Genomic DNA, 55,529 nt, shown 5'->3' on the forward strand with positions numbered 1-55,529 from the left:
CCCAGCAGGCGGATTTCTCCGCCCGCGACGGGGACAAATCCCATGATCGCCTTGAACAGAGTGGACTTGCCGGCCCCGTTCACCCCCACCAGGGCGGTGACAGTGCCGCGCGGGATCTCGAAACTGGCGTGGCGCAGGGCGGTGTGGCCGTTGCGATAGGTCACCGTCACGTCGCTGGCCCGGATGCCGCCCCCCGCCTCGTCGGCGCGGGTCTCGGCGGTTGGGGACTGGCTGTCTTTCATCATGCGTCTTTCCATCGGCCCGTACGCGGGCCCTCGTATCCTTACACCGGCCCCGTTGCGGCGGCCGGCGAAATATCGCGGCCCTAGTTCATGCCCTCTTCCAGGCCATGCGCAATGGTCTCTGCGGTGACCCTCATCAGATCGAGGTAGCTGGGCACCGGGCCGCCCGCCTCCGACAGGCTGTCGACGTAAAGGACGCCGCCATATTGGGCACCGGTTTCCCGCGCGACCTGTTTCGCCGGGTCGGTGTTCACCGTGCTTTCGCAGAAGACGACCGGAATGTCGTTCTCGCTCACCCCGTCGATCACGGCCCGCACCTGCTGGGGCGTGCCCATCTGGTCGGCGTTCATCGGCCAGAGGTACAGCTCCTTCATGCCGAAATCCCGGGCGAGGTAGCTGAAGGCGCCCTCGCAGGTCACCAGCCAGCGCTGCGCCTCGGGGATCCGGGCGATCTCCTCGCGCAGCGGCTCCAGCGTGTCGCGCAGCTGCTGGCGGTAGGCCTCGGCATTGGCGGCATAGACCTCGGCGTTGTCGGGGTCGTGCTCGGCAAAGGCCGCCTCGATATTGTCGATGTAGATCATCGCGTTATCCAGGCCCATCCAGGCATGCGGATTGGGCTGCCCCTCGTAGGAGCCGCCGGAGATGGAGATCGGGTCGATCCCCTCGCTCAGCGTCACGGCCGGCACATCGCGCAGGTTGGCGAGGAACTGTTCGAACCACAGCTCCAGGTTCAGGCCGTTCCACAGGATCAGGTCCGCGTCATGGGCGCGCACGATGTCACGCGGGGTGGGTTCGTAGCCGTGGATCTCCGCCCCCGGCTTGGTGAGCGACACGACCTCGGCGGCATCGCCCGCCACCTGGGCGGCCATGTCCGCCAGGACGGTAAAGGTGGTGACCACCTTCATCTTGTCGGCCGCCATGGCCCCCTGCGCCAGCATCAGCGCCAGGCCCGTTCCGCCCAGCAAGGCCTTCCAAGTTGTCATCGCGCGTCAATCCTCGCCCTTGTCCGATACCGCCGCGACCGGGGCCGCAGCTTTCTTGCAACTTATTCTCAACTAAAAAGATGACAAGAGGCGAAGTCAAGAAAGTTGCGAACCGTTCGCAATACATTCATCTCCTCCCCCCTCTTGCCCGCGAAACGCGCAACACAGGGCGACCGATGCGCGCCACACGGGGATCCGCGCCTGCCGCGTGCCCCCTCTGGCCTCTCCAGCGGCCTGCACCTAGGATGCCTGCAGACAGGCCACAGGACGCACCATGACCGCCCCCACCTCCCTCGACGGGCTGGAGCCCGGATATGACATCCCCGCCCTGCCCGGCATGACCCTGGCGGAGGTGCAGACCCCCTGCCTGATCCTTGACCTCGACGCTCTGGAGAGAAACATTGCCAAGCTGGGCGCCTTCATCCGCGCCCGGGGCCTGCGCCACCGGGCGCACGCCAAGATGCACAAGTCGGTCGACGTGGCCCGGCTGCAGATGTCGCTGGGCGGCGCCTGCGGGATCTGCTGTCAGAAGGTGTCGGAGGCGGAGGTCTTTGCCCGCGCCGGCCTGCCGGACATCCTGATCTCGAACCAGGTGCGCGGCGCGGCACGGATCGACCGATTGGCGCGGCTGCCCCGGACCGGAGCGGCGATCTCGGTCTGCCTCGACGACCTGGCCAACGTCGCCGAGCTGCAGGCGGCCTGCGCTCGCCACGGCACCCGGATCGACGCGCTGGTCGAGATCGACTGCGGCGGGTCCCGCTGCGGTACAACCTCTGACGCGCAGATGCTGGCCATCGCCCGCGCCATCGACGCCGCCCCGAACCTGACCTTTGGCGGCATCCAGGCCTACCACGGCCCGGCCCAGCACCTGCCCACCCATGCCGACCGCCGCGCCGCGCTGGATGAAACCATCGCCGTGACCCGCGCCGCCGTCGCCACCTTGACCGACGCGGGCCTCCCGCCCCCGCTGGTCACTGGCGGCGGCACCGGCAGCTACCTCTTCGAGGCGGCCTCGGGCATCTTCACCGAGCTGCAATGTGGCTCCTACGCCTTCATGGATGCCGACTACGGCCGGCTGAGGGATGAGGCGGGCCAGCGCCTGGACGCCGGCACCTGGGACAACGCCCTCTTCCTGCTGACCGAGGTGATGTCCCACACCCACCCGACCCGCGCCATCTGCGACGCCGGACTGAAGGTGCAATCGCTCGACTCGGGCCTGCCGGTGGTGCACGGGCGGTCCGATGTCACCTATACCCAATGCTCCGACGAACATGGCACGATCGAGGACCCGGAAGGCGCGCTGACCGTGGGTGACCGGCTGCGCCTGGTGCCGGGGCATTGCGACCCCACCTGCAACATCCACGACTGGTACGTGGGCCTGCGCGGCGACCGGGTGGAGGTGCTCTGGCCCGTCTCCGCCCGTGGCAAGGCCTTCTGATCCCGATAACGGAGCCGACAATGACCGATCTTGCGCATCCGATTCCCGCCGTGCTCTGCGTCTGCCTGCGCGGACCCGAGGTGCTGCTGGTGCGCCGCGCCAATCCGCCCGATGCCGGGCTCTGGGGCTTTCCCGGCGGCAAGATCGACGCGGGAGAGACCATGGCCCTGGCGGCACAGCGCGAGCTGGCCGAGGAAACCGGGCTGACCGCCCTTTCTGCCGGGCCGGTGCTGGGGGCCAGCGATGTGCTCGACCGCGACGCGGAGGGCGCCCTGCGCCATCACTACGTGCTGCTGGCCGTGCTGTGCACCCTGCCCGCGGATGCTCCGCCCCCACAGGCCGCCGACGATGCGCTGGAGGCCGCCTGGGTGCCCCTGGCCGAGATCGACCACCGCCCCTGCAGCGCCGGGGTCGCCGAACTGGCCAACCTGGCCCGGACCAGCCACGGAGGCTGAAGGCGCCCATGCCTCACGGACGTCGTGACAGGGGCGGAAAAGGCCAGTGCGGCCAGCCACTTGCCAGACAGAGACCGCGTGGCCTGGCAAATTCCGAGCAAAAGAGTCACCCTCCAAAGCCCGATGCTTTCTATCAACTATTTGATTTTATTCACTTTTATCTTGCGCCCGCCGAGGCCACGGGGTAGGAAAGCGTCAAGACAGCAAGCCAGCCAATCGCCAGCAAGCCATCCCCTTTCCCGCCAGCTCGACCGACCCAGCGACCCTCTGCCCAGATGGCAGCACGGTCTGCCAGGCCTCCAGCCCGCTCTCCTCCAGACAGATCCGCGTCACGGCCGCCACCAAGCCCGCCAACCTCCGACCGGAGGACAGCTCGCCAGGCCGCCCCTGTGATGCAGACCGGGCGACCCGGCTCGCCTCACGCTCGCAACCGCGCCCCTGCGCCCCTTCTCCCCAAGGACGCGCACCGCCAGGCAGCCAGCCATCCCGGGCCACCAGCCCGATCGCGTAGTCCAGACACTCCCCCACAACCAAGACGATAGTCCCATTTCCCTCGCAGCGGCAGCCTATACGCTCGTGCAAAGTGGTCATGAGTGTCAGACGTTACCGAAATGCGAAAAAATGTTGAGGCCTCCGCGCCAGACCGGCCAGTCCTGATCGGGATCGCCGGGCAGGACCGGGCGCTGGAACCCGTCATTCGAAGCCTGGAAAACCGTTCAGACGGGCGACGCGCGCCCCTGCGCCTGCGCCGCTTTCCCCTGCCCGATCTCACTGGCCTGGGTGCCGCGCGCCGACTGATGAACGCGGGCCGCTCCGGCGGCTTCGACGCGGTACACTTCGCCGACCCGCTGCGGGCGGACATCACCGACCTGCTGGCCGATCGCCGTTCGCCGCTGGCGCCGGGACAGATCGTCGACACCCTGCTGTTCAGCGACGCAGGGCCCGCGCTTGGCTACGATGCCGGCACCCACGCGCTGCAAGATTGCCTGGCTCCCTTCCTCTCCGGGCGGCCCGCGCACCACGTGCTGATCGTCGGCGCCGGAACCGAGGGACAGTCGGTGGCCATGGCGCTGGCCGCGCTTGGGGTGACCCGGCTGACTTTCTACGACTGCGACATGGGACGCGCGGCGGCGCTGGCCAATCTCGTTAACCGCGCAACGCGGTCCCGTGCCGCGCTGCTGGCCAGTCCGGAAGGCCTGTTCCACGAATTTTCGCGCCCCGGCCTGACCCGCGGCTGGATCGACGGGATCGTCAACGCAACCCCCGTTGGCGGCCCGCACCGGCCGGGCCAGGTCCTGCCGGACGAGGGATTTGAGGCACCGCTGTGGCTGGTCGATATCGCCGCGACCGATGGCACGACACCACTGACCCGACGGGCCGCCGACCGCGGCTGCGCCCTTTTGACGGGGGCCGAGATTGCATGGCGCAGGGCCGAACGGTTGCTGGCCTGCTCCCAGGGTGGCGGGCAGATCGGCTGCTCACCGCGATCCTGCCAGATTGACCTGGCACCATGTGCAACGCCCGTCAGCCAGGCGGGGTGATCCCTCTGCCGCCCCGATCCTGGCGGCCCCGTGCCCACCCTGCCCGCACATCAGGCCCGCAGAAAGCCCGCCTGGCACAGAAGCCATTCGGTGACCCCGCCCTTGCGCGGGGCGACAAGGCAATGCAGGACGAAACGCAGCGGCGACAGTTCGGTCATGGTATCCCCCGATCCATGGGCAAAGGTGATGCAGACCGGGTAGCGCGCGCCGGTAACATCCCCGTGACGGCCCCGCGACCCGTTGATGACCGCGCAGGTGCCCCGCCGACCCGCGCCCACTGGATTTTCCCGCAGCCTCGGGCTAAGCGCGGGGCATGTCGCGCACCATCCTGTTCAACAAGCCCTTCGGCGTCCTGCCGCAATTCACCGACCGTGGCACCGAAGGCTCCGCCCGACCGACGCTGTCGGATCACATCGATCTGCCTGGCGTCTACCCCGCAGGCCGGCTGGACCGCGACAGCGAGGGGCTGATGGTTCTGACCTCGGACGGGCGGCTTCAGGCCCGGATCAGCCATCCCAAGTTCAAGCTGCCGAAACGCTACTGGGCGCAGGTCGAGGGGACGCCCGACGAGGCCGCCCTGAAAGCCCTGCGCGAAGGCGTGACCCTGAAGGACGGGCCGACGCGTCCCGCCAAGCTGCAACGGATCGAGGAACCCGCCGGCCTCTGGCCACGCAATCCGCCGATCCGCGTCCGACAGAGCGTGCCCGACTGCTGGATCGCGCTGGAGATCACCGAAGGCCGCAACCGGCAGGTGCGCCGCATGTGCGCCCACGTCGGCCACCCCTGCCTGCGCCTGATCCGCGCCGCCATCGGCCCCTGGGAGCTTGGCGACCTGTCCCCAGGCGCCTGGCGGGACGCCCCGCAGGTACGCCTGACCCGCTGACCCGGCCCAGGGGCGCGATGCGGCGCACTCCTCCTAGGGGGCCAGAAGCAGCGTCGAAGCCACCTCCCGCTGGAGCCTCGCGCTTGCCCTGCACAGAGTAAACCGAATTGAAGAAGGCCGAGACCTCCTCGGCGCTCGGTCCCGAGCGGCGTCTCTATTGGCCGATGAGACTACCCATGGGGATGTGACCCCGCTCAAGCAGCATAGAGGGATTCCGCAAGCTGCTGTTCAACGGCAACACGTGTTGAATGTATTCAACATGACAAGTCTCACGCCCAATCTGGGTCGCCGGCGACATCACCGAGCGCTCATCCGAGACCAAACCGAGTCTTCAATTTTATTACTTTAATTTCAGTCAATTAGATTAATATGCTAAAGTAGAAGATCACATCTGGGCGTCTCTCAACGCCGCCATCATCGTATCGTAAAGATGCTGCGCCGGCAGGTCTCGGGCGGTCATCTCCGCGATCCACTGATCGCGGATCGGGTCGGCGGCCCTGGCGCGGAAGACGGCCAGATCCTCGTCGGAGAAGGTCACCTTCTCCACCCCGCGCTCTTCCAGCACCTGGCCCCACGTCGCGTAGATCTTCGCGTATTCAGCCATGTAGTGCTCCATCGCCTCGGGCACCGCCGCGTCCAGAGCGGCCCGATGGCCCTCCGGCAGCGCCTCGTAGGCGTCGGTATTGACCACGACCGGGCAATTGACGGTGCCGGGGTTGAGGTTGGTGGTCCACCAATCCGCCACGTCGATCGTGCGGAAACTCAGATGGGCATGAGGGGCAAAGGCCACCGTGTCCACCGTGCCGCTGTCCAGCGCCGCATAGGCCTCGGACGAAGTGACGGAGCTCGGCACGGCGCCCACGGTCCGGAAGGCCTGACCCATGCCGCCCGTGGCGCGCACGCGCATCCCGTCGAAGTCCTTCAAGGTGCGTCGCGGTGCCCCGGTGCCGACGATATTGTATTGCGGCAACGGCGAGGGCATCAGCAGCGTCGCGTTCCAGCGCCCCAGATCTTCCCTTGTGGCCGGGTGGTTATAGACCGCCATTGAAGCTGCGATTTCCTCCTCCAGCGTGTTCACGCCCAGGAACGGCAGTTCCAGCACCGTGATCGTGGGGGTCTTGTCGCGGTGATAGCCGGCGCAGAACTGGGCCATCTCGAACGCCCCGATCGCGATCCCATCCAGGGTCTCGGTGTTCTTCGACAACCCGCCATAGCGGATGTCGAGGGTGAACATGCCCTGTGTACTCTCCTCCAGCAGCTCCGCCAGCTTTTCCACATGGGCGGTGAAGGCCCGCGGCTTGCCCCAGAGAGAGACGCTCCACTCCTCCGCCCGGACGGTCCCGGTAGCGCAAAGGGACAGCGCCGCAGCCGCGGCGCCGATCAAAAAGGGCCTCATGGTGTCCTCCCTTGCCGGCCCTCTCCTCCGGGGCCGATCACAGGGAGAAGCCTAAAGGCTGACCGCCCCCGCGCAAGAGGATTTACCCATCATCGGACCGGACGGGGCGCGCCTTGCCCCGTTCCGCAAGATCATACAGACACAGGATTTTCACCACCTTCCGGTTGTAGATCCCCCGTACGGCTTTCCCTTTTTCAATCTCTCAGGCGATCGCGGCCGTCAGTGCGGGGGCCACGCGGCGCAGGCGCAGGGCGTTGCTGACCACGATGACCGAGGAAGCCGCCATGGCCGCCGACGCCAGCATCGGCGACAGCATCGGCCCACCCCAGAGCGCCAGCAGCCCGGCCGCCACGGGGATCAGCGCGACGTTGTAGGCGAAGGCCCAGAAGAGGTTCTGGTGAATGTTCGACATGGTGCGCCGCGACAGGTCCATCGCAGTCACGACGCCGCGCAGGTCGCCCCCGATCAGCACGACCTCGGCGGCCTCCATGGCCACGTCGGTGCCCGACCCCATGGCGATGCCCACGTCCGCCGCCGCCAGCGCCGGGGCGTCGTTGATGCCATCGCCGGCAAAGATCACCGCACCGGCCTCGGCGCGCAGTTCTTCGACCGCGCGGGCCTTGTCGGTGGGTTTCACCTCTGCCCGGACATGTTCGATCCCCAGTTCGCGGGCCACGTGCTGCGCGGCGGCCTGGCTGTCGCCGGTCACCATGGCAGGGTGCAGACCGCGCGCCTTCAGCGCCGCAATCACGGCGCGGGTTTCCTCGCGGATCTCGTCGGAGATCGCCAGGACGGCCAGAGTCTGGTTGAGCTTCTCGGCATAAAGCACCGTGGCGCCTTCATTTTCCCAGGCCGCCGCCTGACTTTCCAACTCGGGTGGCAGATCGCAGCGCAGGAAGGCCCGGTTGCCGATGCGGATCTCCTCACCGCCGACAAGGCCGGTCAGCCCCTCGCCCGGGATGGCCGTCACGCCCTCCGCCTGCGGCAGGGTCAGCCCGCGCGCCTCGGCACCGGCGACGATGGCGCGACCGATGGGATGTTCCGACTGAGACTCCAGCGCGGCGAGCGCGGCCAGCGCCTCGTCCTCGGCGCCCAGGGCGGCGATCCCGCCCAGCACCGGCTTGCCCCGGGTCAGCGTGCCGGTCTTGTCGAAGGCCACCACTTGCGCCTCCTGCATCCGTTGCAGCGCGTCGCCCCGGCGGAACAGCACACCCAGTTCCGAGGCCCGCCCCGTGCTGACCATGATCGACACCGGAACCGCCAGCCCCATGGCGCAGGGGCAGGCCACGACCAGCACCGAAACGGCCGCAACCACAGCCGCGCCCAGCCCGCCGCCCGCCAGCAGCCAGACCGCCAGGGTCAGCAGCGCCACGACAATCACCGCCGGGACGAAGACCTGCGCCACGCGGTCCACAAGGTTCTGGATCGGCAGCTTGGCGCCCTGCGCCTCGTCCACCGCCTGCATGATGCGGGCCAGCACCGTGTCCTCTCCGGTCGCCGTGGCGCGCATCACCAGCGCGCCTGCGCCGTTGACGGTGCCGCCAATCACCGGATCGCCGGGGCGGCGGGTCGCCGGGATCGGCTCGCCGGTCACCATGCTTTCGTCGATGTCCGACGTGCCTTCGGCAACCACGCCGTCCACCGGCAGGCGGTCGCCGGGCTTCAGCGCGATCATGTCACCGGGCTGCAGGGCGCTGACGGGCACCGGAGAGAGCGTTCCATCAGGTGCGCGCAGCATCGCCTCGCGCACCTGCAGGCCGGCCAGGCGCCGGATCGCGGCGGACGCCCGGCCCCGGGCGCGGGACTCCATCCAGCGGCCCGCCAGGATCAGGGTCACGATGACGGCGGCCGCCTCGAAATAGACATGGGCCGCGCCCTCGGGCAGGACGCCGGGGGCAAAGGTGGCCACGGTGGAATAGGCCCAGGCGGCGGAGGTGCCCAGCACCACCAGCGCGTTCATGTCGGGGGCCATGTGGCGGATCGTGGGCAGGCCCAGGCGGAAGAACCGCGCGCCGGGCCAGGCCAGGACCAGCGTGGTCAGAAGGAACTGGATCACGTTCGAGGCGGTCATGCCGATGCTGTTCTCGATCAGCATGTGGAAGCCCGGCACCAGGTGCGCCCCCATGGCCAGCACCACCACCGGCAGCGACAGCGCGCCGGCCAGAACGGTGTCGCGGCGCAGCCCGGCGGCTTCGGCTTCGGCGCGCGCCTCGGCCTGTTCCGAGGCACTTGCGCCGCTGCTGGCCTCGCGCGCGGAATAGCCTGCTTTTTCAATCGCCTGAACGACGTCCCTCATGTCAACCGCACCGGTCAGGACCTTCGCCCGGGCCGTGCCGTTGGCCAAGTTGAAGGAGGCCTCCTCGACCCCCGGCAGCGCCGTCATCGCCCCCTCGATCCGCGCCGCGCAGGAGCCGCAGGTGGCGCCCTCGACATCCAGGACCAGTGTGGTTTCGGAGGCCGGATAGCCCGCCTCCTGCAACCTGGCCGCCACGGCAGCCGGCGTCAGGCTGCCGTCATGTTCGATCTCAGCCTTGCGGGTCGCCAGGTTCACCCGTGCCTCGCGGGTGCCCGGCATCTCCGACAGGGCGGTTTCCGCCCGCCGCACGCAGCCGCCGCAGTTCAGCCCGGTCACTTCCAAGGTCAGGGTGTGGGGAGATATCTGGTCCATGGGGCACCACCTTTCGACGAATAGATGGATCCGCCACCTATGAAAGGTCAAGGGGCAGCCCTGCTGCCCCTTCTGCGGCGCATGGCCGCCCCTTCCGTGCCAGATCGCGTGGCCCGGTCAGCCGACGCGCGCGCCCTCGACGAAGACGCCGCGCACCACCGGCACGTTGCCGCGCTTGGCAAAGCGGATCAGGTCGGCCCGCTGGCCCACCTCCAGCGCGCCCCGGTCGTTCAGCCCCGAGGCCCGCGCCGGCGAACGGGTCACCGTCGCCATCCCGCGCGCCATGTCGCCCCAGTGTTCGCCCAGCATCACCGCCGCCTGCAAAAGCGCCGCCGGCACGTAGTCGGAGCTGATAATGTCCAGCAGGCCGAGGTCCGCCAGTTCCAGCGCGGAGACGTTGCCGGAATGCGACCCGCCCCGGATCAGGTTGGGCGCCCCCATGATGACCTGGATACCGTGGTCATGGCAGGCCCGCGCCGCCTCCACCGTGGTCGGGAACTCCGCCAGGCGGATGCCGTGGCGGGCGGAGGTTTCGACCTGGTCGCGGGTGGTGTCGTCATGGCTGGCCAGCACCGCGCCATAATTCGCCGCCGCCTGCACTGAGGCCGCCTCGTGCCGGGCGCCCAGCCGGTCATGCAGATCGTAGAGGAACTGGCAGTACTCGCCGAAGCCTTCCTTCGACAGCCCGTGCTTGCCGCAGACATAATCCTCGAACTTCGAGATGTCGCTGAACTGGCGCTGGCCCGGGGTGTGATCCATCAGGGAGACGATGCCCACGTTGTCCTCGGGGCCGAACTCTGACAGCTCCTCGATCAGGGTCTCGGAGCAGGTCTCGGCCCGCAGGTGCAGCTTGTGGCTGATCTTCAGGGCACCGGCGTCGCGCATGGCGGCGATCTGGTCGGCCATGGGGCGGGCATAGCGGCGGTAGTCCCCGCGCGGCCCCTCGACGATCGAGCCCACCCGGATCGCGTCGAAGACCGTGGTGATGCCGCAGCCGGCCAGTTCCGCGTCATGGGCGACGATGGCGGCATTGTGCGGCCAGTGGGCCTTGGGACGCGGGGTGATGTGGCGTTCCAGGTTGTCGGTGTGCAGCTCGATCAGCCCGGGCGAAAGGTAGTCGCCCTCGCAATCGACCGCGCCCGCGGGTACCGCGCCGCTGCCGATCTCGGCAATCTCGCCGCCGCGGATCACCACATGGCCCCTGCGCGTCTCGCCGGGCAGCACCAGGGTGGCATTGGCCAGGATCAACTCGTCCGTCGTGCTTTTCGCCATCTCGTTTTTCACCATCTGGTCTTTCATCGTCTCACTTCCATCTCTGTTGCCGCCTCTTGCAGCCTGTCGTCCAGCAGGGCCAGCACCGCCGCGACGGTGCGCTCCAGCGGGCCCGAATTGTCCAGTTCCACCACGTCAACGCTTTCCGGCAGGGCAAAGCCCGCCCGTGCCAGGCGCCCCGCGATCTCCTCTCGGCTTTCGCGCCCCCGCGCGGCCAGCCGGTCGGCCAGGACCTCCACGGGGGCGGTCAGGGCGACGCAGGCGAACCCCGGTACCTTCGCCTGGGCCTCTGGCAGCACCGCGCGCGAGAGGTTCACCAACAGGTCGCGCCCCGCGGCCAGCTCGTCCAGGACCGTGGCCGGGATACCATAGTGCAGCCCATGGGCCGGCCAGGACAGCAGGAAGGCGCCCCGGGCGGCACGGGCGGCAAATTCCGCCTCGCTGACACCCTCGAACTCTTCGCCCCCGGCCTCCGACGGTCGCGTGATGACACGCCGCACCAACCCGATGCCCGGGCGGGCGGCGGCCACCGCCTCCATCACGCTGTCCTTGCCGACGCCCGACGGCCCGACGATGCCCAGAAGACGTCCCGCCATCAGGCCACCCGCGCCGGGGTGAAGCCGGTCACGTCGACCTCGCGGTCACAGACTCGGTCGCGGGCCGGCTGATCGTGGAAAATGCCCACGATGGCCGCGCCGCGTGCCTTGGCCTCCTCGATCAGCTGCAACACCTCCTCGCGGTTCACCGCGTCGAGGCTGGCGGTCGGCTCGTCGAGCAGCAGCGCCGGGTACTGGCGGGCAAAGCCGCGGGCGATATTCACCCGCTGCTGTTCGCCGCCCGAAAACGTGGTGGGCGACAGCCCCCAGAGGCGTTCGGGGATGTTCAGCCGGGTCAGCAGGGTACGGGCGCGCTCCTGCGCCACTTCCCGGGGCAGGCCCACCGACAGCAGCGGCTCGGCCACCACCTCCAGCGTCGGCACCCGGGGCACCACCCGCAGGAACTGGCTGACGTAGCCCAGCACGGCGCGGCGCAGCGCCAGGATCTCGCGCGGCTCGGCGGTGGCGACATCGGTGCCGTCCACCAGGATCCGCCCCGAAGCGGCCAGGTAGTTGCCGTAGATCATCCGCATCAGGGTGGATTTGCCCGCCCCCGAGGCGCCGACCAGTGCCACGCATTCGCCGGGGGCCACCGCAAGGCTCGCCCCTTCCATCACCGGAATGACCGTGCCGCCCTGGTTGTGCAGGGTGAAGGTCTTGGTCACGTTCTCGACCGAGATCATTGCGTCCGTCATCTCATCTCTCCTCAGACCTGCAGGACCGAGCTGACCAGCAGCTGGGTATAGGCATGTTGCGGGTCGTCCAGCACCTGGTCGGTCAGGCCGGTTTCGACCACATGGCCGGATTTCATCACCATCAGCCGGTCCGCCAGCAGGCGGACCACGGCCAAGTCATGGGTGACGATGATGGCCGACAGGCCCATCTCTCGCACCAGCCCGCGCAGGAGATCCAGCAGGCGCGCCTGCACGCTGACGTCGAGGCCGCCCGTGGGTTCATCCATGAAGACCAGCCGCGGGCCGGTGACCAGGTTGCGCGCGATCTGCAACCGCTGGCGCATGCCGCCCGAAAAGGCCGTGGGCCGGTCGTCCATCCGATCGGCGGCGATTTCCACCCGGCCCAGCCAGTCCTCGGCCTTGGCCCGGATGTCGCCGTAGTGGCGTGCCCCCAGCCCCATCAGGCGTTCGCCCACGTTGCCGCCGGCGCTGACATTCATGCGCAGCCCCTCATGGGCGTGCTGATGCACGAAGGCCCAGTCGGTGCGCCCCAGCATGCGCCGCTCCGGCTCGCTCATGGTCACGGTATCGACCATCTGGCCCGCACGGTCGAACAGCACCCGGCCCGTATCGGCCGCCAGGTGGCCCGCCAGGCAGTTCAGCAGGGTCGTCTTGCCCGAGCCGCTTTCACCCACGATGCCCATCACCTCGCCCGGGTAGAGGTCGAAGGAAACCTCCTCGCAGCCGATCCGCCCGCCGTAGTATTTCGCCAGCCCCTCGACCGTCAGCAACGGCCGGTCGGTGGCGCCGGCGCGGTCCTCGATCATGTCCTTCATCGTCTCACTCTCCGTTCCGCGCTCAGGCTGCGCTCTCGGCCACGCCGAGGGGCCCAAGGTGCCCCGCCGCGCGACGCTCGCCGCAGAAATCCGTGTCCGAACAGACGAACATCCGCCCGCCCGCATCATCGGTGATCACCTCGTCGAGATAGCTGTCCTCCGCCCCGCACAGGTCGCAGCAATGCTCGGCCCGCATCCGGGTGAAGGGGTAGTCCTCGAAATCGAGGCTCACGACCTCGCAATAGGGCGGCAGGGCATAGATCCGCTGCTCCCGGCCCGCGCCAAACAGCTGAATGCCCGCCATCTCCAGCTTGGGGTTGTCGAACTTGGGGATCGGGCTGGGGTCCATCACGTAGCGCCCCTCCACCTTCACCGGATAGGCATAGGCGGTGGCGATCTCGCCGTGGCGCGCGATGTCCTCGTAGAGCTTGACGTGCATCAGCCCGTATTCCTCCAGCGCATGCATCTTGCGCGTCTCCACCTCCGAGGGTTCGAGGAAGCGCAGAGGTTCCGGGATCGGCACCTGGTAGACCAGCACCTGGCCCTCGGTCAGGTCCCGTTCCGGGATCCGGTGACGGGTCTGGATGACCGTGGCCTCGGCGGTCTTTTCGGTAGTCTCAACCTGCGCCACCTTCTCGAAGAAGCGCCGGATGGACACGGCGTTGGTGGTGTCATCCGCCCCCTGGTCGATGACCTTGAAGCGGTCCTCGGGCACCATGATGGCGGCCGAGATCTGCACGCCGCCGGTGCCCCAGCCATAGGGCATGGGCATTTCGCGGCTCGCGAAAGGCACCTGGTAGCCCGGGATCGCCAGCGCCTTCAGCAGCGCGCGGCGGATCATCCGCTTGGTCTGTTCGTCGAGGTAGGCGAAATTGTACTCGCCCGCGATCTGTTCCACGCTCATGCGTCCTGCTCCCGGGCGGAAGGCGCCACGCCCCCTGCCCCTATCCGATAGCCGAAAATACTCTCGCCGAAGGCTTCGGCCCGGCACGGGCCGAAAATGCAATGGCTGCTCATTCCGCCGCCTCCCGGCGCGCGCCCTGCTGCGCCGCATCCGCCTCGCGACGGATCTTGCGCACCAGTTCCAGTTCCGACTGGAAATCGACGTAGTGGGGCAGCTTGATATGTTCGAGGAAGCCCGTCGCCTGGATATTGTCCGAATGGTACAGCACGAATTCCTCGTCCTGCGCCGGCGCGCCCTTGTCGTCTTCGCCCAGCTCCTTCCAACGCAGCGCCCGGTCGACCAGCGCCATGGAGATCGCCTTGCGCTCCGTCTGGCCAAAGACCAGGCCATAGCCCCGGGTGAACTGCGGCGGCTCGGTCTTGCTGCCCAGGAACTGGTTCACGGTCTCACATTCGGTGAGGGTGATCTCGCCGACCTCGATGGCAAAGCCCAGCTCGGGGATCTCGGCCTCGACCGGGACGGTACCGATGCGAAGCTCGCCCACGAAGGGGTGGTTCTTGGCGTAGCCCCGTTGGGTGGAATAGGCCATCGACAGGACGAAGCCCTCGTCGCCCCGGGTCAGCGCCTGCAGGCGCAGCGGGCGCTCGGCGGGCAGCTCCAGAGGCTCGCGCGTCAGGTCGCCGGGCTGGTCGGCCTCGGGCGCGGGGGGCACCTCGTCCTGGATCAGACCTTCGCGGTTCAGGAACTCCGTCACCCGGGGCATCACCGGATGCTCGGCGGCCTCCGCCGGGGGCTCGGGCCGCTCCAGCCCTTCCGCCTCTAGCGCGAAGTCCAGCAGACGGTGGGTATAGTCAAACGTCGGGCCCAGCACCTGCCCCCCCGGCACATCCTTGAAGGTGGCCGAGATGCGCCGGTCACAGGCCATCGCCCCGGTATCGACGGGCTGCGAATAGCCGAAGCGCGGCAGGGTCGTGCGATAGGCGCGGATCAGGAAAATCGCCTCGATCAGATCGCCGCGTGCCTGCTTGATCGCCAGCGCCGCCAGGTCGGGATCGTAGAGGGAGCCCTCGGCCATCACCCGGTTCACCGCCAGCGCCAGCTGTTCGCGGATCTGCGCCACCGACAGCTCGGTGACCGACACATCGCCCCGGCGTTCGTCCTCCAGCCACTCATGGGCCTTATCGATGGCCTTCTCGCCACCTTTCACTGCCACATACATCAGGCAAGCTCCCCTTCGGCAACGCGCGTGGTGCGCGGCAGCGCCCAGAGGGTCGCGCCGTCGCAGAAATAGAAATCCAGCCCCAGCGGGAAGAGCGCCCGGTTGGCCTGGAACGGGCCCACGGCGGGCAGCTCGGCCCGGCGGCTCTCCTTGATCCCCGGCCCGACCAGTGTCACCGGCTGGGCCGCAAAGGCGCCGTCGACGATCAGCGTGGCGCTGCGGTCGGGGTACTCGGCGGTGCCGATGGCGTATTGGCCCAGATCGCCCAGGGCCTCCCAGGTGCCCAGCCCGAAGGCCGCCTCGCCCCGCGCCACCAGCGGCGCCCCGCAGTGGAAGGTGATCCAGTCGCGCACCTCCGGCCGGTCATGATCGCCCGCCAGATGCACCGGCGTTTCCGGATCGCACAGGACCAGCAGCAGGGTCGCCGCCGCCGGGCTGACCGGCGCGGGCGCCGCGCCCAGGTCTCCCAGCTTCTGTACCTCGCCGGGGCGTGCCATGACCTCCAGCGCCGCGCGGAAGGCGCGGGCCGACTGGCGCGGCGCATCCTCGAAGCCGCCCGTCAGGGCCTCGCTTGCCATTGCTCCGTTTCGGGTCATCAGTCTTCTCCCCGTACCATGGTGAAGAAATCCACCTTCGTCTGATCGGCCCTGGTCGCCCGCGCGGCCCGGGCCGCCGTCATCTCGGCCTCCAGCGGATCCAGCAGTTTGGCCCGCAGGCGCGGGGCGTCGGCGCCCTGCATGCCCGCATCGACCAGCGCAGCGATCTCGGCCTTCTTGCGATCCCGGCCCTGCACCATGGCATGGCCGACCGCTCCCGCTTCGGTCTTCAGCGAACAGCGCGTCACGCTCATCTCGCCCAGGTTGAAGGCCGCGCCGGTGCCCCCGGCCCGACCGCGCACCATCACGCCGCCGACTTCCGGCGCGCGCAGCCAGGTGAACCCCGCCTCGCGCCCCGCCTCGGCCCAAAGCGCCGCCAGCCGCGCCGCCGGCGCCTTCGCCAGAAGCGACATCCAGGCCTTCCGGGCCGCCTCCTCTTCCGTCAATTCCCGCCGTTCCGACATTAGACACCTTGCAGATTTGTCTATCTAACTATACAACTAGACAAATCTATAGACAGCCGCCCCGAGTCGCACAAGGCCGGGCGCCCCCGATCAGGATGAAACTTTCATGACGCCTGCCGACGGCTCCCCGCCCCGCAAGACCCCACTGTGGCGTTCCATCGCGGATGCGCTGACCAATGATATCGCCTCGGGCCGCTACCGCCCCGGCGACCGCCTGCCCACGGAGGCGGAGCTGTCGGCCCGCTTCGGCGTCAACCGCCACACGGTGCGGCGCGGGCTGGCGGCGCTGGCGGAGGCGGGACTGACCCACGCCCGGCGCGGCGCGGGCGTCTTCGTGGCGCAAAGCCCCACGGACTACCCAATTGGCCGCCGCGTCCGATTTCACCAGAACATCCGTGCCGCCGGGCGGCTGCCGGCGAAGAAACTGCTGCTGGTGGAAACCCGCGCCGCCGATCCGCGCGAGGCGGAGCTGCTGCGCCTCGCCCCGGGCACCGAGGTCCTGGTGAGCGAGGGCATCTCGCTGGCCGACGACCAGCCCGTCGCGCTCTTCCGCTCGATCTTTCCGGTGACCCGCCTGCCCGGCCTGCAGGACAGCCTGGCGCGGCTGTCGTCGATCACGCTGGCGCTGCGCGACAACGGCATCCCCGACTACACCCGCGCCTGGACGCGGATCACCGCCAAGCTGGCCAATGCCCATCAGGCGGTGCAGCTGCAACTGCGCGAAGGCGACCCGATCCTGCGCACCACGTCCCTGAACGTCGACCCCGACGGCCAGCCGCTGGAATACGGGCGCACCTGGTTCTCCGGTGATCGCGTCACCCTTACCCTGGGCGAGGAGGACGAGACCTGAGTCCGCCCGACGCCACCCAAAGCTGTCATCACAAGGATTTCAGCCGGATTTGATGGATTTCGCGGCGCAACGTCACGCCGCCGATACAATCAGAGGTTATCCACAGCGAACAAAACGTCGAGCAGAGCCATGCCCCAGACCTTGCCCAGCCTGCGCCTGACCGGCGCAACCATCCTGCGTGACGGTGCCCTTCAGGACCGCTCCGTCGCCTTTGCCGAGGGCCGGATCACCCGTGGCCCCCTGCCGGAGGTGGACCTGACCGGCTACCTGGTGCTGCCGGGGATCATCGACCTGCACGGCGACGCGTTCGAACGCCACATGGCCCCGCGCCCGACGGCCCCCTTCCCCCTGGCGACAGGGCTGCGCGCCACCGATCGTGACGCGGCGGCCAATGGCATCACCACCGCCTGGCTGGCGCAAAGCTGGTCCTGGGAGGGTGGTCACCGCAGCCCCGATTTCGCCCTGTCGCTGCTTGACGCGCTGGAGGCCTACCGCGCCGACCACGCCCTGACCGACCTGCGCGTACAGATCCGCTGCGAGACCCACACCGCCGAGACGGAGGCGCGGCTGCTCGACGCCGTGCGCCGCTACGGCATCGACTACGTGGTGTTCAACAACCACCTCGACGAGACAGCACAGATGATGGAAGGCGGCCGCGAAGACCTGCTGATCGCCGCGCGCAAGGCTGGCCGCAGCCTGCAGGACCACATGAAGATCCTCCAGGACGCCAAGCGCCAGGCGCGCGAGGTGCCGCGCTATCTCTGCCGGCTGGCGGAACAGTTCGATGGCATGGGCGTGACCTACGGCAGCCACGACGACCCCGATGGCGAGACGCGCGAGACCTTCTCGATGATCGGCGCCAAGATCTGCGAGTTTCCCACCGCGCGCTCGGCGGCGGCCCTGGCCCGCGCCGTGGGCGACCCGATCCTGATGGGCGCCCCCAACGTGGTGCGTGGCGGTTCGCAGTCGGGCAATATCGCGGCGGTGGAACTGATCCGCGCGGGCCTCTGCGATGCGCTGGTGTCGGATTACTACTACCCGGCGCTGCACCAGGCGGCCTTCGCCCTGGCTGATAGCGGGCTACTGCCCCTGCCCGCCGCCTGGGACATGATCTCGGCCCGCCCGGCAGAGATCCTGCGCCTGCCCGACCGGGGCCGCCTGCAACCGGGGCTCCGCGCCGACATGGTGGTCATCAACCAACAGACCCGCGCCATCGAGGCGACGATTTCGGGCGGGCGTATCACCCACCTGGCCGGCGAGGCCGCGCATCGCTTCACCGCCCTGCCGCAACGTACGGCCATGGCCGCCGAATAGGCCACTGGCTCCAGTCCGCCCTTCGGGTCCCGCGCGCCGGGGGACAGCGTCCCCCGCGACCGCCTGCAAGGACGGTCCGAACGCGCTCAGCCCTCGTATTTCTCCAGAAACGCCTCGGCGCTCAGCGCGCGGAAATCCTCCAGGCGCGCGCGCAGGGTGGCGTGATCCCAGTGCCACCAGGCCAGGGCGATCAGCCGGTCTGCCACCGCCTCGGGCTGGCGCCGACGCAGCACCCGGGCGGGCGTGCCCGCGACGATGGTGTAAGGCGCCACGTCCTTGGTCACCACGGCGCCGGCCGCCACCACGGCGCCATCCCCCAGGGTGACCTCGGGTTTGATCATGGCGCCATTGCCGATCCAGGTGTCATGCCCGACACGGGCGCGCCGCGACCGTCGATGATCAAAGAAGGCCGTGTCGTTTTCCACGTCGTCCCAGTAGTCGGCGGAACGGTAGAGGAAGTGATGGCAGGCGGCGGTGTCCAGCGGGTGATCCGTGGCCCCGATCCGGGTGAAGGCCGCGATATTGGCGAACTTGCCGATGGTCGCGTTGGCGACATCGGCGTAGCGGTCGCAATAGCTGTAGTCGTCGAAGCTGGAATGCCCGATCCGGCTGCCCCGGCCGATCTCGACATAGCGGCCCAGCGTGGTCTCGGTCAGCTCCACATCCGGGTGTAGATAGGGGGTTTCGGCGGTCAGTCGGGCCATGGGGTGTCCTTCGGAAGAAAACTAGGGCGCAGGCCTCGACCCGCGCCCATCCGTGATGTGATTGCGCCCAGCAAAGCTGCAAAGCGGGCAGTTTGCAAAGGCGATCGGGACCAGCGGTGGCGCGGCTCAGTGCCCGCCGTCGTCCCCCTTGATCAACTTGCGCCGCAGCCAGCCGGAGAAGCTGTCCATGGCGAAGACCAGCATCACCACCAGTATGATGTAATAGGTCACCTCTTCCCAGTCCTTCTGGGTGATCATCGCCTGGGTCAGCAACAGGCCGATGCCGCCGCCGGTGATCGCCCCGATGATGGTCGCCGAGCGGGTGTTGCTCTCGAAGAAATACAGCACCTGGCTCAGCAGCACCGGCGTCACCTGCGGGATCACCCCGAAGCGATACCGTTGCACCGGCTTGGCCCCGGTGGAGCGAATGCCCTCGATCTGCTTGTCGTCGACGTTTTCCAGCGCCTCGGAGAACATCTTGCCGAAGGACCCGGTGTCGGTCAGCAGGATTGCCAGCGCGCCGGTCATCGGCCCGGGGCCGAAGGCGCGGGACAGCACGATCGTCCAGATCAGCGCATCTACCCCGCGGCAGAGGTCGAAGATGCGGCGGAAGAACTGCCGGACCAGCATCAGGGGCGTGAAGTTGCGCGCCGCCAGGAAGGCCAGCGGCAGCGCCACGAGGGCCGCGCCGAAGGTACCGAGGAAGGCCATCAGCAGCGTCTCGAACAGGGCCCAGGCCACGTCGGCATGCCGCCACATGTTGTTCTGCCAGAAGTCATGCCAGATCGCCCCGGCCTCACCAGAGGTGGCGCGCGACAGCAGCTCGCCCGCGCTCAGCCCGTGATAGGGGCTGTCGAGGGTGAAGAAGAACAGCTCCCACCCGGTGAAATAGCGGAAGACCTCGGTGCGGTTGCGGGTGATGGTCACCCGGCCCGCGTCGGTCACCACCATCACGCGGTTGCGCGCCGCGGAAATGTAGTCGGGCATCGGGCCATCGGGATAGGTGGCCTCCACCCCTCGCCCCTCGGACCGGGCGCTGATCGTGCCATAGCCGGGGATCTCGTACTCCACGTGGTCGGGGTAGTAACGCACCTCGTGGCCGTCGGGCATCTCGACCGTGGTCACGTCGCCCTTGACGGTCACCCAGTCGGGGCGCGTGCCCTCGGGGTATTCGCCCTTGCGTTCCCCCTCGATGGCATAGCTCATCTCGCCGGTGCGGTTGTCGCGTTCGACGTGGGTCTTGTAGCTGTAGATGTCGCGCATCAGGATAGCGCCGTTTTCCGGGCGTGCCCGGTCGATCAGCCCGGGCAGATCGAAGGCGAAGAAGGCATAGACGAGATAGAGCAGCACCAAGCCCGGCAGGCCGAAGGACCACAGCCGCTTGGTGCGGAACATCGCATCGGCGCGGGTCTTCAGGCTGTCGGTGGGGACGGTGTGGATGTCGGATGCCATGGTCATGCCAGCACCTCCTCCTTGCGGCCATGGGTCAGCCGGTCACGGAAATGGCTGCCGATCTGGTCGACGGCCACGATGGTCACGAAGAGCAGCAGGAAGATCGCGGCAGCCTCGTCGTAGCGGCCGATCCCCCAGGCCATCGCGTTCTTCAGCTCATACCCGATGCCGCCGGCGCCGACGAAGCCAAGGATGGCCGAGGCGCGGATGTTGATCTCGAACCGCAAGAGCGCGTAGCTGAGGTAGTTGGGCGCCACCTGCGGCATGACCCCCAGCACCATGCGCTGCGTCCAGCTGGCACCGACCGAGGTCAGACCCTCGACCGGCTTCAGCGAGGCGTTTTCGTTCACCTCGGAGAAGAGCTTGCCCAGCGCACCGACGGTGTGGAAGGCGATGGCGATCATCGCCGGAACGGGGCCGCCGCCCAAGACGAAGATCAGCACCAGGGCGATGACGATTTCAGGCACCGCGCGCATCACGTCCATGATCCGGCGCCACAGCGGGATCAGGCGCGGCCAGCGGGCCAGGCCCCGGGTCGCCAGCATCGACAGCAGGATGCCGCCCGCGGCCCCGATCAGCGTGGAAACCGCAGCAATGTTGATCGTTTCCACCAGGGCGGGGAAATATTTCACCAGGTTCGCGGGCAGGTCGGTGATCTTCTCCGCCGCCTCGGACATGACGGCCGCGGGGAAGGCTCCCAGCTGATGCAGCCCGTCCCAGAACCCGCCGGCATTGCGGGCGTCGGCGGTGATGAATCCGCTGGCCATCAAGGCCACGAAGACCGCAAGGATCATGCCCCCGTAAAGGCGTTTGCGGCGCGTTTGCGCCATATAGCTTTCGCGGATCTGGGCGGAGGAGGAAACCCCAGCGCCCGAAGCGGTCTGATCTGCCATGGAAGGTCCCGTCATGGGGGGAAACAAAAGAGAAAGGGCCCGCGCGCGGCGGGCCCTTTCGGAAGGGTTCATCAGTTGTTGATGACCGAGCGGCGTGCCGCGACGATGGATTCATACTCGGCATGGGTCACCGGGATGAAGTCCTTCGCGTCGCCGGCGGCCACGCCGTAGGCGCAGGTGGGGTCTTCTTCCCACAGGTCGGCGGTCAGCTGGGTGACGGCATCCTTGACGTCCTGCGGCAGGGCCTTGCGCAGCACGAAGGGACCTTCGGGGATGATGTTCGACTGCCAGATCTGGACCAGGTCGTTCATGTCCACCAGGCCCGCGTCCACGGCGCGACGCAGGGCGCCGGAGTTGAAGCCGTCTTCCCAGTTGCCCAGGCCGTCGGCCCAGGTCACGCCGGCGTCGACGTCGCCGTTGTTGACTGCGACGATGGTCTGTTCGTGGCCGCCGGTGAAGACGACATCGCCGAAGAACTCACCCGGCTCCATCGGGAAGCCAGCAGCGGCGATCTCGACCGAGGGGATCAGGTAGCCGGAGGTGGAGTTCGGGTCACCGAAGCCGAATTTCTTGCCTTCCAGGTCGGCCAGTTCGGTCACGCCGCTGTCGACGCGGGCAAAGCCGATGGAGTAGTAGCCGATGGAGCCGTCGAGGTTCTGCTTCACCAGCACCGGCTCGACCGCGTCCGCGTCGGCGATGTAGGTGCCGGCGTAGGAGGAGGCGCCCATCCAGGCCGCGTCGATGGTGCCGCCCAGCAGGCCCTGCATCACGCCGTTGTAGTCGGCCGGGGTGAAGACCTGGACCGGCACGCCAAGCGCATCGGAGATCTTGTCGGCATAGCACTCGTTGTTGGCCATGCGGTCCTGGGCGTTCTCGCCGCCGAGGATGCCGAGACGGAATTCGGAGATTTCCTGGGCCTGGGCGACGCCGGCCAGGGCGGTGGTGGCCAGAGCGGCCGCGATCAGTTTTTTCATCTTACAAGCTCCTTGGATTGGCCCCGGCAAACCCTTGCTCCCCGGGGCAGATGAAACGTGGAATTGGTCAGGCGGTCACCTTCGCCAGCGCGGCCTTGGCGGCGCTGCGGTCGATAGTGTTGATCTCAGTCGAGGTGGCCTCTTCCGAGAACGTGGCGTCGGCGCCGTAGATCTCGCGCGCCATGTCGGTGGTCAGCTGTTCGGGCAGGCCGTCGAAGACGATGCGCCCGGCCCGCATCCCGATCACCCGGTCACAATAGCGCCGCGCGGTATCCAGGGTGTGCAGGTTGGCGATGACCATGCGACCGTCTTCCTCGTGGATGCGGCGCAGCGCCTCCATGACGACCTGGGCGTTCATCGGGTCAAGGCTGGCGATCGGTTCATCCGCCAGGATGATCTTCGGATCCTGCATCAGGGCGCGCGCAATGGCCACGCGCTGTTGCTGGCCGCCCGACAGGGCCTCGGCGCGCTTGGGCGCATGTTCCGCGATGCCCAGCCGGTCGAGGATGTCGATGGCGCGGTGGATGTCATCGGTGGGATAGAGGTTGAACAGCGTCGACAGCGTCGAGCGGCGGTTCAGCGTGCCGTGCAGCACGTTCGACACCACGTCCATGCGCGGCACCAGGTTGAACTGCTGGAAGATCATGGCGCAATCGGCCTGCCAGGCACGTTTGTCCGCGCCGGTCAGGCTGCTGACCTTGCGGTCCTCGAATATGATGGTGCCCTCAGTGATGTCTTCCAGGCGGTTCAGCATGCGCAACAGCGTGGACTTGCCGGCGCCGGAACGGCCGATCACGCCGATCATCATCGGCTTGTCGACGTGAATGGTTGCGCTGTCCACCGCGGTGTTGCGCCCGAATTTCTTTGTCAGTTTCTCGATGCGAAGCACGAAGTCATCCCCTAGGTCCTTGCGCCGGTCCTAGGGGGCTTCGAAAAAGGATTTGTATCGGGACGGTTAACTTTTTGTAACACCGTCCGGGTCCGGCCATCCCCCGGCCCTTGGGTCGCCGCAGCCCCGGCCTGCTGCCTGAAATCCCGACATTTCAAGAGACCTTTTGCCCCGCAGTCGCCCCCCGAACCGGTGAGGTTTAACACATATTTCAGACGCTCCGCCTTAGGCTCCGGAGGCTGACGCCCGCGCTCGGACGCGCCACGCGGGCCCCGAGGGGCCGACATAGGGCGTAGAGAGGCTTCCACATGCGCCGGCCGTTCGATGGCCGGCCAACCGCACCGGGGCGCATGACATTCAGGGTGAGGTGCCATGACCTATCACAGACCGGCTTCAGAAGGGTCCGGCCCGGCCTCCCCCGGGGGCCTGCCGCCGCCTGCCCGGCCCGGCTGCACCATGTTGCAGGCGGCGCACAGCGGTGCCGACGCCCTGTCTAAGCAGGAACTGCAGTCCCGCTACGACCTGGCGGTAGCACTCTGCCCGGTGCCGGCGCTGATGGCGGATGTCGACGGCCGGATCCGATGTGCCAATGCCGCGCTCTACCACCTGTTCGGCCATGATCCCGGCAGCCTGACCGGCCAGGCGGTGGAGGTGCTGATCCCCCACAGTTCCCGCGATCGTCACCCGATCCTGCGCGGCGCCTTCGCCCACCAACCGGCACAACGCAGCATGGGCCAGGGCCGCGAGGTGTTCGGCCTGCACGTGGACGGAAGCCTGATCCCGGTGGAAATCGGCCTGTCCCCCGTTCCGCTGGGCGCGGACACCGAAGTGTTCACCACCGTCGTAGACATCAGCGAACGGCGCCTGAACGAACGCCGGCTGCGCGAGGCGCTGGATGCCTCGGCCACCGCCATGGTGCTGGTAGCGCCCGACGGCACGATCGAGCTGGTCAACACCATGGCCTGCGAACTGCTGGGCGGCGCGCCGCGCGATCTGGTCGGGCGCAACGTCGACAGTTTCGTGCCCCGTCACATGCGCCTGCAGCATTCGGTATTTCGCCAAAGCTACCTGTCGGCGCCCCGGCCCCGGGCGATGACCGCAGCACGGGAGTTGAAGGTCGTTGGCCTCGGCGGTCATGCCACCCCGGTGCATGTCGCCCTCACGCCGATCAATGGGGTCGGCGGGCAACGGATCATGGCCACGCTCGTCGACTTGACGGAAATACAGGCCAAGGAACATGAGCTGCAGCGCCACAATGTCCGCCTGTCGGCCCTGAACGATGAGCTGACCCAGTTCGCCTATTCCGCCAGCCATGACCTGCGCGCGCCCCTGGCCACCATCGCCGGGCTTCTGGAGCTGTGCCTGGAAGACCTGGCTGCCGGCGAAACCGCCGAGACCCGGCGCAGCATTCAGGACGCCCTGACCACCGCGCGGCGCAACATCAACAAGGTCGAACAGGTGCTCACCCTGGCCCGGGCCGGACTGGACGCCATTCCCGAGGAACGGATCGACCTGGTAGCCACCGCCCAGGCGATCTGGGACGATATGTCATCGAAATTGACCTCGCGCCCGGGCTTCACCATCGTCACCCGCGGCACGTCCTGGCTCCTGACGGAGCGTCCGACGCTGGTGACAATCATCGAGAACCTGCTGTCGAACGCAATCCGTTTTCGTGATCCGGCGAAGGCCGGTCATTGGATCGAACTGCGCTTCGACACCCGGAGCGGCGGCCATCTTACCCTGCAGATCACCGACAACGGGACCGGGATCGGCACCGCCGACAAGGCCCGCGTCTTCGAGATGTTCCGCCGCTCTGCGCACAGTGACGGCCACGGCCTGGGCCTGGCCATCGTACAGAAACACGTGCGCCGCCTGGCGGGAGATATCCGGCTGGACAGCTCCCCGGCCGGCAGCCGCTTCACCCTCACACTTCCACTCAGGACCTGACCGATGATCCCCACTTTCGTCGTCGATGATGTCGCCTCCGACCGCTATATCGCGCGCCGCCGGCTGACCAAGAACGGGCATTTCCACCCGATCCGTGAATCTGCCGACGGGACGGAGTTTCTGGAACGCTTCTTCGCCACCGATCGTCCCGCGCCCGATAAGGACACGCCGCCGGAGCTGATCCTGCTCGACATCAACATGCCGGAACTGGATGGCTTCGAGACCATCGAAGAGCTGAAGCGTCGGCGTAGCGCCGCGGACGCAGACAAGCAGGTCGTGGCGCTCTTCTCCTCCTCGGACAACGAACGTGACCAGGAACGCTCTCAACTGAGCGGGGTGGTCGAGCATTTCTTCACCAAGCCGATCAGCGATGCCGCCATCGAGGAGATCCTGGAGACGTACCGCGCCCGCGGCTACCTGTGAGCGTCAACGTAAGGCGAAAGCCCCGGCAAGCGGGGATGGAAGCGGACGGGCGTGGCCAGCGCAGAATGGCCGAGGCGGCGATCATATCTCCACTCTCATGGCGTCTCGCGATCGGTTGGTTGCACCGGCCCCTGCTCACACCAGATCGCTGTATCAGGCCCAAGGCCCGACACATTGCTTCGACCAGTGGTGACGACAAGATCCCCGCCCACCGACCTGGGCCGCCCGCGGTTTCAGGACGGACAGGTCAATCTGCTGCGGCCCCTGATGCGCCAGCCCCCATCAAGCAACCAGCCTACCGTGGCTGTGCCCGGCGGGACCGCTTCAAGCTGACGGGCAGGAAAGGACGCCCCCCTTGAGGCGGCAGCCCCCGGGCGAGGAAGAACGCCTGACTCAGTGCTTGCGGAAGACGAACTGCATTGCCGGGTCATCCAGCAGGTCTTCCCAATCACCCGGCTTGTCCTCCGGGATCAGACCGTAGGACCGCAGCATCTGCAGGGTGACGGCGCCGCTTTCCGGCGCAGTCGCACCGGGCACACCGCGCGACACTTCTTCACGCACGATGGCCCGCATGGCGGCCACGATCTCCTCTCTCTGCGCTTCCAGCGCGGACTGCAGGTTCTGCTGGGCCACACGGCTGCCCGCCTCCAGGGCGCGCAGGATCAGCGATTTCAGCGCGTCGCGGTCCAGATCCGTCTTCGCCTTGTAGTCGATGCAGCCGCTGCGGATCGCCTCTACCGCCACGTCATGCCGCGCCTCGCCGCTGATCATCACCACCGGGGCCTGGCCGTTCTTCTCGATCCCCCGCAGCATCTCCTGCGCGGCAAGACCATCGCCGTCGGGCAGCAGATAGTCGATAAAGACGACGTGATAGCGCCGGGCCTGCAGCATCTGGCGGAATTCCTCGATCCCGCTGGCGATGGACACCCGCACCGGCAGATCCGTCGAGCGGCAGTCACGCTGCAACTGCAAGGCGTCGAAGCGGCTGTCGTCGAGCACCAGCACGTCGATCAGCGTCGGCTCTGGCTCGGCCGGCGTGGTCAGCAGCGCCGGGACCTCGGAACGCTGAGGCGCCGCCGGGTCCCTGCGCGGTTCGTCCTGATGCGGCTCCATCTCCCGACTCCTTCTCGTCAAACGATATCCCGGGAGGAGCTTCCCCCTCCCGTCCTTGCCAAGCTGTTAAGGGGCGCCCGCCAGGCGCTTGAAATTCAATTGCAATTTTCGGCAATATCACTGCAGATCACGGGCCCCGGACCGGCCTCCGTTAAGGGCTTGTTCGCCTCCCCCCCACATCCTGCGGGCATGACCGAAGACCCTCCCCCCCCGACGCTGCGACCGTCCAGACCGCCCTCCCCGGCCTTGCCAGGAACGATCCGACAGACCGCGATCCGGCAGCCGAAATGGAGGAGTTCATCTACATCATCACCCATGATCTTCGTGCCAGTTTCCGTGCCTTTCACACGATCCCCGAATGGATCCGCGAGGACATAGGCCCCCTGCCGCCGGAGCGCGAGGCCATCGTGGCGGAGCACCTTGACCTGCTGACGACACAGGCCGCCCGTGCGGACCGCATGCTGCTGGAACTGCGAGACTTCTCCCGCATCGGGCGCCTCGCCGACCCGATCGGGCCACACCCGCTGGAGGAGGTGCTGGACCGGGCCTGCCAGATCTCGCCGCTGCCCGATCGGGCCAGCCTGCAGGTCACGGGCGGCGCGACGCTGTCGGGGCCGGGCAATGAACTCGCCATGTTCTTCGCCGCGCTGCTGTCCAACGCGGTCAAGCATCATGACCGCGAGCAGGTGCGGATCAGGCTGAGCCTGGCACGTGACGGCCCCCTCCTGCGCCTAACCCTGGACGATGACGGCCCCGGGATTCCCGCGCGGTTCCGCGAGGCGGTCTTCGCCCCGTTGCGCACCTTGCGCCCGCGCGATCAATGCGAAGGGTCGGGCATGGGCCTGGCCACCGCGCGCAAGATCGTCACCCGCCTGGGCGGCGAGATCCATATCGAACCGCCCGAGGGTGTGCCCCCCGACGCCCCGCGGCCCGCCGGGACGTCGGGGGAAAGCGTCGAAGGCCCGGTCACTGCGTCCCCTCGCGGCACGCGAGTGGTGTTCACACTGCCCGGCCAGATGGATGATCCGCCCCCGCTGCGGCTGAACTGAGGCGGTGGCCTTGGCGGCGCCTCGCCTGACCGCCCGACGTTTGCGCGTATGGCTGTCCTTAGAGCCCAGACTGTCCTTCGAGCCCGGGCAGGCCATCGCGCCTGGTCGGCGCCAGGCGCCTACCCTGAGACACCATGCGCCCTCTTCCCAAGTCCCCCACTCCCGGCCTATAAGCCCCTGGAAACTCCGGAGGCTTCCATGCGCAACGCCAAGGTCACCCGCTCGACCGCAGAAACCGACATTCACGTGGTCATCGACCTCGACGGCACCGGCCAGTACGAATGCGATACCGGCGTCGGGTTCTTCGACCACATGCTGGACCAGCTGTCGCGCCATTCGCTGATCGACATCACAGTGACCTGCAAGGGCGACACCTTCATCGACGACCACCACAGCGTCGAGGACGTGGGCATCGCGCTCGGCCAGGCCCTGACCAAGGCGCTTGGCGACAAACGGGGCATCCGCCGCTACGGCGATTGCCACCTGGCGATGGACGACAGCCTGGTTCGCGCCGCCCTTGACCTGTCGGGCCGGCCCTTCCTGGTGTGGAACGTAGACTTCCCCACCGAGAAGATCGGCAGCTTCGACACCGAACTGGTGCGCGAGTTCTTCCAGGCCTTCAGCACCCACGGCGGCATCACCCTGCACGTGGACACGCTGCACGGGCTGAATTCGCACCATATCGCCGAGGCGGCCTTCAAGGCCGTGGCCCGCGCCCTGCGCACCGCCGTCGAAAGCGACCCGCGCAAGGCCGACGCCATCCCCTCGACCAAGGGCACGCTCTGACCCGCCCTTGACCCCGTTCCGCATCCGGGCCACGACAGGCCCGGATCACGAAAGGCGCCCCCATGCTCACCGTTCTCATCGATTACGAAAGCGGCAATCTGCACTCGGCCGAGAAGGCGTTCCAGCGCATGGCGCGGGAGGTCGGCGCGGGCGAGGTGATCGTGTCGGACCGCCCCGAGGACGTGGCGCGCGCCGACCGGATCGTGCTGCCCGGCGACGGGGCCTTCCCCGCCTGCCATGCCGCCCTGGCCGGTGCGGGCGCGGGCTCCGTGCTGGAGGCGCTGCGCGAGGCGGTTGAGGTGAAGGGCCGCCCCTTCATGGGCATCTGCGTCGGCATGCAGCTGATGGCGCGCGTGGGTCACGAATACGAGGAATGCCCAGGGCTCGGCTGGATCGACGGCGAGGTGACGAAAATCCTCCCGGAGGATCCAAAGCTGAAGGTGCCGCACATGGGCTGGAACGATCTGGTCATCGATCGCCCTCACCCTGTGCTGGAGGGGATCGAAACCGGTCACCACGCCTATTTCGTGCACTCCTACCACATGAGCGTCGCCGACCCCGCGCAACTGATCGCCCACGTGGATTATGGTCAGCCGGTCACGGCCATCGTCGGGCGCGACACGATGGTGGGCACGCAATTCCACCCGGAAAAGAGCCAGGCCAACGGGCTGCGGCTGATCGCGAACTTCCTCAGCTGGAACCCCTGACCCCTCAGCCCGGCGCTTGCAGCCAATCTGCGATGTGCCCGGCGGCCTTTTCGGCCGACAGCGCCGTCACATCCAAAGCCAGCATGCGGTCCGCGCCGCAGGACAGCAGCGGCTTGCCCGCATCATGCTTGGCATCCGCATAGGCCGGATCGCGCGGCTTGCCTGCCCCGGCCCGCTCGGGCGCGGCCATGCGGCGACGGTTCTCGGCCCGATCGCAGGACAGGTTGACCACCGCCAAGCCGCCCCGGGCTGCCCCCAGGTGCCGGAGCCTGACAAGATTTTCCTCGATCCAGGGATCGAGGGGCAACCATCCAGCCAGCACATCGGTGAAAATGACCATCCGCCCGGGTGGCAGCGCCAGGATGCGGGGATCGACCACCGACCAGACATCGCGAATGATGTCGAAATAGGCCTCCGACTTCGGCGTGGCGAGGGCGTAGGCCGGATTGTAGAGCGTGTGGATGTCCAGAAGCACCGCGCCAGTTCGGTCGGCCAGATGACGCGCGATCGTCAACTTGCCGACGCCCGGGTAACCGTTCAGAAGCAGGATCATGCTCTCCGCCCCCGGATCGCGGTTTTAGACAGGTAGCAGGTCAGTGCACCCGTCGCCAGGTCTGGCTGTTGCAGATGATGCCGGCACAGCCGCGCACCTCCAACTGATCGCCCTGCACCTCGACCTTGGCCGCCACCACCTTGTCCAATAGCGGCACGTAAACCTGCCCCTGATAGGCGCCGCCCGCGGCGGGTTCCATGCCGCGCAGAACCATCTCGCCCACGGCCTTGGTCACGATCTCCTGCCCTTCGGGATCGAAGGCCCGTTCCAGGCGGCCACAGTAGGCACCACCGCAATCGCGGATGACCACGTGGCCGGTCTGTCCCTTGCGGTCAGGGGGCGAGGCCCAGGTGCCGACGACCGGCTCCGCAGCGCCGGCCTGCCCGGCCATCACCGCCAGCAGGCACCCGCCCAGCACTCGCCGCAGGGTCGCGCCCTTGCCTGAAATCTGATCCGTCATCATCGCTCGATCTCCCTTCTGGAGTGCTCCCACCCATAGTGGATCCCGGATTCCTGGCGCCGCGCGCCGCTCCCGCCATGATCGGCGACAAGACGTAGCAGAAATCCCTTCGCAAAAAGAGAACGCCGGAGTCGAAAGCGCGGTTCCGGCAGGAACTGGCCGAGGAAATCTCGCGATTTTTCTAAGAATGGCCCCTTTGGCGCCGTGACTGCCCCGCGCGACGCGGGGCGTCGGAGCCGGGGCAGGTCTGCGCCCGCCCCGCCGACCGGATCACTTCACCCGCGTCCAGGTCTGCTTCTTGCAGATCGGGCCGACGCAGCCCGCGACGCGCAGGACATCGCCCGACAGTTCCATCTTCGAACGATAGACCTTGTCGGTCGAGGGCTGCCAGATGCGCCCGTCACCGTACTTGCCGTTGCCCTCGGCCTGCATGTCCCAGACGATGGGCTTGCCGCGGTTGGCGCTTTGGTATTCGCCGGAATTGTTGAAGGTGCGGCTGATGACACCACACAGGGCGGCGCCGCAAGGGGCGAAGGTGACATGGGCGTAGCTGCCGTCGTCCACTTCTGTCTTCCAGATCCCCTCGACCGGATCCGCCATGGCCGCCCCGGCGCCAAGCGCGACGAGACCGGCCGCAACCAGTGCCTTGAACATGAGCTTTCCTCCCTCAGAACTCCTCTGGGCATACCCTGACTCCTCAAAGGTCCACCGTGCAAGGGCGCGGGCGTGTGACTTGACGTCAAGGTCAGGCATGCTGTCCCACCCGTCGCGGGCCAGCTCCGCCCGCGCCGGACGCGCTCGCACGTTGCAATTGGCGCGGCGCCCGTGCCATAGGCTTTGGCGACCAAGGAAAGGGCCCGCGCGATGATCCTCTACCCCGCCATCGACCTCAAGGACGGCCAGGCCGTGCGCCTGTTCAAGGGCGACATGGACAAGGCCACCGTGTTCAATGACGACCCCGCCGCCCAGGCGATGGAGTTCGTCGAGGCGGGCTGCGAATGGCTGCACCTGGTGGACCTGAACGGCGCCTTCGCCGGCAGCCCGGTGAACGCCGCCCCGGTCGAGGCAATCCTGGAGCGTTGCAAGGTGCCGGCCCAGCTGGGCGGCGGCATCCGCGACATGGCCACGATCGAGATGTGGCTGGGCAAGGGCCTGCAACGGGTCATCCTGGGCACCGTGGCGGTGGAGAACCCCGCGCTGGTGCGTGAGGCAGCGAAGGCCTTCCCCGGCCAGGTGGCCGTGGGCATCGACGCCCGCAACGGATATGTGGCGACCAAGGGCTGGGCGACGGAAACCGACGTGCAGGTCACCGACCTGGCGCGCAGTTTCGAGGACGCGGGTGTGGCTGCCATCATCTACACCGACATCAACCGCGACGGCGCCATGCAGGGCCCCAATATCGAGGCCACGGCGGCGCTGGCCAATGCCGTGTCGATCCCCGTCATCGCCTCGGGCGGCGTTTCCTCCATCGCCGACCTGCAGGCGCTGAAGACCTGCGGCGCGCCGCTGAACGGCGCGATCTCGGGCCGGGCGCTCTATGACGGGGCCATCGACCTGGCCGAGGCGCTGGCGGTGATGAAGGCGTGACCTCCCGCGGTCGGACCATGCTGGCCGGTTTGGGCCTGGCGCGGATCGGCATCGGCCTGCTGCCGGTGATCTCGGTCTGGTGGGCCTCCAGTTTCGCGAAGGCCCATGGCTGCACCCTGCACGAAGGGAATGCCACTCCCTGCATCGTCGACGGAGTGGACCACGGGGATACGCTCTACACCGCCTTCGTCGCGGGCTGGCTGATGCTGGTCAGCCTGCCTGTGGCGCTTCTGGGCATGGTCCTGCTGGCCGTTTTGCTGGTGCTCTGGATCATTCGAAAGGTGCGGACCGCATGACGGCGCCCCAGACGCGGATTCGCCGGCTGAACCGGATCGCGCTGGTGCTGGTGCTGACACCGCTGGCACTGTGGATCACGGCGATGGTCGTGACGCTGGCCCTCGGCGGCCTTGGCTGCGAGATCGACGAAGGCGCGGCCCATGCCTGCCGCCTGGGCGGGCTGGACCTGTCGGACTTCGCCTATAGCACAGGCGTATTCGCGGCCTGGGGCGGGCTGTTGATGCTGCCCTTCTCCGGCGGCTTCGCCTTGCTCTGGGGCGTGGTGCGGCTCATCCTTTTGCTGGCTCTGCCGCGCGGCGGGACAGGCCCGGGCCCCGATGACACGCGCTCCGCGGGCACCAAAGAAACGACAGACAGGGACGACGCGACGACATGACCAAGGACATGCTGGCCATCCTGATGGTGGCGATCCCGCTGGCGGCCTTCGGCCTCAGCTTCTTCACCCGCAACCGCTTAGCCTTCTGGCTGCTGCGGATCGCCGGGCTGACCTTCGCCGTCTCGCTGTCGCTGATGATCATCGCCGACAACAACTGCTCGGGCGACCTGCTGAACGGGCTGTCGAACTGCGCCGCCGGGCTGACCGGCCCGCTGAACGCGCTCGCCCCGATCCTGCTGCTGCTGTTCATGAGCTATCTCTACTTCGGCCCGGTGATCCTGCTGGTCAGCCTCGGGCTGGAGATCTACACCCGTGTGACGCGCCGCTGACCCGGTCCCTCTGGCCAGCGCGCCCGCCGCGCGCTAAACCGGCGCCGACCCATCCCCGCACCGGGAGATCCCCATGCTGAAGACCCGCATCATTCCCTGCCTCGACGTGGCCGACGGCCGCGTGGTGAAGGGTGTCAATTTCGTCGACCTGCGCGATGCCGGCGATCCGGTGGATGCCGCGAAGGCCTATGATCTGGCCGGCGCGGACGAGATCACCTTCCTCGACATCCACGCGACCCATGAAAACCGCGGCACCATGTTCGACGTGGTCACCCGCACCGCCGAGAACTGCTATGTGCCGCTGACCGTGGGCGGAGGTGTGCGCACGGTGCAGGACGTGCGCAACCTGCTGCTGGCAGGGGCCGACAAGGTGTCCTTCAACTCCGCCGCCGTGGCCGACCCGGACGTGCTGGCCCGTGCCGCCGACCAGTTCGGCAGCCAATGCATCGTCTGCGCCATCGACGCCAAGACCGTGGCCCCCGGCAAGTGGGAGATCTTCACCCATGGCGGGCGCAAGCCCACGGGGATCGACGCGGTGGAATTTGCCAAGTTGGTCGCGGCCAAGGGCGCGGGCGAGATCCTTCTGACCTCCATGGATCGCGACGGCACGCGCGCGGGATTCAACCTGCCGCTGACCCGAGCGATTTCCGACGCGGTTTCGGTGCCGGTCATCGCCTCGGGCGGGGTCGGCACGCTCGACCACCTGGTCGAAGGCGTGACCGAGGGCGGCGCCTCCGCCGTGCTGGCCGCCTCGATCTTCCACTTCGGCGATCACACCATCCGCGAGGCCAAGGAACACATGGCCGCCGCGGGCATCCCGATGCGTCTGCAATAAGAGTGCAATAAGAGGCCGCCATGACCGACACGCTTTCCCGCCTCTCCGCCACCATCGAAAGCCGCCGCGGCGCCGATCCCGACAGTTCCTGGACGGCCAAGCTGTTGGCCAAGGGACCGGAGAAATGCGCCGAGAAGTTCGGCGAGGAGGCCGTCGAGGCGATCATCGAGGCGGTGAAGAACGACCCCGAGAAGCTGGCCTCGGAATGCGCAGACGTGCTCTACCACATGCTGGTGATGCTGGCGGCGCGCGACGTGCCGCTGCAGGCGGTGCTGGACGTGCTGGAGGCGCGCGAAGGCACCTCGGGCGTGGCCGAGAAGGCCAGCCGCCCCAAGGGCTGAGCCGTCAGGCCGCCCCCTGCCCCGCCAGCCGCGCCTGCCGCTGGCTGACCAGAAGCGAGCCGACGCCCGACAGCGCGATCAAAGCCAGACCGGCCAGCGCCCAGACATCGGGCCAGTCGCCGAATACCAACGCCCCCAGCACCATGGCCGACAGCAGCTGACTGTAGACCAGCGGGGCGATCAGGCTGGCCTCCGCCCGGCGGCTGGCCATCACCAGCAGGAAATTCCCCATGGCCGATCCGCCGGCGCTGATCGCCACCAGCCCGGCCAGCCCCCAGTTCATCCCCGGCCAGTCTCCCCCCAGGCCGAAGGGCGTCAGCATCGCCGTGCCCAGCAGAAGCTGCGACAGCAGCAGAAAGCGCGGCCGGACCTGACCAGAGACGACCCGCGTCATCACCAGGTAGGCGCCGTAGAAGGTGCCGGCGGTCAGGGCGAAGGCCATGCCGATGGTGGCCCCGAACCCCGGTTTCACCACCAGCATCACCCCCGCAAAACCGACAGCCAGCAGCAGGCTGCGCAACGGTGCGGGGCGTTCGCCCAGGAACAGGATCGCCAGGACATAGGCCACCACCGGGCCGATGAAGAAGGCGCCAAAGACATTGGCCAGCGGTTCGGTCCGCAGGGCCGTCAGGATGCAACTGATCCCCGCGGCGATGAAGAAGCCCCGCAGCACCACGCGCCAGTCCAGCAGGCGCGGCAGCTCGGCGCGGGTCAGCCCGCTGAAGGGCAGAAGCACCAGCGCGGCCAGGCCGAAGCGTGTCCAGGCGACCCAGACCGGGTCGATGCCGGAGGAGGTCATCAGCTTGCCCGCCGTATCCCCGATCACCACACAGGTGACCGCGCCGAAGACGGTGGCGATCAGCCCGGCCAGTTCAATCCCGCGCATCGCCGGCCCCTGTGGTCATGGCGTCGCGGGCCCCGGCGCCGATCACAATCCCAGCCTCGCGATCTCGATCTTCGGGCAGCGGTCCATCACCACCTCAACGCCCCGCGCCTCGGCCATGTCGCGCGCCTCGGGGCTGATGACCCCGATCTGCATCCAGACCGTCTTCAGCCCCGGCAGGCCCGCCAGCGCCTCCTCCACCACGCGGGGCACGGCGTCGGAGCGGCGGAAGATGTCGACCATCTCGACCGCCGCGCCGAGATCGCGCCCGACCTCCGCCAGATTGGCGCGCACCCTCTCCCCGAAAAGCGTCTCGCCCGCGTGCCCCGGGTGGACCGGGATCACCCGATAGCCCTTTGCCGTCAGCATCTCGCCCACCCCGTGGCTGGGACGCGTCGCATCGGGCGAGGCGCCGACCATGGCGATGACCCGCTGTTCGGTCAGGATCCGGCGCAGGCCGGCGTCGTCTTCGATTGTCATGGCGGGGTCCTCCTGTCGCGCGTGCCGCACCAGACTGGCGTCATCACGCGGCAGAGGCAATGGGCCCCGAGTGGGGCGGGATCCCGGGGAGACCGGGCCGCAGAAAAAAGCGCCCAGGAAAACCTGGGCGCCAGTACGGAACGAGGGACAGTGAAAGGAAACATCGGCGTTCCAGGCCGGTGCTTCTGTACGATAGGTAAGGTCGCCGTACCGGACATGAAGAGGCTGTAATAGGAATGTGAACAAAGCCCTAAGGCGAAGCGTCTTCAGGCCGTCCGCCAGTCCGGTTGCGGCCCCCCGCCCGGCGCGCCTCAGCCGCGCGCGGCGTAAAGCGCGACGGCGGCAGCGTTCGACACGTTGAGAGAGCCGAAATCGCTGGCGAAGGCGATCTTCACCAGCCCGTCGCAGACCTCGCGCGTGCGCGGGCGCAGGCCCGGCCCCTCGGCGCCCAGAACCAGCGCCACCGGGCGGTCGCGGCGGCCCTCCAGGGCCTCTTCGATGGTCTGTTCGGCCTCACCGTCGAGGCCCAGGACCAGATAGCCCATCTTCTGCAACTCCAGGATGGAATCGGCCAGATTGCGGATCCGCAGGTAGGGCTGGCGTTCCAGCGCCCCCGAGGCGGTTTTCGCCAGCGCCCCGGTTTCCGGTGCCGCATGGTGGCGCGGGGCGACAACGGCCAGCGCGCCGAAGACCTCGGCAGAGCGCAGGATGGCGCCGACGTTATGCGGATCGGTCACCCGGTCCAGCAGCACCAGCCGTGGCGCGCCGCTGCCGCGGTTCGACAGCGCCACATCTTCCAGGCTGCCCCAGTCCAGCGCCTTCACCTCCAGCGCCGCGCCCTGGTGCACCGACTGCGGGTCGATGGGGGCAGCGAACTTTCGCGGGTCGCTCATCTCCGGCTCGATCCCGGCCTCGGCCACGGCATCGGCCAGCTTGTCCAGCGCGTTCTTGGTGACCACCAGCCGGACCTTTTCGCGCGCCGGGTTCATCAGCGCGTCGCGCACCGCGTGCAGGCCGAACAGCCACAGCGTCTCGGCCGCGGCCGCGCGCTTGGTCTTTTCCTTGTCGATCACCCACTGCGGCTTCTTCATCGCGCCTCTCCCGGCCGGGCCGGCCCTGCGCGCTTGCGTCAGCCCCTGCCCTGTTTCCTGCACTGCAAACTCCCGGCTCACCGCCCTGGCAAGGCCGGGTCTTTTCCCTTCTACAGGGTCCCGGCGTCCTACGCTGCCCCTGTTTTCCACGCAAGCGGAACGGGGGTGAAAAAGGCCCGGATTTTCCTGTTGACGCCCTCGGCCTGCACCCGTAAACACCCGCTCACGGTTGGCGGGGCGCTTCGCTCCAGACCAATTCGGGCGACGAGCTGCAAGGTGCGGCAGCGGACTGTAACTCCGCCGGGGAGACCCATGCCTGGTTCGATTCCAGGGTCGCCCACCATCCCCCCTCCTATCGTTTGGTGTCGATGGCCAGGTGTCCCGCACCGCCTGTTTTTCGGCCTAGTGATTTGAACAGGCTAGTGGCGGAGCGTCCCGTATTTTGGCCCCTTCCTCACAAAGTATGAACTCAGATCGAGTCCAACCAGAGTTTGGCGGGAAGTCCAAGGTCGCATAGCCTCCGTGAGCGGCTAGGTAAGTGCTGAAGGCAAGCGGTATCACTGGTCTTCTTCGTATTCAGGTATCGAAACACCACTCAAGAGGCGGCCCCGACTATCAGAGACAGCGTCCTGCTCCTTCGATCCGCACCGAGAACAGGGTGTCACGCGGAAGCAGCGGACAGGACGCATGGCCGTTAAAGGCGCCGGGCGGGTTGGTCGACAGGTCTGCGGCGCCGTAGGTCAGCAGGATGGCCATCTCGAGGCACGCGAACTGTGCCACGTCGGCGACCACCTCCCCCCATCACCCCGGGACCTTGACGCCAAAGGACTGCAGGCGATCCTTGGAGAGGTCCGCCCAAACCTGAGCGATGCTCGCCGCCGTCCAGCCGCCGGACCGGGTGACCGCGCTCAGCTCTCGCGGATGGGACCAGATCGACAGGCGGTCGCCGCCGATCCCCAGGCACTGTCCGGTGATGTCGCGCGCCACCGGCGACGCCAGGAAACTCACCAGCGGGGCGATATCCTCGGGCGTACCGATGCCCTGCTCGGCGCGCAGATGATCCGGCAAGGGCTCTCCACGGTTCAGCGCCTCAACGTAGCCGGCCAGCGACGGCATGGTTTCGGTCATTCGGGTCAGCGCCGTCGGGATGATCGCGTTGACCGCGACACCGGCGCGCTGCAGCTCGACTGCCCAGGTGCGCGCCATGCCGACGATCCCGGCCTTGGCGGCGGAATAGGCGGACTGGCCGAAATTCCCCAACTGCCCGGCAGGCGAGCCGACGACGATGATCGCGCCTCCGCCTCCGGCCTTGCGGAAGTGCCGGGCAGCGGCGCGGCCGCATTGGAAGGTCCCGCGCAGGTGGGTCCGCAACACCAGGTCAAAGGCCTCGTCCTCGGTCTTCCACAACACGCTGTCGCGCAGGACGCCGGCATTGGCGCAAAGAACGTCAAACCGACCGAAAGCCTCCAGCGCGGTCTCGATGCAGGTCTCGGCGCTGCCCTCGGTCCCGATCTCGGCGGCTACCGCCACGGCCTGACCGCCCCCGGACAGGATCTCGTCCCGGACCGCCTCCGCCGGGGCGGCGTCGAGGTCATTGACCACCACTGCCGCGCCGGCCCGGGCCAGATCCAGCGCGATGGCCCGGCCGATGCCGCGCCCCGCCCCCGTGACCAGGGCCACCTGCCCCGTCAGATCCAATGTATCCCCGGCCATCTCAATACCCCCTGTAGCGCGGTGCGCGTTTTTCCATGAAGGCGCGCGGTCCCTCGCGGGCGTCCTCGGTCTGCATCACGATGGCCTTGGCCCGGTCCTCCAGCGCGTAGCCCTCATCCAGGGGGCGCCCCATGGCCTCGGTCACGGTCTTCTTGATCTGCTGCACCGAGACCGGCGCGCTGGCCGCGATCCTGTCCGCCATCTCGCGCGCGGCCTGCATCAACCCCTCGGGCGGAACGATGCGGTTGATCAGACCGTGCCGCAGGGCGGTTTCCGCATCCATGGGCACATTGGCCACCATCATCTCCATCGCCGCCGCATAGGGGATCTGGCGTGGCAACCGGGCCAGCGCCCCGGCAAAGGGGATGACACCGCGCGCCGCCTCGGGCAGGGCGAAGCTGGCGGCAGGCACCGCCAGGCGGATATCCGTGGCCAGCAGGATTTCCATGCCGCCCGCCATGCAGGGGCCATTCACCGCCGCGACAATCGGCTTCGTCATCTCGAAGCCGCGCAGCGCGGTCCGCGCATGGACCGTCTCATCGGTAAGGAAGCGGCGGTCCCACTCCGTCTCGGGCGCCCGCCCCCCCGAAAGCAGCGGCAGCGACAGTGCCAGGTCCCCGCCCGAACAGAAGGCCTTGTCGCCGGCGCCGGTCAGGATGACGACGCGGATCTCGTCATCCTCGGCGATCTCGCCCATGGCGTCGGCCAGGCGACAGGCGACCTCGGGGCTGATGGCATTGCGCCGCTCGGGACGGTTGAAGGTCAGCGTGGCGACATGGCCGTCGCGCTCATAGAGAAAGGGCAGTGTCATCGGCGCACCGGTGTCAGCGCGCCCGAGGCGACCAGCCGCACGGCCTCTTCGCGCAGGGCGAATTTCTGCACCTTGCCGTTGGCGGTCAGCGGCAGGGTGTCCATCGCCTGAATGTATTTCGGCATCTTGTGGCGTGCCATGTGGCTTCGGCAGAACGCCTGCAATGCCTGTGCATCCAACTCAGCCCCGGGGGCAGGCATGACGAAGGCACAGATTTCCTCGCCCAGATCCGGGTCGGGCACGCCCACCACCTGGGCCTGGCTCACGGTTTCATGGTCCAAGAGACACTCCTCGATTTCGACCGGATAGACGTTCTCGCCGCCCCGGATGATCATGTCCTTCAGGCGACCGACGATCTTCAGGTGCCCGGTGGGCGCCAGTTCGGCAAGATCGCCCGAATGCAGCCAGCCCTCGGGGTCAATCGTCTCGGCGGTCTTCTCGGGCATGTCGAAGTAACCCGCCATGGTGTTGTAGCCGCGAATGCAGAGCTCCCCGCTTTCCCCCCAGGCGCAGACCGCGCCGGTTTCCGGGTGGATGATACGGATCTCGGTGCGCGGCAGGGGCGTGCCGGCGGTCGCAAGCTGTTCCTCGAAGCTGTCATCGGGGCTGGTCAGGGTGATGACCGGGCTGCATTCGGTCATCCCCATAAGGATCAGGGGGGCGCCGCCCGTCTGCTCCTTCATGCGCCGCATCAGACTGGGCGGGATATTGGTGCCGCCAGTGAAGGCCTTGCGCAGGGTGCGTATGCGATAGCGGGCGAGGTCGGGATGCTCCAGCATCCGCGTCATCATCGTGGGCACGGCGTTCAGCACCGTCGGCGCATGGGCATCCCAAAGCTCCAGCATCCGTGTCGCCTCGAAGCTGTCCATGGTCACAAGGTGCCCCCCCACGACCAGCATGGTCATCACGTTGCACACGCAGCCGGCGGTATGGAACAGCGGCATGGCGGAGAGGAGGACGTCTGCGGGGCCGAAGCCGCCGCGATCGGCGACCAGCCGGGCATTGTTGACGGTGGACCGATGGGTCAGCATCGCGCCCTTCGGCTTGCCCGTGGTGCCGGATGTGTACTGGATCTGGCAGACGTCACGGCTCTGAACCTCCGCCTGGCGGGCCGAGAGCTCGGCAGGCGTCGCCGCCCCGCCGCCGGAGCGCATCCGATCAAAGGACATGGCAAAGCCGGGGGCCGCGCCAAGGCCGACCAACAGCTCCAGCCCGGGCAGCGCCGTGCCCCCCTGTCGGCGGCCATCGTCAAGCGTTGCAAGGTCGGGCATCAGCTCCAGCAGCGACGCCGCAATATCGTTCGACCGGTAGGACGGCGCGAAGATCAGCGCCCTGGCGCGGCTCTGACCCAGCACATAGGCCAGTTCGTCGCGCAGCAGCGCCGGGTTCACGGTGACCAGCACCGCCCCCACCTTGGCCAGGGCATATTCCAGCAAGATCCATTCGGCACAGTTCTGCGCCATGACCGCCACATGATCGCCGCGGGCGATTCCCTGGGCCATCAGGCCGCGCGCCACCTCGTCGACCGACGCGCGCAGCTGCGCATAGGTCCATGTGGCGCCGCCAGCCCCGGCCCCCTCGTCGATGGTCACTGCCGGACGCGCGCCAAAGGTTGCCGCCTGACAGTCCAGCATGTCCCCCAGGGTCACGTCCAGAATCTCCGGCCCGCTGTCATCGGGGCGCCACCAGGCGTGGCTTTGCATCTCGGTCGTCATTGTCAGTCTCCTCCTCCGCGCCCCGTCTCCCCCAGCAGCAGGTCGCTGGACAGGTCGCAAAAGGGATGCTATCGAATAGTTCGACATCAATCAATCTGACATCGAACAATCGAGCAGACCATGAACGACGACCTCGACACCCGGGCCGCAGGCCCCGCCACGGAAGGCCCGGACGGGCTGCTGCCCCTGGGGGAGGACCTTCAGCATTCGCTCAACTTCCAGATCCGCATGGCGCAGATCCTGTCCTATCGGCAGTTCGAGAAGAAACAGCCGGGCTACGGGGGCGCCGCGCGCTTCCTGGGCCTGCTGTCGATCATCAAGAACAACCCCGGCGCCCCGCAGCACCGCCTGGCGGAGGCCGTGGGCCTGCAACGGTCCAGCGTGGTGCCGATTCTTGATCGCATGGAAAACGAGGGGATCGTGGAACGCCGCGACGTCGAAGGGGACCGCCGCGCCAAGGCTGTCTTCCTTACGGAAAAGGGCGACCAGGTCGTCGCCGAACTCAACGATTCGGCCCTGCAGATGGAACGCTACATGACCGCAGGGCTCAGCCCCGAGCAGATCCGGGTCATGATCGAGGGCCTCGCCCAGATCGTGGAGAACCTGCGCAAGCTCTGACAGAAAGATACCGATCCGCGTGGAGGAGACGCGGGCCGGATGACAGCTGCCGCCCCGACGCGGCGCATACTCTAGGGAGGACGACATGAAGAAGACTTTGCTCGCCGCGGTCGCGACCACGGCCCTGACCGCCCCGTTCGGCGCCTCGGCGCAGGAGGTCTCGCTGGCCTTCTCGCACTGGCTGCCGCCGGTGCACTCGCTGCAATCGACCGGGTTCGAACCCTGGATCGAGTCGATCTCGGAGGCCTCCGAAGGCCGGATCGGCATCGACATCTACCCCGCGCAACAGCTGGGTGCCGCGCCCGATCACTACGACATGGCGCGCGACGGGATTGCTGACATCACCTTCATCAACCCCGGCTACCAGGCGGGCCGCTTCCCCGTCATCGCGGCGGCGGAACTGCCCTTCCTGGTGTCCAACGGGACCACGGCCAGCAAGGCGCTGCACGAATGGTACATGGACTATGCCGAGCAGGAGATGCCCGACGTGAAGGTCTGCCTGGTGCACCTGCACGACCCGGGGATGCTGCACGGCACCGCCGGCCCGCTGGTGGCGCCGTCGGACCTTGAGGGCAAGAACGTGCGCCCGCCCCAGGCCACCATCGCCAAGATGATCGCGACCGCCGGTGGAAGCACCGTGCAGGTCCCGGTGCCCGAGATGCGCGAAATCCTGTCGTCCGGTGCCGTCGACATCACCGCCTCGCCCTGGAACTCTCTGATCCTGTTTGGTGTGGACGACGTCGTCACCCACCATCTCGACGTGCCGCTCTACTCCGTGGCCTTCGTCTATGCGATCAACAAGGGCGTCTACGAAGGGCTGTCGGATGAGAACCGCGCGGTAATCGACAACCATTGCACCCCCGAGTGGTCGCAGAAGATCGCCACCGGCTGGGCCGAGGTCGAGGCGGGCAGCCGGGCCGATTTCGAAGGGCGCGAGGGCCATACCTTCTACACGCCCGACGACGCGCAGATGGCCGACTGGATGGCGCTCTCCGACACGATCCGGGCTGGCTGGGCGGAAGATGCCGCAGCCGCCGGGCTGGAAGATCCGCAGGCCGCCCTGCAGGAGCTGGTGGATGGCCTGACCGAGGCCGGTGGCGCCTTCGGACAGTGACGCCCTGCCCCGGCTCGCCCTGTGGCGGGCCGGGGCCCTTCCCCTTCCTCTGACGAACCGGAGGTCGCCTTGCGCGCCATCAATCTGTTCATTCGCGGGATCGAGGTCGTGGCGGCCCTCCTGCTGGGGGCGGTCATGCTGCTGGTCGTCGCCTCGACCCTCAGCCGCTATGCCTTCGCGGCGCCCATCCCCGACAGTTTCGACATCGCCCGCCTGCTGGTCGGCGCCTGCCTCTTCTGGGGCTTCGCCGTGGTCGGCTTTCGCGGCGGCCACATCCAGGTGGACCTGCTGGTCGATGCCACCGGCCCGCGCCTGCGCCGGGTGATCAACAGCTTCGCCTGGGCCGTGCTGCTGCTCTTCGCCGGGCTGCTGATCTGGAAGGTCTACGGGTCCACCGTGTCGGCGATGCGGTCGAACCAGCTGACCTATGACCTGCGGCTGCCCGTCTGGCCCTTCTATGGGCTGATCTGGCTGGGCATGCTGGCCAGCCTCTTCACCATCGCGATCAAGCTCTGGCGGATTGTCAGCGGACGCGATCACCTGACCTCTGCCGAAGCGCAGGAGATCGAGGACCTGGCCCATGACTCTCGCTGACCTGACCGCCATCGGCGGCTTCGTCGCCCTTTTCGCCCTGCTGCTGGTCCGCGTGCCCATCGGGGTTGCCCTGGGCCTAGTCGGGCTCGGTGGCTTCGCGATGATCCGCGGCATCGGGCCGGCGCTGAACCTGCTGGCCAGCGCGCCGGTCCGCACCGTGACCGACTTCAACCTGACCCTGGTGCCCTTCTTCATCCTGATGGGGATCCTGGCCACCAACTCGGGGATGAGCCGCGAGATGTTCCGCGCCGCCAACTCATGGTTCGGCCAGTTCCGGGGCGGCCTGGCGCTGTCGACGGTGGCAGCCTGCGGCGGCTTCTCGGCGATCTGCGGCAGTTCGGTCGCCACGGCGGCGACAATGACCAAGGTCGCCCTGCCCGAGATGCGGCGCCATGGCTACCGCGAGGACGTGGCCACGGGCGTCATCGCCGCCGGCGGCACGCTGGGTTCGATGATCCCGCCCTCGGTGATCCTGGTGATCTATGCCTACATCACCGAGAATGACGTGGGCCAGCTGTTCATCGCAGGCGTCATCCCCGGCCTGCTGGCGGTCCTGCTCTACATGGGCACGATCCTGACCATGCATCGCCGCGGCCTGCCCGCCGGCACGCCCTTCGACTGGCGCGAGGCGCTGGCCGCCCTGGCCCCGATCTGGGCGGTGACACTGCTTTTCATCGCCGTCATCGGCGTGATCTACACCGGCATCGCCACGCCGACCGAGGCCGCCGCCGTCGGCGCCTTCGTCACCCTGGTGATCGGCGTTCTCCGGGGCCGTCTCAGCTTCCGCACCATCCTCGACAGCCTAATCGAGGCGCTGCGCACCTCGGTCTCGGTCTACACCGTGCTGATCGGTGCCGTGCTCTTCGGCTATTTCCTGGCCATCACCCGCGCGCCGCAAAAGCTGACCGACTGGCTCGTCGGCCTGGATTTCTCGGCCTATGGCACCCTGGGGCTGATCCTGCTGGCCTTCATCCTGGCAGGCTGCATCCTGGACACAATGGCGATGATCCTGCTGCTTGTGCCCATCGTCTACCCGGTGGTGATCTCGCTCGGCTTCGATCCGATCTGGTTCGGGATCATCGTGGTCATGGTGGCGGAACTGGGGATGATCTCCCCTCCCGTCGGCATCAACGTCTTCGTCATCAATACGATTGCCCGGGACGTGAAGCTGACGACGATCTTCCGGGGCGTGATCCCCTTCATCTTCACCGACCTGCTGCGCCTGGTGCTGCTGATCGCCTTCCCAGCCCTCGTGCTCTGGTTGCCCAGCACCATGTAACGCCTGCCGACCGCGCGATCCCATGGCGCGGTCGGCGCAACAGCCCGCCGTCAGCCGACACACCCACTCTCGTCAGCTGTAGAGTGTCTAGCTTTCTCGCCTTGGGTGGGCATTTTTCCGCTAACCGCGCGCGAAAACGATGGCCCTCTCACCGATCAACGCGATCGGAAATTGCGTATTCCAGGGCTTGCCAGGCACGACCGCCGAGCGCTCGGTCAGCGACCCCTGACGTTCGCAAAGGGCAGACAATTCGCAATAATGGGAATGTGAGGAGCAGACTGCGAGAGGTGGTCTTTTGGCTAGCCGCCGTCTGCTCCTCCCAGGACCGCCCGTGTGCAGGCCATCCTGTATCCGGATCCGGCCTGGGTGGGGCCGGACCCGTTCAGGTGATCACGGGGGATGACACCTGAACACTGCTCACGCCTGTATGACGTGCCGCAATTCCGCTGCCCCTTCTGCGGGGGCCTTCATGACCATGTCGCGGTATTCCTCAAGAGGACCACGAGAGAGGCCAGGGCGACCGGCAGCAGACGCTCCGCCCGGGTCCGCCGGAAGACAAGGCGCAGAGCACGCTCCGCGTCGTCGCGATGCCCTGCGCCCGCCATCGTCAGCCCTCTTCGCCGCCAAGCAGCCCGTCGAGCAGGCCGGCGCCGTCGGTCCCGTCGCTGAGCAGCCCGGCTCCGGTCAACTCGCCCAGCAGACCGTCCTGTCCGGTGACATCGCCCAGAAGCCCCCCATCGGCGACAACGTCACCGACCACGCCGTCCGAACCGGTCACGTCCCCCAGAAGGCCGTCGTTCCCGGTGACATCCCCCAGAAGTCCGCCGTCGGCCAGGACGGGATCGAGGATACCGTCCTCGGCGCCCAGGCTGGCGAGCAGATCGTCAACCGCCCCGCCCTCACCTAGCAGACCGTCCAGCAGACCGTCTTCGCCGCCCAACAGGCCGCCGGCCAAGCCGTCTTCTCCGGCAACACCGCCAAGGAGACCATCTTCACCGCCCAGAAGGCCACCGACGAGGCCTTCGTCCCCCAGGACACCGTCCAGCAGGCCGGCCTCACCGCCCAACAGGCCGCCGACGAGACCTTCGTCCCCCAGGACGCCCTCCAGCAGCCCGGCCTCACCGCCCAGCAGGCCGCCGACGAGACCTTCGTCGCCCAGGACGCCGTCCAGCAGCCCGGCCTCACCGCCCAGCAGGCCGCCGACGAGGCCTTCGTCGCCCAGGACACCATCCAGCAGCCCGGCCTCACCGCCCAGCAGGCCGCCGACGAGGCCTTCGTCCCCCAGGACACCATCCAGCAGCCCGGCCTCACCGCCCAGCAGGCCGCCGACGAGGCCTTCGTCCCCCAGGACACCGTCCAGCAGCCCGGCCTCACCGCCCAGCAGGCCGCCGACGAGGCCTTCGTCGCCCAGGACACCATCCAGCAGCCCGGCCTCACCGCCCAGCAGGCCGCCGACGAGGCCTTCGTCCCCCAGGACACCATCCAGCAGCCCGGCCTCACCGCCCAGCAGGCCGCCGACGAGGCCTTCGTCCCCCAGGACACCGTCCAGCAGCCCGGCCTCACCGCCCAGCAGGCCGCCGACGAGGCCTTCGTCGCCCAGGAGGCCCCCATCGCCGCCCAGAAGCCCCCCCAAGAGGCCTTCATCGCCGAGGAGCCCCCCAAGCAGCCCGCCATCATCCGGCGCGGCTTCACCACCTTCCCCCATCAGGCCGGTGCCCAGAAGGCCGCCGACCAGCCCGTCGGCGCCAGTCACGGGGGACAGGAGGCCCTCGTTGCCGACAAGCGAACCGACCAGACCTTCGGACCCGGTTACGCTGCCAAGCAGACCGCTGTTCCCGGTCACATCCCCCAGCAAGCCACCATCGGCGAGCAGCGGATCCAGAAGACCGATTTCAGGGCTGACAACACCGTCCCCGACAAGCGGGGTCCCAATCAGCCCGGTCAGTGTGCCACCCAATAGCCCCTCGTCCCCGACAAGCCCCCCAAGCAGACCCTCAGTCCCGGTGACCGGACCAAGCAGGCCCCCGTCAGCCGTCAGCCCGCCCAGCAGACCTTCCGCACCAATCACCGGATCCAGCACGCCCTGGACGGGATCGCCGCCATCACCGCCGCCGTCGCCGCCGTCACCTCCGCCGTCGCCGCCATCATCACCGCCGTCGCCGCCGCCATCACCGCCGTCGCCGCCGCCATCACCGCCGTCGCCACCGTCATCGCCGCCGTCATCACCACCGTCGCCACCATCATCTCCGCCGTCGCCACCGTCATCGCTGCCGCCGGAGCCGCCGCCGCCACCAAGAGCGGCAAGACCGAGAATGCCGGCGCCGGCCATCGCGGCGAGTCCCTCTTCGCTGATGGGCGCGCCGAAACCGGCAGCCCCGGTCTCTTCGCCATCGAAGATCAGGCTATGAATGGAATCGTTGGGGGTGTTGTTGTAATAATCTTTGACGAGGATCTGCTCCCCGTCTTTCATGAAGATCATCAGATCCGTACCGTCGCGTCCGTAACGCGCGACATCGACCCGTTCCGCATCAATCTTGACCGGCACTTCGCTCCCAGCCTGAATTTCCTTGATAGCCATATCAACCACCTCTTCTCAAATCAGGGGCCATGTCAGCCCGCTTCCAGCACAGCACACGCGCCACACATCCATTCTTTGGGATGTTTAACACATACTTTAGATATATCGGCAAGGAATTTTCCGCGAGACGCCATCAACCACGGCCAAAAATGATGTGAAAATCAGCAGCCCCGGACGGAGCAGAAGGTGTCGCGCTGCACCAGTAAAGAGTAGAAGGACATGATATTTCCCAATAATTACAAATAACTAAAACCCGCCCTTTCGACAAAGAAGCATCGCAACCACCGACCATGCACCCCACGTGTGTCACCGCACCCCTGAAAAGCGCGCCGCCCGCAAAGCCGCATCCCGCAGCCCCATACTAACGTATTTATACCGCCCATCCCGCCGGACATGCCCCGTCACGCAGGGCGATTCTCATGCGCCGCTATTGTCCTTGGCGTATGAGAGCGGCATTAAGGACGGGCATCATCCCCACTTTCGCCCATGCCGGGCGCAACGAAAGGAGGCACGTCGCACCGTGTCCGAAGACCCCGGCCCCCAGGAGGAGAAGGCAAGGCAGCCCGACCGCGCGCGCGCGCCCGAAGACCTGCGTCCGCTCGCCACCTCGGCGGTGCGCCCGCTGCTTCAGACCGTGGCCCGGATGATCGCCACCGATCGCCGTGCTGTCGTCCTGGCCACGGATCAGGCGCAGGTTCTTCTGGCCAACGCGCCGGCGAACCAGATGGCCCTGGACAGCGAGGCCCTGACCACCCTCTTCGACTGGCCCGCCAGCGTCGAACGCGCCCGGGCCGCAGGCAGCGTACAGCTGTCCGGCACCCGCGACGGGCATCCCCTGGAGGGGGAGCTGGTGCACCTGCCCCTCGGCCCCGCAGACGGCTACCTCCTGCGGCTGGCGGAAAGCGATCACGAGGCGATCTGGCTGCGCAACCGGGCCCGTTCCGCGACGCTGATGCGGGTGGCCCATGACCTGCGCACGCCCATCCAGTCCCTGCTTGCCATCGCGGAGAGCAGCGCCACCCGGGGATCCGGCGATCCGGGCAGTGCCGACCAGATGCGCCGGGCCGCTGAATTGGCTCTGGATCATATCGACAACGTGCTGAACGTGATCCGTGGCGCCAGCAGCGTGGCCGGGCTTCAGCCGGACGAGGATTTCTGCGTCACCGAGGAACTGCGGACCCTGCTGGCCATGGTGGCCCCGATCCTGCGCCAGCGTGGCGCCGAGATGTCGGTGGATCTCGATCCGGCGCAGGAGGTCTGGCTGCACGGGCCCGTCCGTTTCGTCCGTGCGCTGTTTCAGAACATGATCGACAACTCCGCCAAGTACGGCGGGGACCGGATCGACATCCGACTGACCTGCGAGACCGCGCCGGAACCGCTGATCCCCGGACGCCAAGGTGCCCGTACCACCGTCACGCTGGAGGTACGCGACCAGGGGGGCGGGCTGCCGGCGGACCGCAAGGCGCAGCTGAACGAGGCGCTTGGCCAGGCCGGCAACATCGCCCTGCCCCCGGTCGCCCATCCGACGGACCGCCGTCCCTCCGCCGGGCTGAACGTCCTGGCCCACGCGCTGCGCCAGCTGGGCGGAGAGATCGCCGTCTTCGATCGCGCCCCGGACGGCACGGAGATCGAGGGCGCGGCCCCGGTCGGGACACCGGTGCTGGGGACGATCCTGCGCGCCCGGTTCAGCCTGCCGGCCGGCGTGCCCCCTGTCGCACCGCAGGTGCAGAGGCCAGAACACGGGCCCTCCCCGGCCGGTGGCCCGCCCCCCCTCGCGGGCCTCAGCCTGTTGATCGTCGAGGACAGCCCCTCCAGCCGCGACTGGCTGGTCCAGGTGCTGCGCGCCGCAGGCGCCCGGGTTCACCCGGCGGGCAATGGCATGGAGGCCCTGGCGCTGCTCGCCCGGGAGGAGATCCGCAGCGCGCTCGACCTGGTGCTGACCGACATGACCCTGCCCTACATGAATGGGTTCGAGCTGGCCCAGCGGATCGGGGCCGCCCGGGCCTCGGGCACGCTGGACTGGCACGGGCCGGTGCTGGGGCTGACGGCCCATGTCGATGATCGCATCCGCCTGGCCTGCCAGAAGGCGGGCATCGTGAAGGTTCTGGAAAAGCCCATTCGCCCCGCAGCCCTGCGCGACGCGATCCTGGAAGCGGTACGGGGGCCCAGGGCGCCATCCGAAACGCCCGCGCAGGACGAGGCCGCACCAGACGCCGATCCCGCGCAGAGCCTGGCGGGTCCCGTGGTCGCCGAGCTTCTGGACCAGTTCGGCGCCGAGGGCACACGAAGTTTCATGACACGCGCCCGGGACGAGGCCGCCGAGGTCGCCGAGGGGCTGCGCCGGACCGGCGTCCAGCCAGACACCGGGCGCCGCCTGCACGCGGCCACGGGCGCCAGCAGCCTGACCGGGCTGACGCAGCTGGAACAGGCGCTGCGCACCCTCGAACTGGCCGTCGAGCGCGGGGACGATGACCTGACCCCGCTCACCGAGGCGTTGGAGACCGCCCTTCGGCAGACCACGGAGGCCATTGCCGCGCTGACACGCACACCCGACGCCGGGTGACAGTGTTGCGGGAATGTCCACCCGTGCTATAGCTCGGACCTCATATCATCGCCCTGCGCCCCACAGGTCCGACTGGCAGAGCCTCCGGAGAAGAGCCCCGACATGACCACCGACACCCCGTCTCCCCTTCGCATCCTGGTCGCGGACGACCACATGATGGTGCTCGAGATGTTCCAGCAGTTCCTCTCGAACCAGCCCAACATGGAGGCGCAGACGGCCCCAGATCTGGAGAGCGCCCTGGCCAGCATGGACAGCGATGGCCCCTTCGACCTGGCTCTGATCGACCTGAACATGCCGGGCATGGACGGCACCGCGGGTCTGCGCAAGGCGATGGAGCGCAACGGCGACAAGCCCGTTGCGCTGCTGACCAGCAACCCGACCCCGGCGGTGGTCGCGGACGTTCTGCAGATGGGGGCCGCCGGCATCGTGCTGAAGACCACCAGCCTGAAGGATCTCGCCAACGAGGTCCGCTTCATGGCGGCGGGCGGACGCTACATCCCGGTCGAGCTGATCGAGACGGGGCCCGTGCGCACCCGTTCGCGCGATGTCAGCAGCACCCCCCTCTCGGCCCGGGAGACCACGGTTCTGGACCTGTTGGGTGAAGGCAAGTCGAACCGGGAGATCGGCGCCGACCTGTCGCTGGCCGAGGCGACCGTGAAGATGCACGTGAAGTCGATCTGCTCGAAACTGGGGGCCAGCAATCGCACCCAGGCCGTGATCGTCGCCCAGGACATGGGCCTGATCTGACCGCCCCGTGCGCCCAGCCATCAGGGCGCCTGCGATCAGGGCATCGGCGCGTTTTGCACCAGAACCTCGTGCAGGCGCAGCGGCCCGGCCGCCTGTGGCAGGAAGTAATCACAGGCCCCCAGCTCCAACAACATCCCGTCGTCTTCCCACATCTCGCTTTCCAGCGCGACGACCCAGACCCAGGGCGCCATCCGGCGCAGGGAGAAACAGAAATCGGCGGTCTCGTCCGGGGTTCCGAAAAGGTCGGTTTCCACGACGACAGCGTCCAGATCCGCGCATTTGTTCAGGACCAGCCCGAGCGCCTCGCGGATGGTATGGCAGCAGGCCAGCTCCGTCCGCAGGCCTGACCCCGGAAAACAGAGCGCCTGTGGCACCTCCTCCCAATCCGCGAGGATCATCACGTCCCGGGCGGGAAGACCCGGATAAGGATGCGTGGCCACTGCCATGCCTTCGGGACGGGTACGACGGGACAGGAACATGGCAGGTCTCCACAACGCAGGATGGACGAGCGCCACAGGCGCAATACAACCTTACGTACTAAACCGTCGCGCGCAACCAATACTTTAGGATATGTCCATCAAAACTGCGCGGCGACACTGATCCCGAAGGCCTGCGACCGATCCCCGTCCTGTCGCTTGATCGGCGTGGCGACGAAAAGCGAAACGGGCACTTCGCCGACATCGAAGCTGACCGAGAGACCGGCACTGCTGCGCAGGTGGAACTCGTCGTCGATCGTGCCGCCCAGCGTGTTCTCCAGCCCCCAGGCCCCGCCCATATCCACGAAGACCCCACCCCGCAGGGGGCGGCCTCCGATCACGGTGACGTCATGCTGCACTTCCAGCGTGGCCACGGCATAACGTGTCCCGCCCAGGGCATCGCCCGCGTCGCGCGGGCCGAGCCCGCGCGGAGCGAAACCACGGAAACTGGCGGAGCCGGGATAGAAACGGTCGATGGCGCGGGTGTCGTTGCCTTCGGCGCCCCAGACGGCCCCGGCGTCCAGCCCCGCCAGAAGGCGGGTGTCCGCCCCCAATGGCCACCGGGCATCCAGCGCGATGCGGCTGTCCAGCAGGGCATCGCCACTGCCCAGGTTCCAGGCATATTGCGTCAGGCGCGCCGCATAGGCCGCCTGCCCCTGGTCCGGCTCAAAGGTACGCCATTCCAGGCTGGCCCTCAGATAGGGGGCCTCGATCCAGTCGGTTTCCTCGGCCAGCAAAAGCGGGCTGGCCGCCGGATCCACGTCGAACATGCGGTAGCCGCGATAGCCCAGCCCCAGCTCGGCGCGCAGGCCCGGCGACGGGGTCCAGGCCAGGTAGGGCTCGATCCGCGCGCCCTCCTCCGCATAGGCCGCGTCGTCGTAGTCGGACCGCGTGCCGTGAAAGTCCAGCCCCCAATCCAGCGTCTCGCCGAAGGCATCGGCCCGGTAAAGAGAGCCTTTCAGCCGCGCCGCCTCGGCGTTGTAGCTGAGGCTCAGCGCGCCGTAGATGTCGGGCAGCAGGTTGTAGCGTTCAAAGGACAGGCCGGCCATGCCCCCGGCCTCGCTGTCCCATTTCAGCGACGCCTCGACCCGGCCGGGGCGGCTGTTCAACTCCACCACCTCGATGACCAGCACGTCGCCCTCTCGGGTCAGCGTGACCGTCTCGAAAACCCCGGTCAGCATCAGGCAGCTTTCGATGGCGCGCAACTCCTCGTCCCAATAGTCGATGCCGGGCTCCACGCCGCAGGTGGCCTGGATGTCGGCCTCGGGGATGAACTGGGCGCCGCGCACCTCGACCGCGCGCATCACCGGCGCGGCGGCGGCGGGCACCGGCCGCACGACGGCCAGGCTCCACAGGCCGACAGCCGTCAGCGCCAGGGCGCTGGCAAACACGGTGCTGGAGCGCGCGGCGCGCGGGATCCCGCGCCCGCCCTCGGGCAGTTCTGGCAGCAGATGCACGTCTTTCTTCCCTATTCTGGGCCCGCGCGCCCCGGGGCAGATCCGGGGTGGCGGCCTGTCGTCTTCTCCGGGCGCATCCCGCGCCCCGTTCCCTTAGCGCAGCCGCGCCTTCAGCAATGGCCGGGTCAGATAGCTGAGCACCGAGCGGTTCCCGCTTTCGATGTCCACCTGGGCCAGCATGCCGGGCCGGATGAAGTACTGTTCGCCGTAGCGTTCCAGGTATCCCGTGTCGGTGCGCACCATCACGCGGTAGAAATCCTGCGGCCCCTGGGCCGTCTCCTCCTCCACCGTATCCTCGGAGATCTGCGTGACCGTGCCGCGCAAATCGCCATAGGTGGAAAAATCGTAGGCGGTGATCTTCACGCTGGCGGGCATGCCCGGCGCGATGAAGGCCACGTCGCGGGGCATCACCTTGGTCTCGACCAGCAGCTGGTCATCGGTGGGCGTGATCTCCATGATCGGCTCGCCCGGCTGGACCACGCCGCCCAGGGTGGTGATGTCGATGTTGTTCACCCGCCCCGACACGGGCGAGCGGATCTCGGTCCGGGTGAACTCGTCCTGCTTCTGCACCAGGTCCTGCTCCAGCGTGGTCAGCTTGGCCCGCCGCGCGGCCAGGTCCTTGTAGGCGTCCTGGACATAGGCGTTGCGGGTCTCGCTGATCTTGCCCTGCAGCTCCGCCAGGCGCTGTTGCAGTTGCAGAAGGTCGATCTTGCTGACCGACCCGGTTTCCGTCAGCGGGCTGGTGATGTCGATCTGCTGCTGGATCGTGTCCTGCTCGGCCTGAAGCGCCGACAGCGAAGCCTCCAGCTTCGTCCGCCGGGCGTGGAAGAGGCGCAGCTCGGCCGCCTCCGCCTCGCTGGGGGTCGCACCGAAATCCAGAGCGGGCTGCTCCAGCACCTCGGCCTCCAGCCGGGCGACCTCGGCGGTCAGCGCCTCGATCTCCCCCTGGGTGGCAAGGAAGGCGGCCTCGGACCGGGTCGGGTCCAGCCGGGCCAGCAGTTGCCCCTTCTGCACCAGCTCCCCTTCCTGCACCGCCAGCGAGGACAGGATGCCCCCTTCGAGGCTCTGGATCGTCTGCATCCGACGGACCGGGATGACGCGCCCGTCGCCGCGGGTGATCTCGTTGATCTGGGCGAAATGGGCCCAGGTGATCGCCAGGATCAGGCTGAGGACAATCAGCTGGATCGTCATCCGCGCGCGGCGCAGGGTCTGCCGTCGGTAGCTGCCATCGACGTGGCTGGCCTGGGTGATGTCCGCCTGGGTCATTGCACGGCCTTCACCGGTGTCTTCTGGGCAGAGTTGGCACGGGCCGCATTGAGGATCTGCATCAGGTCCCCGTCGCGGGCGACCTTTCCGTCCTTCAGCACGACAGCCCGATCGGTCAGGGCCAGCAGCTCCCGCTTGTGCGTGGAAATCACCGTGGTCCGTCCCTGCAGCCAGGACTTCAGGTACTTGATGACCTGCGCCTCGGTCACGTGGTCCAGCGCCGAGGTCGGCTCATCCAGCAGCACGATGCGCGGGTCCTGCAGCAGGATGCGCGCCAGGCCGATGGACTGCCGCTGGCCGCCGGAGACATTGGCATTGCCGTGGATCACCAGGTCGAGGCCGCGCACGTGGCGCCGCACGAAGGTACCGAGGCCGACCGCGTCCAGCGCCGCCAGAAGCTCGTCGTCGGAGTGCATCCCGTGGTCCAGCAGCAGGTTGTCCCGCAGGGTGCCATGGAACAGGGCCACGCTTTGCGGCAGATAGCCGATCTGGCGGCGACGGTCGATCGGGTCGATCTGGTTCAGCGCCAGGTCATCGACCAGCACCGTCCCGCTTTCGGGATCGACCAGTCCGCCGAGGATGCGCAGCAGCGTCGTCTTGCCCGACCCGTTGCCCCCCAGCAGAGCAATGCGTTCGCCACCGGCGACACGCAGGCCGGAGATCTGCAGGACGGGGGGCGCATCCCGGTCATGGCGGAAGACGACATCCTCGACCCGGAAATCCCCATCCATGTTGGGCGCACGCACGAAATGCCGACCCGCGGGGCGTTCCACCGGCAGCTTCATGATCCGGTCCAGCCCTTCCATGGCGGCGCGCACCTGCTGCCAGCGAGCCAGCAGGCTGGCCACCTGCCCCATGGGCGACATGGTGCGCGTCGCCAGCAAAGTGCAGGCGATCAGCGACCCGACGGTCAACTGGCCGGCGCTGATCAGGTAGACGCCCGCGATGATCACCCCGGCATAGGCCAGACGTTGCACCGCGTTGACCAGCTGGGTCATGAAGGTGGTCAGGTTGCGCGTCTTCACGGCGGTGGTCGCCATCGTGGCGTTCAGCTGCGAATAGGAGCGTTGCAGCCGCCCCTCGGCGCGGGCCGCCTTCACCGTCTCCAGGTTCGAGATCGTCTCCAGCAACAGCCCGTTCAGCGCCGCCGCCTCGCGGGCATTTTCGCGCGACGCCTTGGCCAGGCGCCGTTGCAGCAGAAGCCCCGGCAGCACGGTCAGCACAACGCCCGCCAGCACGACCCAGGCGACATTACCGCCGATATACCAGATCACGCCGATGAAGATCAGCACGAAGGGCAGATCGCAGATCGCCGTGACGGTGCCCGAGGTGAAGAACTCGCGCACGGTGGCGAAATCGCGCACCTGGTTGGCCATCACGCCGGTCGAGGCCGGCTGGTAGGCCAGCTTCATGTGGGCCACCTTGGCGAAGAGCTGCGAGGACAGCCGCAGGTCCAGGTCCCGCCCCGAGACATCCACCAGCGAGGCGCGCATCAGCCGCAGGGCAAACTCCAGCACGATCGCCAGGCCCACACCGCTGGCCAGGATCCACAGGGTGTCGAAGGCATTGTTGGGCACCACCCGGTCATAGACCTGCATGGAAAACAGCGCCGTGGCGACGGCCAGCAGGTTGGCCGCGAAAGAGGCCAGCACCACGTCGCGGTAGATCCACCAGTTGTCCATCACGGGGCCCAGGATCCAGTGCCGCCGGTCCGGCTTCGGCTCCGCCAGGCGGGCGGACACGATGTCGATGGGTTTCGACACCAGCACGCGGCCATCGTGGCGCGCCTCCAGCTCGGCCCGGGACCAGACGCTGCGCCCGCCCGCGGCATCGGGAAGGACGACATGGGCGCTGGTCGCGTCCAGCTCTTCCAGGATGACGCAGCGATCCTCCGACAGGAACAACAGCACCGGCAGACTGGTCTCCGGCAGGTTCTTCAGCGGTTCGCTGCTGATGCGGCAACTCATGTTGGCCCGGCGCAGGGCCGCGTGGGCCTGGTCTGCCCCCAGCGAACCGTCTTCTTCGCGCGGCAACCCGTCGGCCAGCTGCGCCGCGCTGGTCGAGACCCCCTGCACCCTGCACAACTCGACGAGCCCCT

57 protein-coding genes and 1 tRNA gene (2 of these 58 cut by a window edge) are annotated in these 55,529 nt (G+C 67.9%); 24 read left to right on the forward strand and 34 right to left on the reverse strand.

From position 1 onward, the window contains the following. Positions 1-242 carry the 5' end (the start) of a manganese/iron ABC transporter ATP-binding protein gene (locus CVM50_RS19900; RefSeq protein ID WP_100148559.1) on the reverse strand. The gene continues 655 nt to the left of window position 1, outside the view, so only the first 242 of its 897 coding nucleotides appear in the window; the start codon lies at positions 240-242; its stop codon lies beyond the left edge, outside the window. Between the two features lie 83 nt (positions 243-325). Next, positions 326-1,225, reverse strand: coding sequence for a metal ABC transporter substrate-binding protein (locus tag CVM50_RS19905; protein ID WP_085887141.1), 900 nt, complete (start codon positions 1,223-1,225; stop codon positions 326-328). A 274-nt stretch (positions 1,226-1,499) separates the two neighbouring features. Between CVM50_RS19905 and bhcC the strand changes: the two genes are divergently transcribed. The 3 genes from bhcC (at position 1,500) to CVM50_RS19925 (ending at position 4,659) form a co-directional block, all read left to right on the forward strand. Next, the gene (gene bhcC, locus CVM50_RS19910) at positions 1,500-2,663 is read left to right on the forward strand and encodes a 3-hydroxy-D-aspartate aldolase BhcC (protein WP_085887142.1); all 1,164 of its coding nucleotides are present in this window, start codon (positions 1,500-1,502) and stop codon (positions 2,661-2,663) included. 20 nt (positions 2,664-2,683) lie between these two features. Then, positions 2,684-3,118: an NUDIX hydrolase gene (locus CVM50_RS19915; protein ID WP_085887143.1), complete on the forward strand. Its 435-nt coding sequence runs from the start codon at positions 2,684-2,686 to the stop codon at positions 3,116-3,118. 611 nt (positions 3,119-3,729) lie between these two features. Further along, a complete protein-coding gene (locus CVM50_RS19925) occupies positions 3,730-4,659 on the forward strand; it encodes a hypothetical protein (protein ID WP_085887145.1) in 930 nt (309 codons plus the stop codon). 50 nt (positions 4,660-4,709) lie between these two features. Here the strand turns inward: CVM50_RS19925 and CVM50_RS19930 are convergent, their stop codons facing one another. Further along, positions 4,710-4,937 carry a hypothetical protein gene (locus CVM50_RS19930; protein WP_085887146.1) on the reverse strand — a complete coding sequence of 76 codons (228 nt, stop codon included), beginning with the start codon at positions 4,935-4,937 and terminating at the stop codon, positions 4,710-4,712. A 35-nt stretch (positions 4,938-4,972) separates the two neighbouring features. Here CVM50_RS19930 and CVM50_RS19935 point away from each other — a divergent pair, with 35 nt between their 5' ends. Then, positions 4,973-5,542: a pseudouridine synthase gene (locus CVM50_RS19935; RefSeq protein ID WP_085887147.1), complete on the forward strand. Its 570-nt coding sequence runs from the start codon at positions 4,973-4,975 to the stop codon at positions 5,540-5,542. Positions 5,543-5,927: 385 nt separating this feature from the next. On the opposite strand, the gene dctP is transcribed toward CVM50_RS19935, so the two are convergent. From dctP to phnG, 10 genes are all read right to left on the reverse strand, one after another. Next, entirely contained in the window at positions 5,928-6,938 is a 1,011-nt protein-coding gene (gene dctP / locus CVM50_RS19940; RefSeq protein WP_085887148.1) for a TRAP transporter substrate-binding protein DctP, read from the reverse strand. Between the two features lie 202 nt (positions 6,939-7,140). Then, positions 7,141-9,606 carry a heavy metal translocating P-type ATPase gene (locus CVM50_RS19945; RefSeq protein ID WP_085887149.1) on the reverse strand — a complete coding sequence of 822 codons (2,466 nt, stop codon included), beginning with the start codon at positions 9,604-9,606 and terminating at the stop codon, positions 7,141-7,143. Between the two features lie 117 nt (positions 9,607-9,723). Continuing rightward, entirely contained in the window at positions 9,724-10,905 is a 1,182-nt protein-coding gene (locus CVM50_RS19950; protein WP_232618319.1) for an alpha-D-ribose 1-methylphosphonate 5-triphosphate diphosphatase, read from the reverse strand. Then, a complete protein-coding gene (gene phnN / locus CVM50_RS19955) occupies positions 10,902-11,474 on the reverse strand; it encodes a phosphonate metabolism protein/1,5-bisphosphokinase (PRPP-forming) PhnN (RefSeq protein WP_085887150.1) in 573 nt (190 codons plus the stop codon). Before phnN ends, CVM50_RS19950 begins: the two co-directional genes overlap by 4 nt. Next, the gene (gene phnL, locus CVM50_RS19960) at positions 11,474-12,157 is read right to left on the reverse strand and encodes a phosphonate C-P lyase system protein PhnL (protein ID WP_085887151.1); all 684 of its coding nucleotides are present in this window, start codon (positions 12,155-12,157) and stop codon (positions 11,474-11,476) included. Before phnL ends, phnN begins: the two co-directional genes overlap by 1 nt. A 23-nt stretch (positions 12,158-12,180) precedes the next feature. After that, a complete protein-coding gene (phnK, locus tag CVM50_RS19965; protein WP_085887292.1) occupies positions 12,181-12,975 on the reverse strand; it encodes a phosphonate C-P lyase system protein PhnK in 795 nt (264 codons plus the stop codon). A 31-nt stretch (positions 12,976-13,006) separates the two neighbouring features. Beyond that, complete coding sequence (locus CVM50_RS19970; RefSeq protein ID WP_085887152.1) at positions 13,007-13,888, reverse strand: alpha-D-ribose 1-methylphosphonate 5-phosphate C-P-lyase PhnJ; 882 nt, start codon at positions 13,886-13,888, stop codon at positions 13,007-13,009. A 109-nt stretch (positions 13,889-13,997) separates the two neighbouring features. After that, the gene (locus tag CVM50_RS19975) at positions 13,998-15,107 is read right to left on the reverse strand and encodes a carbon-phosphorus lyase complex subunit PhnI (RefSeq protein ID WP_085887153.1); all 1,110 of its coding nucleotides are present in this window, start codon (positions 15,105-15,107) and stop codon (positions 13,998-14,000) included. Continuing rightward, the gene (phnH, locus tag CVM50_RS19980) at positions 15,107-15,685 is read right to left on the reverse strand and encodes a phosphonate C-P lyase system protein PhnH (RefSeq protein WP_085887154.1); all 579 of its coding nucleotides are present in this window, start codon (positions 15,683-15,685) and stop codon (positions 15,107-15,109) included. The genes CVM50_RS19975 and phnH overlap by 1 nt, the downstream gene beginning before the upstream one ends. Before the next feature lie 17 nt (positions 15,686-15,702). After that, positions 15,703-16,167, reverse strand: a complete 465-nt coding sequence (gene phnG / locus CVM50_RS19985) for a phosphonate C-P lyase system protein PhnG (protein WP_085887155.1) — start codon at positions 16,165-16,167, stop codon at positions 15,703-15,705. A gap of 106 nt (positions 16,168-16,273) precedes the next feature. On the opposite strand from phnG, the gene phnF reads away from it, so the two are divergent. Then, positions 16,274-17,017 carry a phosphonate metabolism transcriptional regulator PhnF gene (phnF, locus tag CVM50_RS19990; RefSeq protein ID WP_085887156.1) on the forward strand — a complete coding sequence of 248 codons (744 nt, stop codon included), beginning with the start codon at positions 16,274-16,276 and terminating at the stop codon, positions 17,015-17,017. A gap of 129 nt (positions 17,018-17,146) precedes the next feature. Next, entirely contained in the window at positions 17,147-18,331 is a 1,185-nt protein-coding gene (locus tag CVM50_RS19995) for an alpha-D-ribose 1-methylphosphonate 5-triphosphate diphosphatase (RefSeq protein WP_085887157.1), read from the forward strand. Positions 18,332-18,417: 86 nt separating this feature from the next. On the opposite strand, the gene CVM50_RS20000 is transcribed toward CVM50_RS19995, so the two are convergent. The 5 genes from CVM50_RS20000 to phnC all read right to left on the reverse strand — a co-directional run bounded on the left by CVM50_RS20000 (position 18,418) and on the right by phnC (position 23,243). After that, entirely contained in the window at positions 18,418-19,035 is a 618-nt protein-coding gene (locus CVM50_RS20000; RefSeq protein ID WP_085887158.1) for an LbetaH domain-containing protein, read from the reverse strand. Between the two features lie 126 nt (positions 19,036-19,161). Continuing rightward, on the reverse strand, positions 19,162-20,493 hold the full coding sequence (phnE, locus tag CVM50_RS20005) for a phosphonate ABC transporter, permease protein PhnE (protein ID WP_100148560.1): 1,332 nt from the start codon (positions 20,491-20,493) through the stop codon (positions 19,162-19,164). Beyond that, the gene (gene phnE / locus CVM50_RS20010; RefSeq protein WP_085887159.1) at positions 20,490-21,380 is read right to left on the reverse strand and encodes a phosphonate ABC transporter, permease protein PhnE; all 891 of its coding nucleotides are present in this window, start codon (positions 21,378-21,380) and stop codon (positions 20,490-20,492) included. The genes phnE (CVM50_RS20005) and phnE (CVM50_RS20010) overlap by 4 nt, the downstream gene beginning before the upstream one ends. A gap of 71 nt (positions 21,381-21,451) precedes the next feature. Then, positions 21,452-22,354 (reverse strand): phosphonate ABC transporter substrate-binding protein, encoded by a 903-nt coding sequence (gene phnD / locus CVM50_RS20015; protein WP_085887160.1) that lies wholly within the window; start codon positions 22,352-22,354, stop codon positions 21,452-21,454. A 67-nt stretch (positions 22,355-22,421) separates the two neighbouring features. Beyond that, on the reverse strand, positions 22,422-23,243 hold the full coding sequence (gene phnC / locus CVM50_RS20020) for a phosphonate ABC transporter ATP-binding protein (protein WP_085887161.1): 822 nt from the start codon (positions 23,241-23,243) through the stop codon (positions 22,422-22,424). 372 nt (positions 23,244-23,615) lie between these two features. Here phnC and CVM50_RS20025 point away from each other — a divergent pair, with 372 nt between their 5' ends. Both CVM50_RS20025 and CVM50_RS20030 read left to right on the forward strand, forming a co-directional pair. Beyond that, the gene (locus CVM50_RS20025) at positions 23,616-25,190 is read left to right on the forward strand and encodes a sensor histidine kinase (protein WP_085887162.1); all 1,575 of its coding nucleotides are present in this window, start codon (positions 23,616-23,618) and stop codon (positions 25,188-25,190) included. Between the two features lie 3 nt (positions 25,191-25,193). Beyond that, on the forward strand, positions 25,194-25,613 hold the full coding sequence (locus CVM50_RS20030; protein ID WP_085887163.1) for a response regulator: 420 nt from the start codon (positions 25,194-25,196) through the stop codon (positions 25,611-25,613). A 393-nt stretch (positions 25,614-26,006) separates the two neighbouring features. Here CVM50_RS20030 and CVM50_RS20035 read toward each other — a convergent pair whose 3' ends face one another. Further along, positions 26,007-26,726: a response regulator gene (locus CVM50_RS20035; RefSeq protein ID WP_085887164.1), complete on the reverse strand. Its 720-nt coding sequence runs from the start codon at positions 26,724-26,726 to the stop codon at positions 26,007-26,009. Between the two features lie 287 nt (positions 26,727-27,013). Between CVM50_RS20035 and CVM50_RS20045 the strand changes: the two genes are divergently transcribed. The 3 genes from CVM50_RS20045 (at position 27,014) to hisH (ending at position 29,268) form a co-directional block, all read left to right on the forward strand. Beyond that, a complete protein-coding gene (locus CVM50_RS20045) occupies positions 27,014-27,775 on the forward strand; it encodes a sensor histidine kinase (protein WP_085887165.1) in 762 nt (253 codons plus the stop codon). A 198-nt stretch (positions 27,776-27,973) separates the two neighbouring features. Then, complete coding sequence (hisB, locus tag CVM50_RS20050; RefSeq protein ID WP_085887166.1) at positions 27,974-28,561, forward strand: imidazoleglycerol-phosphate dehydratase HisB; 588 nt, start codon at positions 27,974-27,976, stop codon at positions 28,559-28,561. Positions 28,562-28,623: 62 nt separating this feature from the next. Further along, positions 28,624-29,268 carry an imidazole glycerol phosphate synthase subunit HisH gene (hisH, locus tag CVM50_RS20055; RefSeq protein ID WP_085887167.1) on the forward strand — a complete coding sequence of 215 codons (645 nt, stop codon included), beginning with the start codon at positions 28,624-28,626 and terminating at the stop codon, positions 29,266-29,268. Positions 29,269-29,272: 4 nt separating this feature from the next. Here hisH and CVM50_RS20060 read toward each other — a convergent pair whose 3' ends face one another. The 3 genes from CVM50_RS20060 to CVM50_RS20070 form a co-directional block, all read right to left on the reverse strand. Continuing rightward, on the reverse strand, positions 29,273-29,821 hold the full coding sequence (locus CVM50_RS20060) for an AAA family ATPase (RefSeq protein WP_085887168.1): 549 nt from the start codon (positions 29,819-29,821) through the stop codon (positions 29,273-29,275). 40 nt (positions 29,822-29,861) lie between these two features. Beyond that, entirely contained in the window at positions 29,862-30,284 is a 423-nt protein-coding gene (locus tag CVM50_RS20065; RefSeq protein ID WP_085887169.1) for a DUF2147 domain-containing protein, read from the reverse strand. Between the two features lie 267 nt (positions 30,285-30,551). After that, positions 30,552-30,935 (reverse strand): DUF2147 domain-containing protein, encoded by a 384-nt coding sequence (locus tag CVM50_RS20070; RefSeq protein WP_085887170.1) that lies wholly within the window; start codon positions 30,933-30,935, stop codon positions 30,552-30,554. A 210-nt stretch (positions 30,936-31,145) separates the two neighbouring features. On the opposite strand from CVM50_RS20070, the gene hisA reads away from it, so the two are divergent. The 6 genes from hisA to CVM50_RS20100 all read left to right on the forward strand — a co-directional run bounded on the left by hisA (position 31,146) and on the right by CVM50_RS20100 (position 34,046). Next, the gene (gene hisA / locus CVM50_RS20075; protein ID WP_085887171.1) at positions 31,146-31,868 is read left to right on the forward strand and encodes a 1-(5-phosphoribosyl)-5-[(5-phosphoribosylamino)methylideneamino]imidazole-4-carboxamide isomerase; all 723 of its coding nucleotides are present in this window, start codon (positions 31,146-31,148) and stop codon (positions 31,866-31,868) included. After that, positions 31,865-32,164 carry a hypothetical protein gene (locus CVM50_RS20080; protein ID WP_157792248.1) on the forward strand — a complete coding sequence of 100 codons (300 nt, stop codon included), beginning with the start codon at positions 31,865-31,867 and terminating at the stop codon, positions 32,162-32,164. The genes hisA and CVM50_RS20080 overlap by 4 nt, the downstream gene beginning before the upstream one ends. Continuing rightward, complete coding sequence (locus CVM50_RS21835; protein WP_198431953.1) at positions 32,161-32,541, forward strand: hypothetical protein; 381 nt, start codon at positions 32,161-32,163, stop codon at positions 32,539-32,541. The genes CVM50_RS20080 and CVM50_RS21835 overlap by 4 nt, the downstream gene beginning before the upstream one ends. After that, positions 32,538-32,870, forward strand: coding sequence for a hypothetical protein (locus tag CVM50_RS20090; RefSeq protein ID WP_085887173.1), 333 nt, complete (start codon positions 32,538-32,540; stop codon positions 32,868-32,870). The genes CVM50_RS21835 and CVM50_RS20090 overlap by 4 nt, the downstream gene beginning before the upstream one ends. Before the next feature lie 73 nt (positions 32,871-32,943). After that, a complete protein-coding gene (hisF, locus tag CVM50_RS20095) occupies positions 32,944-33,705 on the forward strand; it encodes an imidazole glycerol phosphate synthase subunit HisF (protein ID WP_085887174.1) in 762 nt (253 codons plus the stop codon). Positions 33,706-33,725: 20 nt separating this feature from the next. Continuing rightward, positions 33,726-34,046, forward strand: coding sequence for a phosphoribosyl-ATP diphosphatase (locus CVM50_RS20100; RefSeq protein WP_085887175.1), 321 nt, complete (start codon positions 33,726-33,728; stop codon positions 34,044-34,046). Positions 34,047-34,050: 4 nt separating this feature from the next. Here CVM50_RS20100 and CVM50_RS20105 read toward each other — a convergent pair whose 3' ends face one another. From CVM50_RS20105 to rlmB, 3 genes are all read right to left on the reverse strand, one after another. Beyond that, positions 34,051-34,932, reverse strand: coding sequence for a DMT family transporter (locus CVM50_RS20105; protein WP_085887176.1), 882 nt, complete (start codon positions 34,930-34,932; stop codon positions 34,051-34,053). 42 nt (positions 34,933-34,974) lie between these two features. After that, complete coding sequence (locus tag CVM50_RS20110; protein ID WP_085887177.1) at positions 34,975-35,409, reverse strand: CoA-binding protein; 435 nt, start codon at positions 35,407-35,409, stop codon at positions 34,975-34,977. A 311-nt stretch (positions 35,410-35,720) separates the two neighbouring features. Beyond that, positions 35,721-36,500: a 23S rRNA (guanosine(2251)-2'-O)-methyltransferase RlmB gene (gene rlmB / locus CVM50_RS20115; protein WP_085887178.1), complete on the reverse strand. Its 780-nt coding sequence runs from the start codon at positions 36,498-36,500 to the stop codon at positions 35,721-35,723. Positions 36,501-36,759: 259 nt separating this feature from the next. Here rlmB and CVM50_RS21620 point away from each other — a divergent pair. Continuing rightward, a tRNA-Tyr gene (locus CVM50_RS21620) sits at positions 36,760-36,843 on the forward strand. Between the two features lie 272 nt (positions 36,844-37,115). Here CVM50_RS21620 and CVM50_RS21625 read toward each other — a convergent pair. Genes CVM50_RS21625 through CVM50_RS20130 form a run of 4 tightly spaced genes read right to left on the reverse strand, consistent with a single transcriptional unit; the run spans position 37,116 to position 40,739 of the window. Beyond that, on the reverse strand, positions 37,116-37,280 hold the full coding sequence (locus CVM50_RS21625) for a hypothetical protein (RefSeq protein ID WP_157792249.1): 165 nt from the start codon (positions 37,278-37,280) through the stop codon (positions 37,116-37,118). Positions 37,281-37,301: 21 nt separating this feature from the next. Next, the gene (locus CVM50_RS20120) at positions 37,302-38,213 is read right to left on the reverse strand and encodes an SDR family NAD(P)-dependent oxidoreductase (RefSeq protein ID WP_085887179.1); all 912 of its coding nucleotides are present in this window, start codon (positions 38,211-38,213) and stop codon (positions 37,302-37,304) included. 1 nt (position 38,214) lies between these two features. Further along, the gene (locus tag CVM50_RS20125) at positions 38,215-39,024 is read right to left on the reverse strand and encodes an enoyl-CoA hydratase/isomerase family protein (protein ID WP_085887180.1); all 810 of its coding nucleotides are present in this window, start codon (positions 39,022-39,024) and stop codon (positions 38,215-38,217) included. Further along, positions 39,021-40,739: an AMP-binding protein gene (locus CVM50_RS20130; RefSeq protein WP_085887181.1), complete on the reverse strand. Its 1,719-nt coding sequence runs from the start codon at positions 40,737-40,739 to the stop codon at positions 39,021-39,023. The genes CVM50_RS20125 and CVM50_RS20130 overlap by 4 nt, the downstream gene beginning before the upstream one ends. Before the next feature lie 120 nt (positions 40,740-40,859). Between CVM50_RS20130 and CVM50_RS20135 the strand changes: the two genes are divergently transcribed. From CVM50_RS20135 to CVM50_RS20150, 4 genes are all read left to right on the forward strand, one after another. Continuing rightward, on the forward strand, positions 40,860-41,357 hold the full coding sequence (locus CVM50_RS20135; protein ID WP_085887182.1) for a MarR family winged helix-turn-helix transcriptional regulator: 498 nt from the start codon (positions 40,860-40,862) through the stop codon (positions 41,355-41,357). A gap of 85 nt (positions 41,358-41,442) precedes the next feature. After that, complete coding sequence (locus tag CVM50_RS20140; protein ID WP_085887183.1) at positions 41,443-42,471, forward strand: TRAP transporter substrate-binding protein; 1,029 nt, start codon at positions 41,443-41,445, stop codon at positions 42,469-42,471. Positions 42,472-42,540: 69 nt separating this feature from the next. Further along, positions 42,541-43,065, forward strand: a complete 525-nt coding sequence (locus CVM50_RS20145) for a TRAP transporter small permease (RefSeq protein WP_085887184.1) — start codon at positions 42,541-42,543, stop codon at positions 43,063-43,065. After that, a complete protein-coding gene (locus CVM50_RS20150) occupies positions 43,052-44,344 on the forward strand; it encodes a TRAP transporter large permease (protein WP_085887185.1) in 1,293 nt (430 codons plus the stop codon). The genes CVM50_RS20145 and CVM50_RS20150 overlap by 14 nt, the downstream gene beginning before the upstream one ends. Before the next feature lie 607 nt (positions 44,345-44,951). Here CVM50_RS20150 and CVM50_RS22085 read toward each other — a convergent pair. Next, positions 44,952-46,922: a BapA prefix-like domain-containing protein gene (locus CVM50_RS22085; protein WP_157792250.1), complete on the reverse strand. Its 1,971-nt coding sequence runs from the start codon at positions 46,920-46,922 to the stop codon at positions 44,952-44,954. Positions 46,923-47,442: 520 nt separating this feature from the next. Here CVM50_RS22085 and CVM50_RS20160 point away from each other — a divergent pair. Further along, positions 47,443-49,485: a response regulator gene (locus CVM50_RS20160; RefSeq protein ID WP_085887186.1), complete on the forward strand. Its 2,043-nt coding sequence runs from the start codon at positions 47,443-47,445 to the stop codon at positions 49,483-49,485. Positions 49,486-49,587: 102 nt separating this feature from the next. After that, on the forward strand, positions 49,588-50,232 hold the full coding sequence (locus CVM50_RS20165) for a response regulator transcription factor (RefSeq protein ID WP_085887187.1): 645 nt from the start codon (positions 49,588-49,590) through the stop codon (positions 50,230-50,232). Between the two features lie 35 nt (positions 50,233-50,267). Here the strand turns inward: CVM50_RS20165 and CVM50_RS20170 are convergent, their stop codons facing one another. The 4 genes from CVM50_RS20170 to CVM50_RS20185 all read right to left on the reverse strand — a co-directional run. Beyond that, the gene (locus CVM50_RS20170) at positions 50,268-50,711 is read right to left on the reverse strand and encodes a hypothetical protein (protein WP_085887188.1); all 444 of its coding nucleotides are present in this window, start codon (positions 50,709-50,711) and stop codon (positions 50,268-50,270) included. A gap of 98 nt (positions 50,712-50,809) precedes the next feature. Then, positions 50,810-52,165, reverse strand: coding sequence for a BamA/TamA family outer membrane protein (locus CVM50_RS20175; RefSeq protein ID WP_232618323.1), 1,356 nt, complete (start codon positions 52,163-52,165; stop codon positions 50,810-50,812). A gap of 93 nt (positions 52,166-52,258) precedes the next feature. Further along, positions 52,259-53,431 (reverse strand): HlyD family type I secretion periplasmic adaptor subunit, encoded by a 1,173-nt coding sequence (locus CVM50_RS20180; protein WP_085887189.1) that lies wholly within the window; start codon positions 53,429-53,431, stop codon positions 52,259-52,261. Continuing rightward, positions 53,428-55,529 carry the 3' portion of a type I secretion system permease/ATPase gene (locus tag CVM50_RS20185; RefSeq protein WP_085887190.1) on the reverse strand. Its footprint extends 34 nt past the window's final position, so the window shows 2,102 of its 2,136 coding nt (coding positions 35-2,136); its start codon lies beyond the right edge, outside the window; its stop codon occupies positions 53,428-53,430. Before CVM50_RS20185 ends, CVM50_RS20180 begins: the two co-directional genes overlap by 4 nt.

The sequence above is a fragment of the Pseudooceanicola marinus genome, assembly GCF_002786295.1.
Taxonomy (GTDB): domain Bacteria; phylum Pseudomonadota; class Alphaproteobacteria; order Rhodobacterales; family Rhodobacteraceae; genus Pseudooceanicola; species Pseudooceanicola marinus.

Coding starts and splice junctions, on each gene's coding strand:
- CVM50_RS19905 (WP_085887141.1), bottom strand. CDS start 1,225: ATGACAACTTGGAAGGCCTTGCTGGGCGGAACGGGCCTGGCGCTGATG.
- bhcC (WP_085887142.1), top strand. CDS start 1,500: ATGACCGCCCCCACCTCCCTCGACGGGCTGGAGCCCGGATATGACATC.
- CVM50_RS19915 (WP_085887143.1), top strand. CDS start 2,684: ATGACCGATCTTGCGCATCCGATTCCCGCCGTGCTCTGCGTCTGCCTG.
- CVM50_RS19925 (WP_085887145.1), top strand. CDS start 3,730: ATGCGAAAAAATGTTGAGGCCTCCGCGCCAGACCGGCCAGTCCTGATC.
- CVM50_RS19935 (WP_085887147.1), top strand. CDS start 4,973: ATGTCGCGCACCATCCTGTTCAACAAGCCCTTCGGCGTCCTGCCGCAA.
- dctP (WP_085887148.1), bottom strand. CDS start 6,938: ATGAGGCCCTTTTTGATCGGCGCCGCGGCTGCGGCGCTGTCCCTTTGC.
- CVM50_RS19945 (WP_085887149.1), bottom strand. CDS start 9,606: ATGGACCAGATATCTCCCCACACCCTGACCTTGGAAGTGACCGGGCTG.
- CVM50_RS19950 (WP_232618319.1), bottom strand. CDS start 10,905: ATGAAAGACCAGATGGTGAAAAACGAGATGGCGAAAAGCACGACGGAC.
- phnN (WP_085887150.1), bottom strand. CDS start 11,474: ATGGCGGGACGTCTTCTGGGCATCGTCGGGCCGTCGGGCGTCGGCAAG.
- phnL (WP_085887151.1), bottom strand. CDS start 12,157: ATGATCTCGGTCGAGAACGTGACCAAGACCTTCACCCTGCACAACCAG.
- phnK (WP_085887292.1), bottom strand. CDS start 12,975: ATGATCGAGGACCGCGCCGGCGCCACCGACCGGCCGTTGCTGACGGTC.
- CVM50_RS19970 (WP_085887152.1), bottom strand. CDS start 13,888: ATGAGCGTGGAACAGATCGCGGGCGAGTACAATTTCGCCTACCTCGAC.
- CVM50_RS19975 (WP_085887153.1), bottom strand. CDS start 15,107: ATGTATGTGGCAGTGAAAGGTGGCGAGAAGGCCATCGATAAGGCCCAT.
- phnH (WP_085887154.1), bottom strand. CDS start 15,685: ATGGCAAGCGAGGCCCTGACGGGCGGCTTCGAGGATGCGCCGCGCCAG.
- phnG (WP_085887155.1), bottom strand. CDS start 16,167: ATGTCGGAACGGCGGGAATTGACGGAAGAGGAGGCGGCCCGGAAGGCC.
- phnF (WP_085887156.1), top strand. CDS start 16,274: ATGACGCCTGCCGACGGCTCCCCGCCCCGCAAGACCCCACTGTGGCGT.
- CVM50_RS19995 (WP_085887157.1), top strand. CDS start 17,147: ATGCCCCAGACCTTGCCCAGCCTGCGCCTGACCGGCGCAACCATCCTG.
- CVM50_RS20000 (WP_085887158.1), bottom strand. CDS start 19,035: ATGGCCCGACTGACCGCCGAAACCCCCTATCTACACCCGGATGTGGAG.
- phnE (WP_100148560.1), bottom strand. CDS start 20,493: ATGACCATGGCATCCGACATCCACACCGTCCCCACCGACAGCCTGAAG.
- phnE (WP_085887159.1), bottom strand. CDS start 21,380: ATGGCAGATCAGACCGCTTCGGGCGCTGGGGTTTCCTCCTCCGCCCAG.
- phnD (WP_085887160.1), bottom strand. CDS start 22,354: ATGAAAAAACTGATCGCGGCCGCTCTGGCCACCACCGCCCTGGCCGGC.
- CVM50_RS20025 (WP_085887162.1), top strand. CDS start 23,616: ATGACCTATCACAGACCGGCTTCAGAAGGGTCCGGCCCGGCCTCCCCC.
- CVM50_RS20030 (WP_085887163.1), top strand. CDS start 25,194: ATGATCCCCACTTTCGTCGTCGATGATGTCGCCTCCGACCGCTATATC.
- CVM50_RS20035 (WP_085887164.1), bottom strand. CDS start 26,726: ATGGAGCCGCATCAGGACGAACCGCGCAGGGACCCGGCGGCGCCTCAG.
- CVM50_RS20045 (WP_085887165.1), top strand. CDS start 27,014: ATGGAGGAGTTCATCTACATCATCACCCATGATCTTCGTGCCAGTTTC.
- hisB (WP_085887166.1), top strand. CDS start 27,974: ATGCGCAACGCCAAGGTCACCCGCTCGACCGCAGAAACCGACATTCAC.
- hisH (WP_085887167.1), top strand. CDS start 28,624: ATGCTCACCGTTCTCATCGATTACGAAAGCGGCAATCTGCACTCGGCC.
- CVM50_RS20060 (WP_085887168.1), bottom strand. CDS start 29,821: ATGATCCTGCTTCTGAACGGTTACCCGGGCGTCGGCAAGTTGACGATC.
- CVM50_RS20065 (WP_085887169.1), bottom strand. CDS start 30,284: ATGATGACGGATCAGATTTCAGGCAAGGGCGCGACCCTGCGGCGAGTG.
- CVM50_RS20070 (WP_085887170.1), bottom strand. CDS start 30,935: ATGTTCAAGGCACTGGTTGCGGCCGGTCTCGTCGCGCTTGGCGCCGGG.
- hisA (WP_085887171.1), top strand. CDS start 31,146: ATGATCCTCTACCCCGCCATCGACCTCAAGGACGGCCAGGCCGTGCGC.
- CVM50_RS21835 (WP_198431953.1), top strand. CDS start 32,161: ATGACGGCGCCCCAGACGCGGATTCGCCGGCTGAACCGGATCGCGCTG.
- CVM50_RS20090 (WP_085887173.1), top strand. CDS start 32,538: ATGACCAAGGACATGCTGGCCATCCTGATGGTGGCGATCCCGCTGGCG.
- hisF (WP_085887174.1), top strand. CDS start 32,944: ATGCTGAAGACCCGCATCATTCCCTGCCTCGACGTGGCCGACGGCCGC.
- CVM50_RS20100 (WP_085887175.1), top strand. CDS start 33,726: ATGACCGACACGCTTTCCCGCCTCTCCGCCACCATCGAAAGCCGCCGC.
- CVM50_RS20105 (WP_085887176.1), bottom strand. CDS start 34,932: ATGCGCGGGATTGAACTGGCCGGGCTGATCGCCACCGTCTTCGGCGCG.
- CVM50_RS20110 (WP_085887177.1), bottom strand. CDS start 35,409: ATGACAATCGAAGACGACGCCGGCCTGCGCCGGATCCTGACCGAACAG.
- rlmB (WP_085887178.1), bottom strand. CDS start 36,500: ATGAAGAAGCCGCAGTGGGTGATCGACAAGGAAAAGACCAAGCGCGCG.
- CVM50_RS20120 (WP_085887179.1), bottom strand. CDS start 38,213: ATGGCCGGGGATACATTGGATCTGACGGGGCAGGTGGCCCTGGTCACG.
- CVM50_RS20125 (WP_085887180.1), bottom strand. CDS start 39,024: ATGACACTGCCCTTTCTCTATGAGCGCGACGGCCATGTCGCCACGCTG.
- CVM50_RS20130 (WP_085887181.1), bottom strand. CDS start 40,739: ATGACGACCGAGATGCAAAGCCACGCCTGGTGGCGCCCCGATGACAGC.
- CVM50_RS20135 (WP_085887182.1), top strand. CDS start 40,860: ATGAACGACGACCTCGACACCCGGGCCGCAGGCCCCGCCACGGAAGGC.
- CVM50_RS20140 (WP_085887183.1), top strand. CDS start 41,443: ATGAAGAAGACTTTGCTCGCCGCGGTCGCGACCACGGCCCTGACCGCC.
- CVM50_RS20150 (WP_085887185.1), top strand. CDS start 43,052: ATGACTCTCGCTGACCTGACCGCCATCGGCGGCTTCGTCGCCCTTTTC.
- CVM50_RS22085 (WP_157792250.1), bottom strand. CDS start 46,922: ATGGCTATCAAGGAAATTCAGGCTGGGAGCGAAGTGCCGGTCAAGATT.
- CVM50_RS20165 (WP_085887187.1), top strand. CDS start 49,588: ATGACCACCGACACCCCGTCTCCCCTTCGCATCCTGGTCGCGGACGAC.
- CVM50_RS20170 (WP_085887188.1), bottom strand. CDS start 50,711: ATGTTCCTGTCCCGTCGTACCCGTCCCGAAGGCATGGCAGTGGCCACG.
- CVM50_RS20180 (WP_085887189.1), bottom strand. CDS start 53,431: ATGACCCAGGCGGACATCACCCAGGCCAGCCACGTCGATGGCAGCTAC.